Below are 57,671 nucleotides of genomic sequence, written 5' to 3' on the forward strand. Positions count from 1 at the left end.
GGCCTCAGCCGTGGGGCTCGCCGCCTCCATCGGGCCAGCCCCAGCAGTGGGGGCCGCCACCTGGCGGATGGGCGCCGCCGGCCGGGCCGCCCGGAGCCCCCCAGCAGTGGGGCGCGCCGCAGGGGCCGCCGCCCGGTGGCCCGCCGGCTGGCCAGCAGTGGGGTCCGCCGCCCGGTCCGGCCGCGGCGGCGGGCGCCGCCGGCGCGGTCAACCTTGACAAGGGCCGGGTGTCGCTGCGCAAGGGCGAGGCCGTCTCGCTGGTCAAGACCGGCGCGCCGCCCCTGACCCGGGTCCGCATGGCGCTTGGCTGGGACCCGGCGATGCAGGGCCGGTCGATCGACCTCGACGCGTCCTGCATTCTTTACGACGCCCGAGGCAAGGACGTCGACAAGGTCTGGTTCATGTCGAAGAAGGGCGCGAAGGGCGCGGTACGCCATTCTGGTGACAACCTGACCGGTCAGGGCGAGGGCGACGACGAGGTCATCCTTGTCGATCTCGGCGCGTTGCCGCCGGCGGTGACGGCGCTGGTGTTCACGGTGAACAGCTTCCAGGGCCAGCCGTTCACCGAGGTGCGGCGGGCGTACTGCCGTCTGATCGACGATCTGACCAACCAGGAGCTCGTCCGGTTCGACCTTTCCGAGTCGAAGCCGGCCACCGGCCTGGTGATGTGCAAGGTGCAGCGCGTCCCGAACACGCCGGTGTGGGCGATGACCGCGATCGGCGAGTTCCACGAGGGCAAGACCGTCCGTGCCATGGTCGAACCGGCCAGGCGCTACCTCTGACACCTGGCGGTGCCTCGGGGCTTCCGTCCCGGGGCACCGCCTGGCTCTGCTAGGCCAGTTTGTATTCCTTGAGCAGGGCGCGGCTGATGATGCGTTTCTGGACCTCGGACGTGCCCTCGCCGATCAGCATGAACGGTGCCTCGCGGAACAGCCGCTCGATCTCGTACTCCTTCGAGTAGCCGTAGCCGCCGTGGATACGGAACGCGTCGGTGGTGACCTCGTGGCAGTACTCGCTGGCGAGGTACTTGGCCATGCCGGCCTCGACGTCGTTGCGCTCGCCGCGGTCCTTCTTGCGCGCGGCGCTGACCATCATCAGGTGACCAGCCTCGACCTTGGTCGCCATCTCGGCGAGCTTGAACGCGATCGCCTGGTGGTCGGCGATCTGGTGGCCGAAGGTCCTGCGCTGCTGGGCGTAGGCGATCGCCAGCTCAAAGGCACGGATCATGATGCCGCAGGCGCGGGCGGCGACGTTGACCCGGCCGACCTCGACGCCGTCCATCATCTGGTAGAAGCCCCTGCCGGCGGCCTCGGGCCCACCCAGGACCGACGTCGCGGGGACCCGGTGGTTGTCGAGCACCATCTCGGTGGTCTCGACGCCCTTGTAGCCCATCTTCTCGAGCTTGCCGGGAATGGTGATCCCGCCGGTGGTGCCGAATCCCGGCTCCTTCTCCAGCAGGAACGTCGTCATGTTCCGGTAGACCGAGGACGCGCCTTCGTCGGTCTTGACGAGGGTGGCCACGATCCCGGCGCGGGCGCCGTTGGTCAGCCACATCTTCTGGCCGTTGAGGACGTACCCGTCGCCGTCGCGGTCGGCCCGGGTGGTGATCGCGGAGACGTCCGAGCCGCAGCCCGGCTCGCTCATCGAGAAGGCGCCGCGGATCTCGCCGGTCGCCATCCTCGGCAACAGCCGCTGCTTCTGCTGTTCGGTGCCGTGCTGGATCAGGAGGTAGGCGAGGATGAAGTGGGTGTTGATGACGCCCGAGATGCTCATCCAGCCGCGGGCGACCTCCTCGACGACCAGCGCGTAGGTGAGCAGCGACTCGCCGAGCCCGCCGTACTGTTCCGGGATCGTGATCCCGAACAGGCCCATCTCCTTCATCTGCTCGATGATCTCGTGCGGGTACTCGTCCTTGTGCTCGAGCTCGGTCGCGTGCGGCAGAATCTCCTTGTCCACAAAGGTGCGCACCGCCGACAGAATGTCGGCCTGGACGTCGGTCAGACCGTCGGTCTGCGCGATCCTGCCCATTCCCAATCCTTTCTGGGCGTCACGAGTCCTGGTCAGCCGCCCGGCCGGGGCGGCCGGGCCGGGCGCGTCTGGCCCGGCCGCCGCCGGCCGGCCCGGGACGGGCTCAGCTGGTCGGCGGCTCGAACTTCCTGGTCCGCTGCATCCCGGCGGCGCGGCCCTTGCCGGCGATGACCTGGGCCATCTTCGCGCTCGCCTCGTCGATCATCTCGTCGCCGAGCATGACCGCGCCGCGCAGGCCGCCCGCCTCGGAGGTGTGCCAGGCATACGCGTCGAGGATGAGCTCGGCGTGGTCGTAGTCCTCCTGACGCGGCGAGTAGACCTCGTTCGCGGCGTCGATCTGGCCCGGGTGCAGCACCCACTTGCCGTCATACCCGAGCGCGGCGGACTTCCTCGCGACCGAGCGGAACGCATCCACGTCGCGGATCTGCAGGAACGGGCCGTCGATCGCCTGCACACCGCGGGCGCGGGCCGCCTCCACAATCTTGAACAGGACGTAGTGGAACGGGTCACCCGGATAGTCGGGGTTGAGTGCCCCGACGACGAGCGACGGCATGTTCATCGACGCCATGAAGTCGGCCGGGCCGAAGATGATGGTCTCGATACGGGGGCTCGCGAACGCGATCTCCTTGACGTTCGACAGGCCGAGCGCGTTCTCGATCTGCGCCTCGATGCCGATCCGGCCGACCTCAAGGCCCATGACCTGCTCGATCTGGGTCAACAACAGGTCGAGCCACTCCACCTGGGCGGCGGTCTGCACCTTCGGCAACATGATGCAGTCAAGGTTGCGCCCGGCGCCCTCGACGACCGTGATGACGTCGCGGTACGTCCACTTCGTCGTCAGGTCGTTGACCCGTACCACCCGGGTCTTACCGGCCCAGTCGCCCTCGTTCAGCGCGGCGACGACATTGCCACGCGCCGACTCCTTCGCACCCGGGGCGACGGAGTCCTCCAGATCGCAGAAGATCTGGTCCGCGGGCAGGCCCTGCGCCTTCCCCAGCATCTTGACGGAAGACCCAGGAACCGCGAGGCAGGAGCGGCGTGGACGTAGCGACATGATCGAGATAGTAGCCGCAGCCCGTTGCCGGCGCCCGAGAACGGAGCCGTTTTCGATCATGCTCCGGTGTGGGTTCCCTCACCAGCCCGGCGGCCGTGGCTCCATCGGGCGCGTGATGGCGCGGCTCCCGCCGTGCCACCCGTCCTGGCGCGGGATAAAACGTTCAGGACGAGGGAATGGCGTTGTCCACTTCCCGCCCGGTCAGCCGAGGCCGTCCGAGCACTCGTCGCGTACCGCCACGCAGTCGAACTCCAGCATCCGCAGCTGCGGGTCGTGCGAGACGGGAAACATGCCGGACAGCGAATATCCGTACGAGGCGATCTGGGGCCATGCGCGGTCAAAGGTCGGGTTGTCCTCGTACAACGGCTGAATAGCCATCTCCGACTGCAGTGCCACCACCTTCGGGAGCACTTCCTCCGCGCCGCGCAGTACTTCGAGGTCGAAGCCCTGCGTGTCCATCTTCAGGTAGACGCGCGGTTCGCCGATCCCTCTCGTGACGTTGTCGAACACGTCCGCCAGCCGGTGGACAGCCACCTCCTCGGTCGACGTCACCCTTGACTCGTCAGCAAAGAGCTCGGCCGCGAGCCTGCCGGGCGTACGGAACGAGCTGAAATGAGTGAAGTTGGTGACATTGATGCTGGCGCGGCCCTCGGTGGCGCCCAGCGCATAGGGCTCGACGACCCAGCCGGGGTCGCGGCTCGCGCTGGCGCGCAGGTGCCGGATGTTGTCCCGCACCGGCTCGAACGAGACGATTCGGCCTCGATAGCCCGTCCCGCGCAGCCAGCGGCCGAACTCGCCTTGGCGGGCTCCCACGTCGAACACGCAGTTGATCCCGTAGAGAGCAAGCAGTTCGTGCAGGTGGGAGGCGAGCATGTTGCCATCCGGCGCGGTCCGGACGATCTCGAATCCGGTCAGGCGAACAGTGTTGCGTAGTCGGTAGGCAAGGGGGCTGGCCATTTTGTCCGTCCTTCGTGCTTGCGGCACCGGGCCCGGCCGTGGCGTTCGCGGTCGCCGGGCGGCGGTGGCTGACGGGTTGCCTGTTTCGACACATTAGCGTGGTTCCGAATCGAGACACAACGGCTCCTGTGTGGTATTTTAATACGCCGCCTGCCGTGTCTTCATGACCTGGCCGCCTTCTGGAACGCGGCCACGGCGGCACTCGCGCCCATCCAGTTCGCGCGGGTGCCTGTCCTCCCGCGGGGGACCCAGGGCCGCCTGACCAGACCGGCCGGGGGTAGCCTCGCGCGGTGAGCACGCGTTGTTCCGCCGCGTCGTGGCTGCCGTGACGGGCCCGGGTGCGTCGCGTCCGCCGGCGCCGGTACGGGTGTACTGCCGACGGCTGGCCGGGCTGCTGGTGCTGGACCCGAACGGTGACCAGGTCGGCCGGGTCCGCGACGTCGTGGTGACGCTGCGTCTCGGGCATGCCCCGCCCCGGGTCCTCGGGCTCGCCGTCGAGGTCCAGCATCGGCCGATCTTCGTGCCCATCAACCGGGTCACCGGGGTCGAGTCGGGCGCCGTCATCCTCTCGTCGGCCCGGCTGAGCTGGCGCCGGTTCGCGCAACGCGCCGGCGAGACCCGCGTCCTCGGCGAGCTGCTCGACCGCAGGGTCGCGGAGGTGGCCACCGGCCGGGAGGTGACGGTCCTCGACGCGGCGATCGCGCCCGTCCGCGGCGGCGAGTGGATCCTGGACCAGGTCGCCGTGCGGGTGGGGCGAGGCCGGCGCGGCGAGGTGCACACGGTCGCCTGGGACGAGGTCGGCGGGCTGTCCCTGCCCGAGGACGGCCAGGGCGCGGCGAACCTCCTCGCCGCGTTCGAGAAGCTGCGCCCGGCCGACCTGGCCTCGCTGCTGCACGACCTGTCCCGCAAGCGGCGCGCGGAGGTCGCGGCGGCGCTGGACGACGAGCGGCTCGCCGATGTACTGGAGGAGCTCCCCGAGGACGAGCAGGTGGAGCTGCTGGGCGGGCTCGCCGACGACCGGGCGGCCGACGTGCTGGAGGCGATGGGCCCGGACGATGCCGCCGACCTGCTCGGGGAGCTGCCGGAGGAGGACGCCGAGCGCCTGCTCCAGCTGATGGAGCCGGAGGAGGCCGCGCCCGTCCGCCAGCTCCTGCGCTACGCCGACGACACCGCCGGCGGCATGATGACCAGTGAACCTGTCATCCTCGCGCCGAGCGCGACCGTCGCCGAGGCGCTCGCCCGGGTGCGCGCCCCAGAGCTGTCACCAGCGCTCGCGGCTCAGGTCTACGTCGTGCGCCCGCCCTACGAGACGCCGACCGGGCGCTACCTGGGCCTGGCGCACTTCCAGCGGCTGCTGCGCGAGCCGCCGTCGACGCTGGTCGGCGCGGTGATCGACGTCGACACCCGGCCGCTGCGGCCGGACACCCCCCTCGCCGAGGTCACCCGCCACCTGGCCTCGTACAACCTGGTCGCCGCGCCGGTGCTCGACGATGCCGGCCGGCTGGTGGGCGTGGTGACGGTCGACGACGTCCTCGACCACATCCTCCCGCCCGACTGGCGTGAGCGGCAGCTCACGGACGACGTCGCGGAGTACGGCGCGCTCCACCACGAGCCGGACGGCGGCGAGCCGGACGGCGGCAGGGGGCCGTAGCCGGCTGGGGCGGGCCACGACGAGCCTGGCCCCGGCGAGAGGCGGCCGGCCCGGGCCTCCCGGAGCAACTCCCGGACCTCCCCGATCGCTGACCTCCCAGATCACGACCTCCCAGATCACGACCTCCCAGATCGGCTTCGCCGATCCGGCAGGGACCCCGTCCGCCGATCCGGCAGGGACCCTGTCGCCGGTCGGGCAGGGACCCCGGATCCGGTGGGGCCCCGAACCTTCCGGGCCCGCCGGATCGGCGACGTCAATCCGGGAAGGACCCCGGGGAACCGCTCAGGTAAGGGAGCCGCGACAGAGAGTCAGGACGGCGAGCGCGATCTCGACGCCGCGTGGGCCCAGCTCGTCGGCCCACGCCGCGATGATCTCGTTCTCGCGGCCGTGCTGGACGCGCGGGCCGCCGTCGGCGCTGCGCAGCGCCTGAATCTGCCGGGAGATGTCCCGGCGGACGGCGACCAGGTCACGGAGCTGGACGTCGAGGTCGTCGATCAGACGACGGCCCTCGTCGATCGTGGTGATGGTCGGCGCCGTCGGCGCGGCCGAGCCGGCGGCCAGAGTGCCATCCAGGCTGGCGTCCACGGTGTTGCTCACGGGGAACCCTTCGGGTCTGGGCTCGGCACGGCCCAGGCACGAGAACGGCCCGGGGCGTCCGGGCCATCGGTCTGTCTTCTGCGCAGGTCAGCGGCACAGCGGGAACCGGGCCCGGCCCCCATAAAACTGGCGTCGCGTCTCGTGTACGGGCTCGTGCCCGGCCGCGAGTGCGCTGCGCTCCATGCGGAGCAGCATGCCAGGCTGTGGCCGTTACGTCCAGTTGCCCAGCGCACCGGCTCCGGGCGCCGTGCGCACTCTGGGCACCTGCCAACGCTGGTGTCGCTGGTTCGCGGGGACTCGGTCGGCTCCCGCTGTGAGCCGCCCCACCGCCCGTCCCGTCCTGTTCCGGCTCGGCGCCCGCGCCAGAACTGTCGGTGTCCGGTGCGATGATCCTCTCGACTCGTGACCCCTGACGTGACCTCCAGCCGCGCGAGGCTTCGCCATCGTCGCGGCGGGGTTCCCGGATCCTCCACGGATCCGGGGTCCCTGCCCGATCGGCGAAGCCTATCGGGGAGGTCCGGGAGCCCGTGGGGCGCTTCGGCCTCTGACCCGGTGAGAGGAAGACATCGTGGCGCAGCTGTTGCTCGACGGGATGCCCCGCAGGTTGTTCAGCTGCACCCCGACGAGGCTCGCCTCCTTCGAGGACTGCCCGCGCCGCTACCGGATGACCTACGTCGACCGGCCGGTCCCGCCCAAGGGGCCGCCCTGGGCGCACACCTCGCTGGGCGTGAGCGTGCACAACGCGCTGCACCGCTGGTGGGACGAGCCGGAGCCCCGCCGGACGCCCGCGCGGGCCGCCGAGCTGCTGCGCGCCGGCTGGATCCGGGACGGCTGGCGCGACGACGAGCAGTCGGCGGCCGCCCGGGAGCGGGCCGCCGCGATGTGCGAGCGGTACGCCGCCGGGCTGGACCCGGCGGTGCCGCCGCGCGCGGTGGAGCGCCAGGTCGCCACCCGTACCGAGATCCTGGCGCTGCACGGGCGAGTGGACCGCCTGGACGAGCGGGACGGCGAGCTGGTCGTCGTCGACTACAAGACGGGTCGGCGCCCGCCGGAGGAGGGCGAGGCCCGGACGTCGCCCGCGCTCGCGCTGTACGCCTTCGCGGCCGAGCGGATGCTGCGGCAGCGCTGCCGCTGGGTTGAGCTGCACCACCTGCCGACGGGCCGGGTCGTCGTGGCGGAGCACACCGACGAAAGCCTCGCCCGGCACATCCGGCGGGCCGAGTCCGTCGCCGTCGACGCGGCCGCCGCCACCGAGAAGCTCGCCGCCGGCCAGCCGGCCGATGTGGCGTTCCCGCCGCGCCCCGGCCCGCTGTGCTCCTGGTGCGACTTCCGCCGCCACTGCCCCGAGGGCCAGGCCGCCGGTCCCGAGCTCACCCCGTGGGCGGGCGCGGAGCAGTTCGCCGAGGCCGGCGGCGAGAACACCGGCGGGCAGGCGCTGGACTGACCGTCGACCCGTCGACCCGTCGACCCATCGACCCATCGGCGCGATCGGGTCGGCCCTGCTCGCGGTTCGACGAGACCTCTCCCGGCCTCGGCGTGAGGTTTTTCGCGGGTCGAACCCCGTGGTGAGCCCGGTCGACGCGGTGCACGGACCGCCCATGAGCACCAGCTCGGTGGGGATAGAGGCATCATGGGCCGGTGGCCTCGAAGATTGCGTACTCGCAGCCGGCTCCGGCGGCCGGTGCCGCCCGGCTGTCGGCGAAGGCGGCGACGTTCACCGAGTCCGTCATCCGGGAGATGACCCGGCTGGCGGTCGCGCACGGCGCCGTCAACCTGGCCCAGGGCTTCCCGGACTTCTCCTGCCCAGCCGAGCTGAAGGACGCGGCGAAGTCGGCCATCGACGCCGACGACAACCAGTACGCCATCACCTGGGGCGCGCCGGCCTTCCGCGCGTCGATCGCGGCCAAGGTGGCCCGCGCCTACCCTGGCTGGAACATCGACCCGGACACGCAGATCTGCGTCACCTGCGGGGCCACCGAGGCGATGATCGCGACGATGCTCGGGCTCGTCGACCCGGGTGACGAGGTCATCCTGTTCGAGCCGTTCTACGAGAACTACGGCCCGGACGCGGTGCTGTCCGGCGCCGTGCCGCGGCTGGTGAAGCTGCGCGCGCCGGACTGGAGCTTCGACGAGGCGGAGCTGCGCGCCGCCTTCTCCGACCGGACCAGGGCCATCGTCGTCAACACCCCGCACAACCCGACCGGCAAGATGTTCAGCCGGGCCGAGCTGGACGTCATCGCCGAGCTCTGCCAGCGCCACGACGTCCTGGTCATCACCGACGAGATCTACGAGCACATCCACTACCTCGGCCCCGGCGGGCACATACCGCCGGCGACCGTGCCCGGCCTCGCCGACCGCACGGTGACGGTCAACGCCTTGTCCAAGACCTACGCGGTCACCGGCTGGCGAGTCGGCTGGACGATCGCCCCGGCGGCGCTCACCGCCGGCATCCGCAAGGTGCACGACTTCCTCACGGTGGGCGCCGCCGCCCCGCTCCAGGCCGCCGGCGTCGCGGCGATGGGCCTGCCCGCGAGCTACTACACCGACCTCGCGGCCGCCTACCGGGCCCGTCGCGACCTGCTGTGCGACGCGCTCACCGAGGCGGGCTTCGGGGTCAGCCAGCCGTCGGGCGCCTACTACGTGATGTGCGACACCAGCGCCGTCGACCCGGCCGGTGACGATGTCGCCTTCGCCCGGCGGCTGGTGAGCGAGATCGGCGTCGCCGCCGTCCCCGGCTCGTCGTTCTTCGCCGACCAGGCCGACGGCCGCCACATCATCCGGTTCGCGTTCCCGAAGCGGGAGGAGACCCTGCGCGAGGCCGCCAGCCGCCTACGGCGGGTGCGTGACGGGCGCTGAGCCTGACGTCCCGGATCGCCGTCACCAGGGGCTTGCCTGACCGCGTGCCGGGGACGCGGCCGCGGTGGAGGCGGGGAGCGGGAGCGGGTATCCGGCGGCGGCGGCGCGGGCCCGGCCGGCGCGCAGCTCGCGTTCCAGGGCGCGCAGGTAGCCGCCGATGCCCCGCCGGCGAAGGCCGACGCGACGCAGCCCAGGGTGATCAAGCATCGCCAGGTAGGCCGGCAGCAGGTAGCGCCCACGCAGATGTTCGCCGACCCAGCTCGCCTGTGCCCAGGCGAGCTGTTGGCCAAGGCTCGACGGCGGCATTTCGTCGTCTTGGCCCGTGTGCCGAGTGGACGCGTCGCCTGGCTCCGTGAGCGCCGCGCCAGCGCCCTCGAGGCTGCCAACCAGGTAGACGCCGTCGGCTCGTGGATGGAAGACGCCGCCGTACCAGGGAGCGTCGACACCGATCACCCCGGCGACGGCGGCGACCGTCGTCACGGTCACCACGATGGCATCCCAGCTGCCCAGCGGCCGGCCATCAATGCTGATCTCGAAGCCGCGCCCCGGGTCGTCCTCCGTGCCGACGCGGCTGACGACGGGCAGGAGATCGGCGGTGGCCTCGTCCACGGGAGTCCGCGGCGCCGACTCACCGAGGTCGTCATCCCGGCCTCCGACGCGGCGGCTGGCGAGCGCGCGCTCGGCGAGCAGCACTCCGGCGGCCGGCGTGGGCGACCCGACGTAGACGGCGTCGATTCCGCCGTCGATGAGGGCGGTCAGCGCGACCGCGCCGGTCAGGTCGGCGCCGAGCACAGCAACGCGGGGGAGCTGAGGCACGGTGCAGGACTGTAGGCGGTCGCGCCGCCGATCGCCGCGCCGGGCGGCCCCGCGCGTCCGCGCCTCCGCGCCGCCACGCGCGGTGGGCGGTGGGCCGGGCCCGAGAGGGCGCCCCTCGCGCCCGTCGTGCGCGGGACCTAAGTAGTCGGCGCGACACTCGTGGGCGAGGGAGGTTGTGACCACACGGTCACGCTTGACACACTCTCAGTTGTGGCCCGCGTTCTCGCTGTCGCCAACCAAAAGGGTGGCGTCGCCAAGACGACCTCTGTGTCGAGTCTCGGCGCCGCCCTGGCCGAGCTAGGTCAGCGAGTCCTGCTGGTCGACCTGGACCCGCAGGCCTGCCTGACGTTCTCGCTGGGGCTCGACCCGGACGCGCTCGAGCTGTCCGTCCACGACGTGCTGCTCGGACGCCTGTCCGCGGGTCTTGTCGTCCTGCGTACCGCCGACGGGTCGGACCTGCTGCCGGCGACCATCGAGTTGGCCGGCTGCGAGGCGGTCCTGCTCTCGCGCACCGGACGGGAGCACGTGCTGCGGCTCGCCCTCGCCGAGATCGTCGACGACTACGACTTCGTCCTGGTGGACTGTCCGCCGTCGTTGGGGGTGCTGACCATCAACGGCCTCACGGCCGCCGACGAGTTGATCATCCCGCTGCAGTGCGAGACGCTGTCCCACCGCGGGGTCGGCCAGCTGCTCGACACCGTGCACGACGTCCGCCGCCTCACGAACTCGAAGCTGCGCGTGCGCGGCGTGCTGCCGACCCTCTTTGACGGCCGCACCGCCCACAGTCGAGCGGTGCTGGCCGATGTCGCGGCCCGCTACCAGGTCAGGGTGCTCGAACCGCCGGTCGCGCGCTCGGTGCGCTTCGCGGAGGCACCCGGCATCGGCCGCTCGATCCTCACCACCGCGGCCCGGTCGAAGGGCGCGCAGGCCTATCGGGCGCATGCCCGGACGATCGCCGGTCTCGGGCTGGGCCCGGTGCCCGGCGTCGGCGGGGCGGTGTTGTTGGCCGGCGCGCTGCCGGTCGTCGGCCTCGCGGAGGACCACCTGGCCGAAGACGTCGACGAGCTGGCCGTCGACGAGCTGGCGGCCGGCTCCCGCGAGGTGGCCGCCTCGGCCGCGTTGTCGCGCGTCGGCCGGTGAGCGGGCGCATGGCCGGCGCGGCCGTGCCGCCGGGTAAGGCCGGAGCCGCGAGCGGGGGCGAAGGCGCGGGCAGGCGGGCGCGGGCCGCGTCGGCCGGGTTCGACCGGCTGCGCCCGCGCACCGGGCGTTCGCCCGCGTCCGGCGAGGCATCGTCCGGGTCCCGGCCAGGCGTCATCGGCCGCGACATGCACGGCAAGCGCGCTCTCTACAGCGGCGAGCGCCCGCCCGACCCCCACGGCTCAGGCGTGACGGTCAACTGTTCCCGGTGCATGCAGGCGGCGACGGTGGGCGCGAGGCGTGCGCTGACGCTGCTCACCCCGAGCCTGCACCTGCCGATCATCCGGCCGCGGTACCCGTCGTTGCTGCGCTGCCCGGCCTGCCGCCGGGTCTCGTGGGTCCGGCTGACGCTGAGCGTCACGAGAGACTGAATCGTGTGTCCGTGTCCGTGTCCGCGCACTGAGCCCGGCGTGTGTGCCCGAGACGGCGGGACCGGGGTCCGGCGTCTGGTCCCAGCAGAAATGCCGCGGGAACCCGGGAGCGGAACCCAGAGGATTCCGTTCCCAGGTTCTGAGGCTGCCTGGTCGTGGCCGCTTAGGCGGACTCGGCGTGGGACTCCGGTGCGCCGTCCTCGCCGTCGGCCGGCGTGATGTCCAGCGCGTCCGCCGCGGTGGACCGGGCAGAGCGGCCACGGCCTCCGCGCCGGCGCCGGCGTCGGCGCGCTGCGCCGCCCTCGGTGCCCTGTTCGTCGGCCCCGGTCACCTCGGATCCGTCGGTCTCGTCGGCGATGTCGGCCGCCACGAGCTCGGCCGTGGTGAGGCCGGTGACGTCGGCTCCGCCGTGGGCCCCGACAACCTCGAGCGCGACGGCGCCCTCGGTACCCTCGTCCGCGTCCTCAGGGAGCCCGACGGCTGCCGCCGCGGCGCCCGCGCCGCGGGTGCGGCGGCGCGTCCTGGCCCGGGCGGTCGCGGCCTCCTTGGCCGCGGCACGGTCGGTGTCGCCTGCCTGGGCCGCCGCGGGCCGGCCGCGGCGAGCGCGCCGGGCCCCGCCGCCGAGGTCCTCGATCTCCTCGGCGGCGAGCCCCGCGCGCGTCCGCGCCGCGCGGGGCAGCACGCCGGTCGACCCGGCCGGGATGCCGAGCGCCTCGAACAGGTGCGGGGAGGTGGAGTAGGTCTCCATCGGCTCGTCGAACGGGAGCGCGAGCGCCCGGTTCACCAGCTGCCAGCGTGCGAGGTCGTCCCAGTCGACGAACGTGACCGCGACCCCGCTGCCGCCGGCACGGCCGGTGCGGCCGATCCGGTGCAGGTAGACGCTCTCGTCCTCCGGGCACTGGTAGTTGACGACGTGGGTGACACCGCCGATGTCGATGCCGCGGGCGGCCACGTCGGTGGCCACCAGCACGTCTACCTTGCCGGCGCGGAACGCGCGCAGCGCCTGCTCGCGTTGGCCCTGGTTGAGGTCGCCGTGCACCGCGGCGGCGGCGAAGCCGCGTCGCGACAGGTCCTCGGCCACCTTGTCGGCGGTGCGCCTGGTCCGCACGAACACGATCGACAGCCCGCGGCCGTCGGACTGCAGAATCCTGGCCAGCACCTCCATCTTGTCCAGCGCGTGCGCGCGGAAGACGTGCTGGCTGGTGGTCGGGACGGTGCGGCCCTCGTCGGGCTGCTCGGCGGTCACGTGCACTGGCCGGATCATGAACCGGCGGGCGAGCGCGATCACCGGGCCGGGCATCGTCGCCGAGAACAACATGGTCTGCCGGCCAGCCGGCAGCAGCGAGACGATGCGCTCCACGTCCGGCAGGAAACCGAGGTCGAGCATCTCGTCGGCCTCGTCGAGCACCAGCGTCGCGACGTTGCCCAGATTGAGCGCGCGCTGACGGGCGAGGTCGAGCAGGCGGCCCGGAGTGCCGACGACGACGTCGACGCCCGTGCGCAGCGCGGCCAGCTGCGGCTCGTAGGCCCGGCCGCCGTATACGGACAGCACGCGCACCTGCCGGCGGGCACCCGCCCGCTCGAGGTCGGCCGTGACCTGGACACACAGCTCACGGGTCGGCACGACGATGAGCGCCTGCGGGCGGCCATCGGCGCCTTCGTTCAGGCCGATGACCTTCTGGACGATGGGGATGCCGAAGCCCAGGGTCTTGCCGGTGCCGGTGCGCGCCTGGCCGATGATGTCGGTACCGGCAAGCGCGAGCGGGAGCGTCAGCTCCTGGATGGGAAAGGGATGGATGATGCCCGCGGCCGTGAGGGCGTCCACCGTCTCGTGGCGAACGCCGAGGTCGGCGAAGGTGGTCTTGTGCTCGGCGGCGGCCGGGGCGTCTACCTGCGCCGGAGCGGTGAGGCCAGCGCCGGCGGGGGTGTCAGCATCGGCGTCGGCGGTGGATGTGGTGTCGGTGATGGTCAGAGATGCGGCTGTGACGGACAGCGGGTCGCTCCTGGTCTGCTCCTGAGCGGTGTCCGATGTTGAGGCGCCGCTCGCGATGTGTCGGGCCGCGCCAGCGACCCGATCGAGCGGGGGTGGGCCAGCGGCTCCGAAACCAGTGGTTTCGAAGCCAGCAGCTTGGCCCAGCAGCCCGGAAACCGGGGCGACGCGTTGCCTTCGACGGCCGGCCGGTCTGTGATGACCACCGGCTACGACAAGGATAGCCTGTGTGACCGCTCGATGGGCGCGCTCCGCGACGATCGTGGCCCGTCCGACGTTACTGAGGCGGAACATGGCCCGGTCAGTCGGCGTGCGCTCAGCGATGAGGAACGAACGGCGCCAACGGGTAACACGTCAGGTGACGACGTTGGATCAATCAGCCTGGGAGTTGAGGTACGTGACGGACAGCACAGTGCTTCCGGGGGCTGGGGGGTCCGCAGGGAGTGAGGGGCACTTTGGCGCCCCCATTGCCCCTCGAGACCCGAAAGCAGCACCTATGACCGCGCTCTCGCGGACAACTCCCGAGAAGACCACCGATGTGACCCTGGGCGACCTGACCGACGGAACGGTGACCGATGGGGTGGTGACCGATGGGGTGGTGACCGATGGGGTGGTCGTCGAGCGAGTGGTGGCCGACCAGGCCGTCGTCGACCTGCTGGGGATGATCGCCTACGGTGAGCTCACGGCGTTCGAGCGCCTGGCGACCGACGCGCGGATGGCGCCGACGCTCACCGACAAGATCTCTCTGGCGGCGATGGCCGCGGCCGAGTTCACGCACTTCGAAGCGATCAGCATGGCCCTCGTCGGCCGCGGCGTCGATCCGGAGGCGGCGATGGCGCCGTTCATCGGCCCGCTGACGGCCTTCCACGCGCTGACCGCCCCGGCCGACTGGCTGGAGAGTCTTGTGAAGGCGTACGTGGGCGACAGCATCGCGGCGGACTTCTACCGCGCGATCGCGCACCGCCTCGACGACGACGCCAGGGCGCTCGTGCTCGACGTGCTCGCGGACACCGGGCACGCGGCCTTCGTGGTCGACCGGGTCAGGGGCGCCATCGCCGTCAACCCGGTGGTCGCCGGCCGGCTCGCCCTCTGGGCGCGCCGCCTGGTCGGCGAGGCGCTCAACCAGGCCCAGCAGGTCGCCGTGGAGCGCGACGCCCTCACGGGCCTGCTCGTCGGGGTCGGTGACCTGGAGGCGGTCGCCGCCATCTTCAACAGCATCATGAAGGCCCACACGGAGCGCATGGCCGCTTTGGGCCTGTCCTCATAGACACCACTGGGGCGCGACCCTCAAGGTCGCGCCCCAGGCTGGTCCGTTCCGTGCTCTATGAGGCGCCGAAGCCGACGCGGCGGGACTCGGCCTCCGCGATCTCGACGTAGGCCAGCTTGGCGGCCGGGATGACCACTCGCCGGCCCTTCTCGTCCAACAGGGAGAGCAGCCCGTTGTCCGCGGCGAGGGCCGCGGCGACCGCCTCGGCGACCTGGTCCGGCGTCTGGGCGCTCTCAAGCACCAGCTCCCGGCCGACGTTCTGCACGCCGATCTTGACCTCCACCCGGATGACCTCGCCTTCGTGTGCACTACGGGCTGATATTTAGCGTCGGCCTCCGGCCGCGCGGGCTTCGCCTTGTCACAGCCGAGATCCACAGGAGCCGGCGTCAACCGATCCCTGCGGGAGTGTCTTCGTCCGGAGCGTCCCCCCGGATGACCGACGGACACAGCCGGCGGGCGCGCACCGCCGTCGGGCGATCACAGGACACACTATGACCCCAGGAGCCCCGGCGGCTGACCCGAGTCGTCGTGTTCGCTCCCGGCACAGCGGTCATCGCCCGCTCGCGCGCCGCCCACGACCGGCCCGATACGGCCGGTACGAGTAGCGCGGGTCAGCCGGCGTCGACGCCGGCTACGGGGCCGTCGCCGTCGGAGGCCGGCGAGCTGCGGGGGTAGCCGCCGATTCCGTGCCAGGCGAGCTCGACCATCGCCTCGATCGCTCGCTCCGGCGGCACCGTGCCGCCGCGCACGAGCCACCAGCGCGAGCATGTCTCGGCCAGCCCCACCAGGCCGACCGCGAGCAGGTCGGCCTCGTCCTGGGACAGACCGGTGTCGGCGACGATCGTCGCCGCGATCGCGCGCACACACTGGGCGAAGGCGTCCTCGACCCGTTGCCGGACCGCCGGCTCGCTGCGCAGGTCGGACTCCAGCACCAGCTGGTGGGCGCCGCTGGGGTCGTTGACGAAGTCGAAGTAGGCCCGGACCGAGCGCTCGACCCGCAGCCGGTTGTCCGTCGTCGACGCGAGCGCCTCGCGGACGCTGCTGACCAGCTTCTCGGAGTGCTCCTCCAACAGCGCCAGATACAGCTCGAGCTTGCCGGGGAAGTGCTGGTAGAGCACCGGCTTGCTGACCCCGGCCCGCTCGGCGATCTCATCCATGGCCGCGGCGTGGTAGCCCTGCGCGACGAAGACCTCGCGCGCGGCGCCGAGCAGCTGGAAACGGCGGGCGGTGCGAGGGAGGCGAGGAGTCCTGCCTGGGCGCGACTGTGGCGCGGCCGGCTCGACGGTCACAGCCCACCTCCTGTTCGATCTCGACAACACTACTCACCCTCGTGCCCGCGCGCGCCGCCTCGTGGGGACGCGCCACACCGCGCCACACCAGGTGGCGGGCCCTGCCCCGGTACAGCCTGGCCGCCGGCTCCGGTATGGCGTGGCCGCCGTGTGCCGAGCGCGCGGCGGCCACAGGGCGGCCGGCCGGGCCGCCCTGGCCCGGCCGTGAGGCGGCGGACGTCAGCGGTAGTCGTCCTCGTCCTCCTTCACCTCCAGGCTTTGCTCGACCGCGTCGTACTCGTCGGCCTCGGCGACGACGGACGGCGGGGCCCACGAGTCGTCCGGGCGCACCTCCTGCGCCTGCTCCGCGGCGTCGGCATCCGGCACGTCGAGCGGAAGTTCGGTCGGTGCGCTCATGTGTTCCTCCACGTCATAACGGGATGAACCAGCGGGATGAACCGGTCGGTCCTCGGCGTCGGACTCCCGGTGGCGGGCCGCTGGCGGCCTGTCCCGGGACGGGCCGCGCGACGGGTGGCCAGGCTCCCGATCCAGCATCAGGATGACCCTCGCCGTGCGCGCCAGCCCGGTGACCACGCGGCCGGGCGCTGGTGTGCCCGACCAGGCAGGCCACTCACGGTCCGTCGCACCTCCGTTCCGAGCGTGCGCGGCCGGGCATCTGAGGCCGCGGGACCGCCGCCGGGGTCGGGACCCTGGCCATACCCAGACGAGCGCGGACTGAACGCCCGTCCCGGTGGGATCCGTCGTCATGAGCTCCGTCGTTCGGAGAGCCGGCGGGCGGCGACGGTGCCGGTCGTCAGGGACGTCGTCAGGGGACAGCGCCGGTCGTCAGGGCAGCAGCGGAGCGAAGAGGTCTCCGTGCGCCTGAACGCGGTCGAGCACCTGGGGAGCGGTGAAGCGGAGGTCGTCGACGTCCCGGGCGGCCGCGACCTCGTCCCAGGTCACGGGGGTCGAGACCGTCGGCGCGGCCCTGGCGCGCAGCGAGTAGACGGAGACAGTCGTCTTCGCTGGATTGTTCTGCGACCAGTCCAGCAGCACCCGGCCGCCGCGCAGGTCCTTGCGCATGTTCGACACGACCAGGTCCGGATGGTCCTTGGTCAGCCGCTCGGCGATGATCCGCATGTCGTCGCGCACCCGCATGCTTTCGCGCCCGTCGTCCACCCTCCCGTACACCTGCAGGCCCTTGGACCCGCTGGTCTTCACGCAGAGCGGTTCGGGCAGGACGTCGCGCAGCAGCAGCGCGACCCGCGCGCAGTCGAGCACGGTCGTCCCTGGACCGGGGTCGAGGTCCGCGACCAGGATGTCCGGCCTGCGGGTCGAGACCCGCCACATGGGGGTGTGCATCTCAAGAGCGGCGAGGTTCGCCAGCCACACCAGCGTGGCCTGCGCGTCGGCCACCAGGTAGTCGATCGTGCGGCGGTTCTTCGATGACCCGGGCGACGGCAGGGTCGCGACCGGCACCCAGTCCGGGCGGTGCGCGGGAGCGTTCTTGCTGAAGAAGCCCTCGCCTCCCACGCCCTCGGGGAACCGCACCACGGTCAGCGGGCGGTCGGCGAGGTGGGGGAGCAGAACGTCGGCGATACGGGTGTAGTAGTCGATGACCTCGGCCTTGGTCGTTCCAGCGGCCGGATAGAGCACTTTGTCCAGATTGGACAGCTTCAGCCGCCGACCAGCCACCTCGACGGTGGTGCTCGCGCCGCTCGCCTCACCCATTCGCGCCTCCCGCGCTCTGCCCTCACGTCCGTGCCGACCAGCCGCCGGAACACCTCGGCACGATCCAGCGTCTCGCGGGAAGCGCCCAGGCGGGCTCATTCCGGCCGCACCCGCGCGGACGGCGCGGGGAGGCGGGTGGCTAGCCCCCTTCTGTGGACGGCGTTCCAGGCCTCCGCTCATCGGTGCCGGAGCACCCACCTGCCATCAGATGCCTGAGATCGAGGACAACGTCCGCGTCGGCAGCGGCGTGCGATCGGGCCCGACTGGCCGGAGTGGGCGCGCCCGAGGGCGGTTCGGCACCCCTGGACGCGGAGGGCGCGGCTCGCATGTCGCTACGCCCAGGTGCGTCCCGACGATCAAGGCTTCCGCCGGCGGAGATGCTCCGTCCCGCCGGCCGCGAACGCGCCGGCGAGATCCCGGCCCCATTCCGCCGCGGCCGAGGGTGCCCTGGCTCGGGTAAAAGCGCAGGTCAGCAGAGTAATGCGAACATATGTTCGAATAAGTTTCGGTGATCCGGCAGACACGGCGCGGCGCGTGCCTCACCATGAGAGTGACGGGAGGTGACCTGAAACATGCGTTCGATCTGGAAGGGCGCCATCAGCTTCGGCCTCATCTCGATCCCCGTGAAGTTGTACTCGGCTACCGAGGAACGTGACGTCGCCTTTCACCAGGTCCGGCGCTCGGACGGGTCTCGGATCCGTTACAAGCGGGTCGCCGCGACCGATGGCGAGGAGGTCCCGTACTCCGAGATCGCCAAGGGCTACGAGCTGACGGACGGCGAGACCGTCGTCCTTACCGACGAGGACTTCGCGAACCTGCCGCTGTCCACGTCGCGCGCGATCGAAGTACTGGAGTTCGTGCCGCTGGAGCAGGTCGACCCGATCTACTTCGCGAAGAGCTACTACCTGGAACCGGACAAGATGGCGGCCAAGCCATACGTGCTGCTGCGCGACGCGCTGGAGTCGTCGGGCCGGGTCGCGCTGGTGAAGATCGCCCTGCGGCAGCGGGAGCAGTTGGCCACGCTGCGGGTCCGCGACGGCATCTTCGTGCTGGAGACCATGCTCTGGCCGGACGAGGTCCGCACTCCCGACTTCCCGTTCCTGGAGGAGGACATCCAGGCCCGTCCACAGGAACTGGCGATGGCGGGCTCGCTGATCGACATGCTCGCCGGGGACTTCGACCCGGCGAAGTTCGGTGACGGGTACCGTGCCGCGCTCCTCGAGGTGATCGACGCCAAGATCGCCGGCAGGGAGATCGTGGCTCCGCCAGCGGAGGAGAAGGCCGCGCCCGCCGGCGACCTGATGGCCGCGCTGCGGGCCAGCATCGAGGCGGCGCGCGCGGGCCGCCCGTCCGGCGGCGCCGCGTCGACGGCACAGGCCGAGCCGGAGGCGGAGCCTTCGGCCGAAGCGGAGACGGAGACGGCCGAGGCCAGGGAACCGGCGACGGCCGGGGCCAAGGGCAGGTCCGGTACGTCCGGTACCAAGAAGCCCGCGGCCAAGAAGCCCGCCGCGAAGAGCGCCCCCGCCAAGACAACGTCCAAGTCCGCGTCGACCGGTCAGAAGACGGCCCCGGGCAAGAGCGCGTCGACCAAGACGGCGGCCAAGACGTCCACTCGCCGCTCGGCCTGAGGCGCTCCCGTCGCGGACGCTCCGCGCCCGCGACCGGGCTGCGCCTGCCAGACGCTCCGCGCCTGGCGATGTGGTTCCGGGCTTGGGGTGTATGGCGGTGGTTCGGCTGACTCGGGGTCGGTGAGGTGGTTGCGTAGGCGTAGGCGCTGATGCGCGGTCACCGGATGTGGCTTGGTTGCGCTTGTCAGGTGCCGGAGCGAAGGGGTAACCCCGTGGTCGGGTGAACGCGGGAACATCTGGCCTGGCGGGCGCGCTGCACCACAGGTCGTGGACCTCCACCCGCGGCTTGGCAGGCCGGAGGGGGAGCCAACTGTGGCATCGTCGAGGAGACGCCCTCACCGGCGATGCCGATAGCAAGGAGCACGTGTGTCCCTTCCACCTCTGGTGGAGCCCGCCGACGGGCTCTCCGTCGACGAGGTCCGCCGATACTCCCGACACCTGATCATTCCGGATGTCGCGATGGACGGGCAGAAGCGCCTCAAGAACGCCAAGGTCCTGGCGGTCGGCGCGGGTGGCCTGGGATCGCCGACCCTCATGTACCTGGCCGCTGCCGGCGTCGGGACGCTCGGCATCGTCGAGTTCGACACCGTCGACGAGTCCAACCTGCAGCGCCAGATCATCCACGGCCAGTCCGACGTCGGCCGGAGCAAGGCGGAGTCTGCGCGCGACACCGTCCGGGAGATCAACCCGTACGTCAACGTCGTGCTGCACGAGACGCGGCTCGACGTCGACAACGTCATGGACATCTTCAGCCAGTACGACCTGATCGTCGACGGCACCGACAACTTCGCGACCCGTTACCTCGTCAACGACGCCGCGGTGCTGCTCGGCAAGCCGTACGTCTGGGGCTCGATCTACCGGTTCGACGGGCAGGCCAGCGTCTTCTGGGCGGAGCACGGCCCGTGCTACCGCTGCCTCTACCCCGAGCCGCCGCCGCCCGGCATGGTGCCGTCCTGCGCCGAGGGCGGGGTGCTCGGCGTGCTCTGCGCGTCGATCGGCTCTATCCAGGCCACCGAGGCGATCAAGGTGCTGACCGGCGTCGGCGACCCGTTGGTCGGCCGACTGATGGTCTACGACGCCCTGGAGATGAGCTACCGCGCCATCAAGGTCCGCAAGGACCCGGAGTGCCCGCTGTGCGGCAAGAACCCGTCGATCACCACGCTCATCGAGGACTACGAGGCGTTCTGCGGCGTGGTCTCCGAGGAGGCGCAGCTCGCCGCCGCCGGTTCGACGATCACCGCGTCCGAGCTCAAGGAGTGGATGGACGAGGGCGCCGCGATCGAGCTGATCGACGTCCGCGAGCCGGCCGAGTGGGAGATCGTCCGGATCCCCGGCGCGAGGCTGATCCCGAAGGGTGACCTGCCCGCCCACCTGTCGGAGCTGCCGCAGGACAAGCGGGTCGTCGTCTACTGCAAGTCGGGCGTCCGCTCGGCCGACGCGCTCGCCACCCTGAAGGGCGCCGGCTTCTCGTCGGCCGTGCACGTCCAGGGCGGCGTCACCGCCTGGGCGACCCAGGTCGACAAGGCCCTCCCGGTCTACTAGACCGGTCCAGGCCCGTCACGAGGCCCCGGCTCCGACCAGGTCGGAGCCGGGGCCCTCGGCCACTTCAGGGAGTGTCGGACGTCGCTGGCATGCTGCCCCCATGCGAGGACCTAGGCCGGGCGGCCGGGGAGCGGGCGCGCCCGCGAGCGTGTCCGCGGGGCTGGGCACCCGGGTGCGCATCCACATCGGTGGCCGGCCGGGGGAGTACGCCAGGGCGGTGCTCGACGCGGTCGCCCAGATCCCGCCCGGCAAGGTGATGACCTACGGCGACGTGGCCGAGTACGTCGGCGGCGGCACCGGCCGCCATGTCGGCGCGGTGCTCGCCCGCTTCGGTCACGAGGAGGACGTCCCGTGGCATCGCGTGATCCGCGCCAGCGGTGAGCCCAACCCCTCCGCCCCGGTCGAGGCCATCACCCGCCTGATCGCGGACAGCACCCCGCTGCGCCCCGGCGGCGATCGCGTCGACCTTCGTCTCGCCCGCTGGGACGGCCAGCCGGCCTGAGAGGACGGCCCGGTCGGCTACCGGGCGGTGTAGCCGGCGTCGGCGAGGTAGACGCTGCCGGTGACGACGGAGGAGCGGTCGGAGAGCAGGAAGAGGACGACCTCGGCTACCTCGTCGACGGTGGCGAAGCGGCCCATCGGCGCGAGCAGGGCCGCCCCGCGCATCTTCCGTCCGGACCCCGCGTTGATCATCGCGGTATCGACGAAGCTCGGCGCGACCGCGTTGACCCGGATGTTGCGGGCGGCGTTTTCCAGCGCCGCGGCCTTCGTGAGGCCGATGACGCCGTGCTTGGCCGCGACGTAGGCGGCGGTGTCCGTGAAACCGACGACGCCGAGCACCGACGCCATGTTCACGATGGCGCCGCCGCCCGCCTCGCGCATCGCCGGGATCTCGGCGCGCAGGCAGTAGAAGACACCGTTCAGGTTGACCTCGACGACGCGTCGCCACTCGTCGACCGGGATCTTCTCGACGAGCTGGCGCGGCATGGAGATCCCGGCGTTGTTCACGGCCAGGTCGAGCCTGCCGAACGTCCGCGTCGCCGCCGCGACGGCCTCGGTGACCGCGTCCGGGTCGGTCACGTCCAGCCCGAGGGCGAGCGCCTTCGAGCCCGCGTGCTCGATCTCGTCGGCGGTCTTCTTGGCCGCGGCCTCGTCGACGTCGGTGACGACGACATGCGCGCCCGCGGCGCCGAGCAGGCGGGCACACGCCGCTCCGATGCCCGCGCCCGCTCCGGTGACCAGCACGACCTTGTCCGTGCACTCTCCCATACCGTGCAGACTCCCACAGTGAGCGCCGACGGGCCGCGCCGGTGGGATGCCGGCGCCCGGGCCGTGCCGGCGGACGCGCTCGGGGCGATCGCGAAACTGTCGGAGTCACGTGGTCTGCTGTATCCGTGTCCACCTCGTCCACCGTCACAGACGATCCACCGTGACGCCGCCCACCGTGACGCCGCCCACCGTCACGCCGCCGGTCGCCCTGATGCGGCCGGGCGCTGACGTACGCCGCTACCGGCTCGACCGGTCGGCGCCGGTGGCCGCGTGGGCCGAGCCCGCGGGGCTGGACGAGGCCCAACGGGCGGTGCTTGAGCACTCGGGTGGGCCGCTGCTGGTCCTCGCCGGGCCGGGCACGGGCAAGACGACGACGCTGGTCGAGGCGGTCGCCCGCCGCGTGGAGGCGGGGCTGGATCTTGGCTCGGTTCTCGTGCTCACGTTCAGCCGGCGGGCGGCGCGGGAGCTCTCCGAGCGGATCACCGCCCGCGTGGGCGCCGCGGTCGGCGGGACGGTGGCCTGGACCTTCCATTCCTGGTGTTATTCCGTGCTGCGGGAGTTCCCTCGCCCGGGCGACCCGCCGCCGCGGCTGCTGACCGGTCCGGAGCGGTTCACCCGGCTGCGCGATCTGATCGAGGGCTCGCGTGAGCTCGGCCGGCCGCACTGGCCGGCGTCGCTCGAGGTGTGCCTGCGCACCCGGGGCTTCGCTGAGGAGGTCGAGGCGCTGTTCGCCCGGGTCCGTGAGGTCGGGTTCGACCCGGCTGGCCTCGGGGCGCTCGCGGCCCGCGCCGGGCGGCCTGACTGGGCGGCGCTCGCCGAGTTCTACACGGACTACCTGGACAACCTGGGGTACGACGGCGCGGTCGACTACCCGGAGCTGGGCCACCGGGCGGTGACGCTCGTCGAGGACCCGGAGTCCGGCCAGGCGCTGCGCGCCCGTTACCGGGCGGTCTTCGTCGACGAGTATCAGGACACCGATCCCGCGCATGAGCGGCTCCTGGCCGCGCTGACGGCGGGCGGGGCCGACCTGGTCGCCTTCGGCGACCCGGACCAGTCGATCTACGCGTTCCGGGGCGCGCGGGTGCGTGGCCTGCTCGACTTCCCCGACCGGTTCCGTCGCGCCGACGGTTCACCGGCCGACGTGCGCGCGCTCGGGGTGTGCCGGCGGATGGCCCCGCCGGTGCTGGCCGCGAGCCGGCAGGTCGCCAGCCGCCTGCCGGTGTCGGGCCTGCCAGTGGCCGCGCTGCGGGCTCACCGCGCGCTCGTTCCCGCGGAGCCGGACCGGGCCGGCCAGGTCGAGGCGCTGTCGTTCCCGTCGGAGGCCGCGGAGACCGAGGCGATCGTCGACCTGCTGCGTCGCGAGCACCTCGCGGGCGGGGTGGCCTGGCAGGAGATGGCGGTGCTGACTCGTTCCGCCGACGCGTTGCCGCCGGTGGCGCGGGCACTGACGGCGGCCGGCGTGCCGGTCGACATGGCCGGTGACGAGCCGCCGCTGGCGGCGCGGCCGGCCGCGGCTCTCCTGCTCACCGCGCTGCGCTGCGCCGACGACGCGGCGTCGCTGACCGCGGCGGACGCCCGCGCGCTCCTGCTGTCCCCACTCGGCGGAGCGAACCCCGCCGGCCTGCGGGCCCTGGGCCGCGCGCTGCGGGAGCACGCCCGCGCGGCCGAGTCAGCCGAGTCGGCTGGGGCCGCCGCGGTTGGGTCGAGCCGCGCCGACGCCGACTCGTCAGCGGACGCCGACGGCCCGGCTGAGCCGGACGCCGGCGCCGCGCGCGCCACGCGTGGGCCGGAGTCGTCCGCGGAGATGATTCGGGCCGCCCTGGCCGACCCCGCGTTGGTTCCGGACGGCGTGGACGCCGGCCTTGCCCGCCCGGTGGCCGAGGTCGGTGCGCTGCTGCGCGCGGTGCGCCGCCGGCTGCGGGCCGGGGGCACCCCGCGAGACGCGCTCTGGGCGTTGTGGGAGGGCACCGGCTGGCCGGCGCGGCTGCGGTTCGCCGCGGCCAGCGGCTATGGGGCGAGGCGGCGGGCGGCCGAGGCCGATCTGGATGCCGTCGTCGCCCTGTTCGACGCGGTCGGCCGGCTCGGCGAGCGCCGCGGGCCGGGCGGCGGCGCCCGCGGGCTGATAGCCGACCTGACCAGCCAGGACTTCGCCGCCGACAACCGCGCGGGCGCCGAGATCCGCCCGGACGCGGTCCGGCTACTCACCGCGCACCGCGCCAAGGGCCTCGAGTGGGACATCGTGGTTGTTCGCGGCGTTCAGGACGGGGCCTGGCCCGATCTGCGCGCACAGCACTCGCTGCTCGGCACCGAGCAGCTGGACACCCCCGACCGGGGTGGGCTGCGCCCGCCCGAAACTCCCCGCGACCGCTGGGCCGAAGAGCGCCGGCTGTTCTACGTCGCGGTCACCCGCGCACGGCGCCGGCTCGTCGTCACCGCTGTCGACACCGCGGGCGAGGACGGGACGGCGGGCGAGAACGGCTCCCGGCGCAGCGAGTTCCTTGCCGAGCTGGGCGTGCCGGTGGTGGACGGCTCGTCCTGGACACCGCGGCCGCTCACCCTGACGAGCCTGGTCGCCACCCTGCGCCGGGTGTCGGTCGACCAGTCGGCGAGCCCGGCGGCGCGGCGCGCGGCCCGCCGTCGGCTCGCGGCGCTGGCCGCCGCCGCCGACCACGCCGACCGACCGCTGGTTCCCGCCGCGCACCCCGACCGTTGGTGGGGCGTGCGCGACGTGACGTCGTCCGACGTACCGGTCGTCCCGGCCCAGGAGCCGATCCGGCTGTCCGGGTCGTCGCTGACGAGCCTGCGCGACTGTTCGCTGCGCTGGTTCCTGGAGCACGAGGCGCACGCCGGGCGCCCGGCGACGACGGCGCAGAGCTTTGGCCGGGTCGTGCACGCGCTCGTCGACGAGGTCACCGCGGGCCGTACCCCGGCCGATCTCGTCGCGCTGGACGCCCGCCTCGACACGGTCTGGCGGCATCTCGCCTTCGAGGCCCCCTGGCGCTCGGACCAGGAGCGCGCGGCGGCGCGGGAAGCGCTCGCCCGCTTCCTCGACTGGCACGCGGCCGAGCGTGGCCGGGTCGTCGTGGGCTCGGAGGAGCGGTTCAGCATCGACCTCACCGTCGACGGCCGCCCGGTCCGGCTGCGCGGCTCGATCGACCGGCTCGAGCTCGACGACGCCGGCCGGGTGCACGTCATCGACTTCAAGACCGGCCGGGCGGCCGTCGGTGCCCGCGACCTGGCCGAGCACGTCCAGCTGGGCACCTACCAGCTCGCCGTCCGCGAGGGCGCCGTCGACGCGCGAGTCGCGCCGAACGCCCCGTCCGAGCCAGGCCTCGCGGCCCCGCCGGAGGCACCGGACCGGGGAGAGGCGCCAGACCCGGCGGAGGCGCCGGACCGGCCGGAGCCCGCGCGGCTCGCGGAGGCCGGCGACCGGCACGCCGTCCCTGGCGGCGCCGAGCTCGTTCTCCTGCGCCGCGACGCGGACGGGGACCGGGCCGGCCCCCGCGAGCCGGGCGAGCCCACCGGGTCGCCCCAGGTCCAGCGGCAGGAGGCGCTGCCCGCCGGGCGGGCCTGGGTGGACGAGCTGCTCGGCCAGGCCGTGCGCACGATCGCCACCGAGACGTTCGCCCCGACGACGGGGCCCAACTGCGACTACTGCTCGTTCCGGCGCTCATGTCCCGCGTGGCCCGCGGAGGGCAGGCAGGTGGTCGAGTGATGGACACGTCCCCGCCGCTTCCGGATCAGGCATTCGACGAGCCGGCTCCCGGTGCCACCCAGCGCCATGCCGACGGCACCGCCGCGCGTCGCGCGGATGAGGCACTCCCCACCCTGCCCGCTGGCGCCGTCCCGTTGGCGTCCGTGCCGCTCGGGACGAGGCCGGCTCGCTCGGCCCCGCCGCAGCCCGCTCTGCCCGGTTTCGGCGGCGACGGCGTGGATGCCGGCGCGGTCGCCGAAGTGTGGTTCGAGGAAGCCGGGCGCGGGGTTCCTCCCGATCCGGCCGGCGATACGGCCGCGGCCCTCGAACCGCGCCGGCTGACCAGGGAGGGACTGCGCGGCCTGCTCGGCGTTCCGTTCACCGAGGAGCAACTGGACGCGATCTGTGCGCCCGCGGCCCCCGGCGTGATCGTCGCCGGAGCGGGCTCGGGCAAGACGTCGGTGATGGCCGCGCGGGTGGTGTGGCTTGTCGCCGCGGCCGGGGTGCCCGCGGAGCAGATCCTCGGCCTCACTTTCACCCGCAAGGCCGCCGGCGAGCTGGCCGAACGGGTGCGCCGGGCCCTGGCCCAGCTGCGCCGCGCGCGCCTGGCCGTCGCGGGCGCCGCGGGCGGCGTCGAGCCGGGCAGCCCCGAGCCGGGCAGCCCCGAGCCGCCGGCCGCGGGCGGCCAGGTCCTCGGTGACGGCGGCCTCGCCGCCCCGGCTCCCGAGGCGGCCCAGACGTGGGCGGACGACGGTGTCGGCGAGCCCACGATCGCGACCTACAACTCGTTCGCCAGCCGGCTGGTCGCCGACCACGCGCTGCGGCTGGGCCTGGAGCCCGACTGCGTCCTGCTGCCCGCCGCCGCCCGCTACCAGCTCGCCGCGCACGTCGCCCGCGGCTACCCAGGCCGCGTCGAGGCCTTCACCGGCTCCATGTCCGCGCTCGTGGAGGCGGTTGTCGCGCTCGACGGCCAGTGCGGCGAGCACCTCGTCGACCCGGACCAGCTGATCGCCTTCGACCGGCGCTGGCTCGCGGACGTGCTCGCGGCGACGGAACGCGCCCGCGCCCGGCAGAACACGGCCACCCTGGTGCGGGAGCTGCGCAGGCTGGCCTTCACCGCCCGTCGCCGGCTCGAGCTCGCGGAGCTGGTCAAGGCCTACCGCGCCACCCGCCGTAGCCGTGAGCTGCTCGACTACGGCGACCAGATCACGCTCGCCGCCCAGCTGGCCGAGCAGGTGCCCGAGGTCGGCGCGCTGCTGCGCCGCCAGCACTCGGTGGTGCTCCTGGACGAGTACCAGGACACCTCGGTGGCCCAGCGCCGGCTGCTGGTCGGCCTGTTCGGCGCGGCGCACCCGGTCACGGCCGTCGGCGACCCGGCACAGGCCATCTACGGCTGGCGCGGCGCCTCGGCGAGCAACCTCGACCGGTTCCCCGAGCACTTCCGCCAGGCCGACGGCACACCGGCGGCGACCTACCAGCTGTCGGTGAACCAGCGCAGCGGCGGGCGGCTACTCACCCTCGCCAACGCCGTCGCCGAGCGGCTGCCGACCAGGTCCGTCACCGTCCTGCGGCCGCGGCCCCAGGCCATGCTCGCCGGGGAGACCGTCGTCGCGCTGCACGCCACCTGGGCCGACGAGACCCGCTGGGTCGCGGGCCAGCTCGCCGGGCGGGTCCGGGCCGGCTGCCCGCCTCGGGAGTGCGCGGTACTCGCCCGGTCCTGGTCGGACGTGCCCGCGTTGGTGACGGCCCTGACGGACGAAGGTCTGCCCGTCGAGGTGCTCGGGCTCGGCGGCCTGCTGTCCAAGCCCGAGATCGCCGACATCCGGGCGACGCTGGAGGTGCTCGACGACCCGACGGCGAACCCGTCGCTGGTCCGCCTGCTGACGGGGCCGCGCCCACGGCTCGGTCCCCGGGACCTCGCCGCGCTCGGCCGCCGGGCGGTCGAGCTGCTGCGCGCAGCCCCCACCGCGCGGAACCCGTCCGCGGCGGCGGCGCCGGCGGACGCGCTGGACGACGCGGTCGCGGACGTCGACCCGGGCGACGTGGTCTCGCTGGCTGACGCGCTGGCCGACCCGGGAGAGGAGATCTCCGCCGAGGGCGCCCGGCGCGTCCGCGCGCTCGCCGCGGAGCTCGCCGAACTGCGCGCGCACGCCGGCGCGGGGCTGGTGGAGCTGGTCCACCGCGTGGTCGAGACGACGGGCCTCGACGTCGAGCTGGAGCTTGCCGCGCCCCGCGGGACCCGGGGCAGGGAGAACCTCGCCGCCTTCCTGCGGGTCGCGGCGGACTTCGACCGTTCGGCCGCCGGCTACGACGACGCGAGCGGGCGAGCCTCGCTCACCTCGTTCCTGGGCTTCCTGCGGGCCGGCGAGCAGTACGAACGGGGGTTGGACGCCGACGTCGCCGGAGCGGGCAAGGCCGTCCAGGTGCTCACCATGCACGGCGCCAAGGGCCTGGAATGGGACGTCGTCGCCGTGCCCAACATCAGCCGCGGGTCGTTCCCCGACAGCATGGTCGGAGATCGGTGGACCACCTCGCCCTCCGTGCTGCCGACGCCGCTTCGCGGCGATGCCGAGGACCTGCCGGAGTTCGCCGTCGACGACGAACGTGCGGTGTTCGACCGGTTCGCCGACCAGTGCCGGGAGCAGGCGGAGCACGAGGAGCGCCGCCTCGCCTACGTCGCGTTCACCAGGGCCCGCTCGACGCTGATCTGCGGCGGCCACTGGTGGGGCCCCACCCAGAAGAAGCCGCGTGGCCCGTCGACGTTCCTCGACGAGCTGCGCGAGCACGCACGGCGGGATGGCAACGGCCGGGTGGAGCACTGGGCCGACATCCCCCTGGAGAAGACCAACCCGGCACTGGAGACCCCACCCGAGTACGTGTGGCCGGTACCGGCCGACGCGCTGGCGGGGGCCGTCCGGCGGGCGGTGGCGGACGCGGTGCGCGGCCTGCTCGCGGGCACCCCGGCCGCCGCCGCCGTCTCCGCCGCCGCGGCGGCCGGCGCTCCCGAGGGCCGGGGCGCCGCCGCCGTCCTCGTCGAGACGGTCACCGGGATCGCCGAGACGGACGACCGCGCCGGCATGACCGCGCAGGAGCGGGCGCTGCTCGACGCCCTGGACCAGGAGACCCGGCTGCTGCTCGACGAGGAGCTCGCGGCCCGCGCGCCTGTCCGCCGGGTGCCGCTGCCGACGGGGCTGACGGCGACGCAGGTGATGAAGCTGCGCGCCGACCCGGACGGGCTCGCCCGGGACCTGGTCCGCCCGCTGCCGCGCCGGCCCGTCCCCGCCGCGAGCCGGGGCATCCGCTTCCACACCTGGGTCGAGGAGATCTTCGACCGCCGCCCGCTGCTCGACCACGAGGACCTGCCGGGCGCCGAGGACGACCACCTCGACGACGCGGAGCTGCGCGCCCTCAAGGAGGCATTCCTCGCCGGCCCATATGGCGGCCGGCGCCCGCTCGCCGTGGAGACGCCGTTCGAGCTCCCGATCGGCGGCCGGGTGGTCCGCGGCCGCATCGACGCCGTCTACGACCTGGGCGACGGCCGCTACGAGGTGATCGACTGGAAGACCGGCGCCACCGCCGCCGACCCGGTCCAGCTCGCGCTCTACCGGCTGGCCTGGGCCCGGCTGCGCCGCGTCCCCCTCGGCTCCGTCGACGCGGCCTTCTACTACGTCAGGGACAGCCGCCTGGTGCGCCCGGAGCTCCCGGCCGAGGCGGACCTGGCCGCTCTCCTGGGGCCGCCCCGCGCTCCCTGAGCCGGCCGCCGGCCGTCGTCACCGGCCACCCGCGAGGTCGACGATCAGGGCGCGATGATCGGACACCGCCGTCCACTCGGCCCGCACGGCGGCGACCGGCGGCACGGTCCCGCGGGCGAGGACGTGGTCGAACTGCACCCGCGGGGCATGCGCCGGGTACGTGGGCGCGGCGGCCAGCCGCCGCCAGCCGGTGAGCACCCGCGGCAACGGCCCCGGCAGATTCAGATCACCGAGAATCACCGTGGCCTCGTCGATCCCCTGGGCGCCTCCAGCGCCGACAGCGCCGGCGTTGTAGACGTTGTGGGCGTTGCCGGCCCCGGCGTCAGCGGCCCCGGCGGTGCCGCGTAGCGGCGGCGAGCCGGCCTCGCCCGGGGCGCCGTCGTGGCGCAGGGCCCGCGTGAGGCGGCGTAGTTGTGCCGCGTTCCAGCCGGGCACGAAGGACAGATGGGTGCTCACGACGGTCAGCGGCGCGACGGGCGTCGCCAGCCTGGCGATGATCGCGACGCGCGGCTCGTCCGCCAGCAGGATCAGCCGCGGCCGGCCGTCCGGCCCGGGCACGGCGATCGGCGACCGCACCGGCGCCCGCCCGAGCGTCACGACCCGCCAGCCGCGGACAGGAAACCGGCTGACCAGAGCGATCCCGTAGGCAGGCTCGCCGGGCGAACGGCACCCGTCGGCCGGCCGCCAGGCGAGGCCCGGAGTGCCGTAGACGGTCGCCTCGAACCGCCGGTCCTCCTCCGCGACCCCCAGCGCGTCGGCGGCCACCGCGCACAGGTCGGCCCCCCCGGACCGGGGCTGGCCGGCGTCGACCTCCTGCAGCGCCAACACGTCGCAGTCCAGGGACGCGACGGCCGCGCGGAACCGCGCCAGGTCGACGTCCCCATCCCTCGGCGACCGGCCGTGCATCACGTTGAACGTCCCCAGCCGCACGGGTCGCACCGTAACCGACCGGACCTCCCTGGTCGCGGGCACGCCCCGGCCTGGGGGCCGGGTTCGCCGGTTACGCGAGGATGGTCCGGGTCTGGCGGCGTGAGGGCGTGGGAGGAGCGGGCTGATGCGGCTTGTCATCGACAGCGACGGCGGGATCGACGACGCGGCGGCGATCGTGTGGCTGTGCGGCCGGCCGGACGTCGAGATTGCCGCGGTCACCGCGGTGGGCGGCAACGTCGGGGTGCGCCAGGCCGCCCGCAACCTGCGGGTCATCCTCGAGGCGGCCGGCCGCCCCGACATCCCGGTGTACGTCGGGGCGGACCCGACCGACCCGGCGCCGCACATCACCCGGCCGGTGTTCATCCACGGCGAGGACGGGCTGGGCGACGTCGGGTTCGCCGACCCGGAGCGAGGTGCCGACGAGGACACCCCCGCCGTCGACGTGCTGGTCAGGGAGATGCGCCGGGGCGCGTCGCTGCTGACGCTGGGGCCGCTCACCAACCTGGGGGCGGCGGTGCGCGCCGACGCGGCGGCGGCCGCCTCGAGCCGGCTGACGCTGATGGGCGGCAGCGCGCATGCCCAGGGCAACGCCCGGCCCAGCGCCGAGGCCAACGTCGCGAACGACCCGCTCGCCGCGGCCACGGCGCTCGGCGCCGGCTGGTCGGCGCCGCCGGTGATGGTCGGCCTGGACGTCACCCACCAGGCGACCCTGCGCGACGTCGAGTTCGCCGCGCTCGCGGCGCGGCGGACCGCCGCCGCGGCCTTCCTCCACGGGCCGCTGTCGTTCTACCGCCGCAACGCGGGCTCGCTGTGCGCCGAGGGCGAGACGCCCTGCCACGACCTGCTGGCGGCGATGGCCGTCGTCCGGCCGGACATCCTCGGCGTCGAGACGCTGCCGGTGGAGGTCGACACCGGCGGCAGCGCCGCCTGGGGCCAGACCGTCGTGGACCTGCGCCAGCTGGGCTGGCGACGCCGCCAGGCCGAGCCCGCGGCCCCGGCGGCTCCCGTTGCCCCCGCGGCCCCGGGCGTCGCCGCTGGCCGCGGGCCGGACGGCAACGCCGACGGCATCGGTGCTCCGGTCGCCGTCGGTCTCGCGGTCGACGTCGACTTCTTCCGAGCGGCGGTACGCGAGCTCGCGGGGGAGCCGGTGGCGGGGCTGTCGGCCTGACGGATCCTCCGCTACCAGGGCGGCGCCGCCCTGGTAGCGGTGTGGCTAGTCGGGGGACGGCGGCCGGCCGCCGCGCCGCGCCCGTGGCCGCGCCGCGCCAGCGATGAGCGCGACCTGGCCTTCGTGCGCGGCCCCCGCCGATCCGGCCGGGTCCGCCGGGACGGGCTGGCTTCGGGCGCCTTCGCCCTCGTCGTCGTGCGCGCCCTCGTCTCCGATGATCGTGCCGGCGCCGGCACGCAGGACGAGCTCCAGCTCGAAGCGGGCGTCCGGGTCGTCGAGAGCGTCACCGAACAGCTCGCGCAGCTGCAGGACGCGGTAACGAACGGTCTGCGGGTGGATGTGCAGCCGGCGGGCGATCAGCCCGCGCTGGCCGTGCAGGGCCAGCCAGTAAAGCAGGGTCGCGGCGAGCCGCTGCCGGGTCCGCTCGGGCAGGCCCGCGAGCGGCTCGAGCCGGCGGCGGGTGAGGTCGGCGAGCAGCAGCGGGTCGCGGGTGAGCAGCAGCGCCGCGAGGTGGTCATCCGTGAACAGCGGGCCGCCTTGCGGGTCCGCGGTCAGCAGCCCGTCATCGCGCGCCTCGCGCGCGAACCTGACCCGTTCGGCGCTCGCGGCCGCCCGCGCCCAGGGCACCGTCGGGCCGACGACGGCCGAGCGCCCCGCGAGCTGGCCGGCCAGCCGCTGCCCGCGCGCGTCGTCCCCGCTGACGAACAGCCACAGGTCCGAGCCGTGCGTGGCGCTCGGGCAGCTGGTGGGCAGCCCGAGCCGCCGTCGGCCGTCGGCGAACGTGGGGACCAGCACCGCGGCGAGGCGGTCCGGGATCCGCAGCGACGCGGCCTGGGTGATCTCCTCGACGCTCGCTGGGTCCGCCCCGGACAGCAGCAGCTCGCCGATCCGGTCCCACAGCCGCTCCCGGGCGCCCGCGTCGGCGGACTGGGCCAGCGCGTATCCCTCGGTGGACGCGGCGCAGACACCGTCGATATAGCCGAAGAGCGTCTCGCCGAGGGTTATCAGGCCGGCGGCGTCCAGCCCACCGCGCAGCAGGGCCACGTCGGCGAACCGTCGCCACGCGACCCGGGTGCCGATTCGGTAGGCGGCGAGCAGGTTGTCCAGGGAACGGCCGGCGTGGAACTCGCCGTGCCCCAGCCGCACGTAGATCTCGCGGCTGGCGGCGATGTCGGCCGGGTCGTCCGGGCCGCCGTTGACGATCGCGAGGAACCGGCGCAGCGCCTCGGCGACGCCCGCCCGCACCCCCCGCCCGAACCGCCCTTCCAGGGGGCGGGCATAGGCCGGCACCTCCGCCGCGATCGCCGCGATGATGTCCTCACCCACGGAGGTCAATTCGGAGCTGAGCAGGGTCTTTAGGCCGGCCGGAAACTGTCCCCCGGGAACAGTCGCATCCACGCTTCTCACGGTAGCCGCCCAGACCGCCGATCCGCCGGCGCCGTCCGTGCGCGTGCGGGCCGATGCACCGCCTGCCTGGTCCCCTACGGCGTCGCGACCGCGTAGCCCATCTGCGTCAGCTGGTCGGCGGCGGCCTCGGGGAGGCGCCGGACGGCGGCGCGGAGCTGACGGCTCAGGAAGGCGTCTCGGGATCTGGCCAGCACATCCCGCCAGCCGTCGCGCGCCTCGGTGATCCGCTCCACGATCAGGAACTCGACGAGGTCCTCGACCGTCGGCCGGAACCGCCGACCGCCAGTCGGCAGGTGAAGGTGTCCCAGCTCCTTCTTCGCGTCCGGGCATCGGCTCAGCAGCGAGACCCAGGGCTCGGATGTTGCCGGAATCTGCAGGTGTGCTTCGGGGTACCCGTCTGTCTTTTCGCGCTCATAGTCATAGTGCAGGAGGACCTGCTTAATGTTGGCGTCGGTATAGAGTCCGATGTAGGAAGTGAGGACCATCAGGTGCTGACTGAATTCGTCCATGCCTGTCACGAAACTCAGATCCAGCCAGCATCGGGGCGCGCGTCCCACTGAGAGCGGGATGCCTCGTGCACCGAGAACTTCTCTGTTGCTCGACCTGTAGCCGACCCAGACGTGGTCTCGGTTGGAGGATGACCGGACGGTTATCAAGCGGACGCCGCGACAGACGGTGCCGTTGAGGAGTGCGCTCAGCTCGTCGGCAAAACGCCTAGTCTCGCGTTGGAGGTTCCCGCCAAGGGAGGAGGCTCTTGACGATGTGCCAGGCTCGATGCGCGGACGCTGTCTCGAAGGCTCCGGTTCGCGCTTGCTCCGCGAGCTCCTCATAGGAGAATCCCGCTATCTGCAAGGCGTTCAGCCAGGCCTGATGCAGGTCCTCGTCCGAAGCAACGAAGTCCGCCTCGTCGTCGTCCGCCGGGCTGTCCAGCGGCATGGCTTGAGCAACCATGATCCACCTCCGCTCGTCGTGGGTTCCAGGGACGTACATCAATGGTAGTGCATGGCGCCAACAGTTTCCGAGGCTCCGGTGCGCGGTCGCCGGTCGGCCCGACCTGAAGACGCATAGCGGTCTCGGTCGAGCGCGCCGGCTCGGGGTGCGCGACCCGGAACCGGGCAACCGGTTCGTATCTGTTCATGTGGCGACTATAGGGCGCAGCGGTCGAAAAGGTGAGTCTCAACGGCGTGTCGTTTTCGAGATTATGGGTCGCCAAAACCGGCTCGACGGGCGGCGAGAATCGCTGCGGCGCGATCTGTGGCATGGAGCTTCGCGAGGATATTTGAAACGTTGTTCGCGACGGTTTTCGCGGTGAGGCCAAGATGGCGTCCAATTCGGCCGTTGGGCCAACCGTTCGCGAGTAGGGCGAGTATCTCCCGCTCCCGGTCGGTGAGCTCGGGGAACGGCTTGGCGGCCGGCCGCGGGTTGGCGAACGCGCGCAGCACCCGCTGCGCGACGTCCGGCCCGAACACCGCGTCGCCACGCGCGGCGGCGCGGACGGTGCGCACGACGTCCTCCTGCTGGGCGCCCTTGAGCAGGTAGCCGCGGGCACCGGCGCGCAGCGCGGCGAAGACGAACTCGTCCTCGCCGTACATGGTCAGCATCACCACCGCCACCGACGGATACGCGGCCGCGATCCGCCTGGTCGCCTCGACCCCGCCGATCCCCGGCATCTCGACGTCCATGAGGACCACGTCCGGGTGCAGCCGCCCGACCAGCCCGACGGCCTCCTCGCCCGAGGTCGCCTCGCCCACGACGGTGAGCCCGTCCATCGAGTCGAGGAGCACGACCAGGCCGCCGAGCACGATTCGATGATCGTCGACGATGACCACGCGGATGTCCGCCGCCGAGCCCTCGGCCCCGCCGCCAGGCCCCGCCGCTTCCGGGCGGCTGGCGGTCCCGTCCGTCTCCGTCATCCCGCGCTCCCGGCCAGCTGGGCGTCCGTCGCGTGGCCGACGCCCTTGATCTTCGAAAGGTCCGTGACGCCTGAGGCGTCCGTGCCGCCCGTGCCGTCCGCCGGCCATGGCATGGTGCTCCCGGCCAGGGACAGCGGGAGCTTGACCAGGACGCGGCCGCCGGCGGCGGTGGGTCCGGCGTTCCAGGATCCGCCCAGGGCCGTGACCCGCTCCCGCATCGAGGTCAGTCCCACCCCGGGCATCCAAGAGGTCGCGGTCCCCTGGGAACCGTTCGCCCGGCCGTTGTCGCGGATCTCGATGGTCAGGGTGTCGGCGCAGTTGATCGTTACGTCGCAGTGGGTGGCTCCCGCGTGTCGGGCGACGTTGGTGACGGCTTCGGTCACGATCCGGTAGGCAGCGACCTCAACCGCCGCCGGCAGTGGCGGCAGTGTGTCCGGGGCCGTAAGCGTCACCGGCACCGCGGGGCCGCGCAGCGTCTCGCGTAGGGCAGCCAGCAGGCCGAGCTCGTCCAGGGCGGGCGGGCGCAGCGCGTAGACCAGTCTGCGCAGGTCGCCGAGCGCCGAGGTGAGGTCGCGGCGCACGTCGGCGAGCAGGTTCGTCGCCCGGGGTAGGTCGCGGCCGGCGAGGTTGCGGGCGGCGTCCACTTTGGTTGCCGCGGCGGTGAGGACGGGTCCGAGGCCGTCGTGCAGGTCGCGGCGCAGCCGGCGGCGTTCCTCTTCGGCAGCGCTGACGATTCGTTCCCGGGAGCGCATGAGTGCCTCGGTGAGCCGCACGTTGCTGGCCGCGACCGCCACCTGCCGGGCTATGTCGGTGAGCAGCCTGGTCTCGCGTGGGGCGAGCGCGTTCTGCCCGGATCGCAGTGCCACGACGAGCGCGCCGATGTCCTCGCCCTGGTGGACGAGCGGGAACCGAGCGGCGGCCCCGCGCGCGGATCGGTCGGCCGCGCGGCCCGCGTCGTCGATGTCCGTATAGGTGATGGCGCGGACCGACCCGTCGTCGCCGCGCAGCTCCACGGTGGCGCGTGGCAGACGCAGGGTTCCGGCGAGTGCCTCGACCAGGCTCGGCAGCAGCGCTTCGACGCTGCCGGCGGCTTCCAGCCGGGCCGCCACGCGGGTCGTCACGGTGTGGGGATCGTCGCGTTCGCCGTAGAGGAAGCGGTTGACGATCCGTTGCACCCGCGAGTGGGCCGGGGCCAGGCTGAACGCGGCGCCGAGGGCGGCCGCCACCGTCCAGGGGCCGCCGATGGCCTGCCCGAATGCGGCGAGCACGGCGACGCCGGCCGCGTACACCGCGGACACGAACGCGGTCAGCAGGACGTAGACGAGCGTGCGGTTAAGCACGACCTCGATGCCGTAGACCCGGTTCGCCAGCACCACCGCGACGATGACGACCAGCTGCACGACGGTGCCAACGTTGGCGATCATCTCGCCGGCCGGCAGCGCCACGACGAACGGCGTCAACACGATGCCGAGGGCGTTGACCACGGCCAGCCAGCGCAGCACCTGGCGCAGCTCGCCCCGCGCGCGCAGCCATCGGACCACCATCACCACCGACCCGAGCAACAGGCCCGAGGCGAACAGGAGCACCGGTAGCCATTCGGGGAGGGGAACGCCGATCGGGTTGGTGAGGTCGGCGTACTTCGGTGGCGGATCGACGAGCTTGAAGTCCCACAGCGGCCCGGTCAGCCAGGCCACAACGCACAGCCCGATGCTGAGGGCGGCGAGCCAGCCGATCCGCCCGCGCGGGAACCGGCCGTAGGGAAAGGTCGCCCAGGTAGTCGCCAGCACGACCGGCTCGGTCGCCATGCAGGCGGGAGTAATGATCGCCACGGGCAGCACGCCCGGCAGGTCGTGCCCCCCGTACACAGCGACCATCGTCCAGCCACCGCCGGCCGCCCCCGCGGCGTGGGCGAACGCGGCGGCGAGCGCCAGCCAGCCGAACGGCACCTCCGGCCGGCGCGAGGCCAGTAGCCAGCCGGCGACCACGTACGGTACCGCCAGCGTGATCTCGGTCCAGCCGTCCCTGCTCACCGAGTTCCCGGACGGCGAGATGACCCCGTCCGGGACGGCGCGGAGCATCACCACACTGGCGACCATGAGCGCCAGCACGGTCAGGGCGAGGACGTGTGCCAGCCATCGCCACCGTGACCGCGGGTCGGTCGGCCGCGGCTGGTCCTGAGCGGTCACATCCACGCCTGCTCCCTGCGCTCGGGCTTCCCGGGTGCGGATCGGTCCATGTGATCGCACCAGGTCGCACCAGTGTGGGGCACAGGCGTTCCCGTCCGGGCCGGGAAATCCTCCCGGCGCCGGCGGGCCGGCGCACACGTGCTGCCGGGAACGAACCGCCCGAATGATCGCCCTGCCACAGCGACCGGTCAGCCGGACCGGTCCGGCCAGGATCCGATCAGGAGATAACGATGGAGACCCACAGCATCGGCGGCCAGGCCCGCCGCAGCCGACACAGCTGGACCGTCGCCGCCGGCGCCCTCGGCCTCGGCGCGGTCGTCCTGCTCGCCGCCTGTTCCGACTCGTCCGACTCACCCGCCGCCGCGGCCACGCCCTCGGCCTCGGCCTCGGCCAACAACACCCAGGCGGCCTGCGCCGCCGCGCTGGCCAGCGACTGGTCGAACGTCCCCGGGATCGACCCCGACGGCCCGCCGGCGTCCGCGGCCGAGCTGGCCGCCTGGGCGACGCCGCTGCAGACCCAGATCACCGCGTTGCGTGCCGGTGTCCCGGCAGACCTGACGAGCAAGGTCGACGTGCTGGCCACGGTTGTGCAGGGCGCGAAGGAGGGGAAGCCGGTCTCCACCGAGGACGCCTCGCTCAGCGCGGCGCTCACCGCCGTCAACGGGTGGGCGCACGACTCCTGCGGCTACACCACCCTCGACGTGACCAACAGCGCCGGCACCGCCCTCGACGGCGTGCCGGCGACGCTGCCCGCCGGCCCGGTGGCGATGAAGTTCGCCAACACCGGCACCGACCCGGCGAAGGCCGGCTTCATCCTGCTGCTCGGCAAGGTCCGCGACGGCCAGACCGCGACCGCGGCCGACGTGCAGGCCCGCAAGGCCAACCTCGAGGACATCGCCGACATCGTCGCGGTGGCCCAGCCCACCGGCTCCGACCCGGCCTACGGCCTGGCGACGCTCAGCCCCGGCCGCTACATCGTCTCCACCCCCGTCGGGCCGCCCCCGGAGTTCGCCAGCATCCTCGCGAGCGGCTTTGAGGTCAGCTGACCCCGCGGCCCCGGGTGCCGGCCGACCCGGCTGACCCCGGGGCCGCGCCGGCTCACCCGGCTCACCTCGACCGCCCGCTTCGCCCCGAGTCCGCGCCAGCTTCGCCCAGGTCTCGGTCCGGTCCCTCGTCGCGGCAGCGCGTCGCTCGACGCCGCGACCACATCCCGCGCTCGAAGTCATCCAGTCCTGGACGCCATCAGTCCCGGACGCCCTGGAAGGAACAGATGCCATGCCCACCGCCGCAACCCCCGCCGTACCGTCCACCTCGCCGGTCGGCCGGCTGCTCGCCGCCGCCTGTCTGCTCCTCACCGGGCTGGGCGCCGTCCTGGCGACCGCCCTTCTCCCCGCGAGCGGCGAGGGCGATGATGTCGCCGCGGTCGACAGGTTCGCGGCGCACGCCGGTCGGGTCGACGCGGGACTCGCCGCGGAGATCCTGATCCTGCTGCTGGGCGCGGCCACCGCGATTGCCGCGCTGCTGGCGTTCCCACGGGCGCGCCGGCTCGCGAGTGTCGCCGGCTGGCTCGGGATCATCTCCGGCAGCGCCTGGATCGGCCTGGTCAGCACCGACAACGTGCGCGCGGCGGCGGCGGAGACCGACCACGCTGCCGGCGCCGCGCTGATGCACCACATGAGCGGCTCGGCGCAGTTCCAGGCGTTCGTCCTGTTCAGCCTCGTCGGTGGTCTGGTCTCGATGGTGTGCCTCGGCATCGCGCTGTGGCGGTCGCGGGCCGTGCCCCGCTGGGCGGCGGCGCTGTTCGTCGCCTACGAGCCGGTCAACTTCGCCGGCGGCGGTAGCGGCGTCGTCGGCACCATCGCGAACGCGCTCCTGCTCGTCGGGTTCGCCGTCTGCGCCGGCACCATCCTGCGCGGCGGTCTCCCGGCCCTCGCCATCAGCGCGAGCCCGATCGCGGATCCGGCCATCCCGACCGCGTCCGCCACCCCGACCCCAGCCCGCTGACCCTCACCTGGCTTTGGCGGACGAACCGCGTCATCGGCGCCGTGTTCCGTCCGCCAAAGCGCGCGGGCGCCCCGGGGCCCGCCGGTTGGCGCTACCGGTGCCGGTGAACCGTCCTGGGGCAGTAGCGTGGCGAGATGTGTCCTCACGCACCGGCACCGACCCGACGGCGTCCGCCACGATGACCTCGTCTCTCCCCTCGCCCGCCTATCCGCTCGAGAAGACCCGGCTCGACAACGGGCTGCGGGTCGTGCTCGCCCCCGACGCGACAGCGCCGGTCGTGGCCGTCGCCGTGCACTATGACGTCGGATTCCGGTCCGAGCCGGAGGGCCGCACCGGGTTCGCGCACCTGTTCGAGCACATGATGTTCCAGGGCAGCGAGAACGTCGGGAAGGCCGAACACCCGAAGTACGTGCAGGCCGCGGGTGGAATCTTCAACGGTTCGACGCACCCGGACCACACGGACTACTACGAGCTGCTTCCGGCCGGCGCGCTCGAGCTCGCTCTCTTCCTCGAGGCCGACCGGATGCGGGCCCCGAAAATCACCCGCGAGAACCTGGACAACCAGATCGCCGTCGTCCAGGAGGAAATCCGGGTAAACGTGATGAACCGCCCATACGGCGGCTTCCCCTGGATCACCCTGCCGCCGGTCGCGTTCGACACCTTCCCAAACGCCCACAACGGCTACGGCGACTTCAGCGAGTTGGAGGCGGCGAGCCTGGACGACGCGGAGGATTTCTTCGAGAAGTTCTACGCGCCAGGCAACGCCGTCCTGACGATCGCGGGTGACTTCGCCGCCGACGACGCGATGAAACTCGTGGAGCGGTACTTCGGCGATATCGCCGCCCGCGCGGTGCCGGAGCGACGCAGCTTCGCCGAGCCGGTCAGGTCCGACGAGCGGCGGGACGATCTCGTCGACAAGCTCGCGCCCCGGCCGGCGCTCGCGATCGGCTACCGGGTCCCGGACCCGGATGCCGACCTGTCCGCCTTCCTCGCGCACTACCTGCTGACCGACGTGCTCACTTCTGGTGACGCGAGCCGGCTGGAGCGGCGGCTGGTACAGGCCGACCGGTCGGTGATCGGCGTGAGCAGCTACGTCGGCACCTTCGGTGACCCGTTCGACCAGCGCGACCCGCTGCTGCTGACGGTGGAGGCCCGCCACCCGGCCGAGTCACCGGCCGACGGGATCCTCGCCGCGATCGACGAGGAGCTCGACCGGCTCGCGACCGACGGTCTTGCCGACGGCGAACTGGAACGGATCCGCGCGCGCGTCGCCTCGGGGCTGCTGCGCGAGGCGGACGACGCGCTGGGCCGGGCGCTCGCGTTTGGTGCCTTCGAGCTGCACCGGGGCCGCCCGGAGACGCTCAACGAGCTGCCGGCGTTGCTGTCCGAGGTGACCGGCGACGACGTCGCCGCGGCGGCGGCCGCGCTGCGCGCGCAGGGACGCTCGGTGCTGGAGCTCAAGGCCGGGGCGGCCTCATGACGGTGAACGCGCGGAAGTACGCGATGGTCGCCCGCGGGGCGGCCGATCGGCCGAAGCCGACGCGATCATGGCGTGGTTCCGCGTGCCCGGCGGCTGGTAGTGGACATCGAGCGACGGGACGGAGCGGGCGATGACGACGATGACCGAGCGGGCCGGCGTCATCCCGGCCGTCCGCCCGACGCTGCCGGCGGAGCTCCCGACGGTGGTGGAGCGGACGCTGCCGAACGGGCTGCGCGTGCTGGTGGTGGCACGCACCAGCGTCCCGCTGGTGGAGCTGCGCCTGCGGATCCCGTTCACCGGCCTGGGCACGGACTTCGCCGCGCAGTCCGAGCTGCTCGCCGAGACGCTCTTCACCGGTACGTCGAAGCGTGACCGGGTGGAGATCGCCACCGCCGTGCAGGCACTCGGCGGATCCCTCTCTACCGGGGTCGACGCCGACCGGCTCGCGGTCGTCGGCTCGGCGCTGGCCACCAACCTCGACCCGCTGCTGGGCATCCTCGCCGAGGTGCTGACCGAGGCGACCTACCCCGACGACGAGTTCAGCGGCGAGCGCGACCGGGTGGTCGAGGACGCCACCATGGCGCTCAGCCAGCCGGCCGTGATCGCCCGGGAGGCGCTGCTGCGCCGGATGTTCCCCGGGCACCCCTACGGCAGCGTGGTGGCCGAGCCGGCCGTGCTCGCCGGGGTGGGCGTCGGCGCGGTCCGTGACCTGCACACGGCCAGGATCTCCCCGCGCGGCGCGATCCTCACCCTGGTCGGCGACGTCGACGCGGCGACCGCGCTCGGCGCCGTCGAGGCGGCACTGGGCGGCTGGTCCGGTGGCGAGCCCGAGGCCATGCCGACGGTCCCGGCCCTGGCGACCGGTCCGATCCTGATCGTGAACCGGCCGGGCGCGGTGCAGACGAACATCCGCCTCGGCGGCGGCGCGCTCGACCGCCACGATCCCGGCTACCCGGCGCAGCGTCTCGCCAACACGATCTTCGGGGGCTACTTCAGTTCCCGGCTGGTCGACAACATCCGCGAGGACAAGGGCTACACCTACTCGCCGCGCAGCTCCGTCGACCACTACCTGGCCGGCTCCCGGTTCACGGCCGCCGCCGACGTCGCGACCGACGTCACCGGGCCCGCGTTGCTGGAGATCTTCTACGAGCTCGGCCGCATGGCGGTTCTCGAGCCCGCCTCGGACGAGCTCGAGGCGGCCCGGCAGTACTCCGTGGGGACGATGGCGCTAGGTAGCGCGACGGCCGCCGGCCTCGCCTCCACGCTGTCGGGGCTCGCGGGCGCGGGCATCGGGGTCGAGTACCTGCGTGACCACCCGGCGGCACTGACCAAGGTCACCGCCCACGACGTGCTCGCCGTGTCCGCCGGCCTGCTCGCGCCGACCAGGCTCGTCACGGTCCTCGTCGGAGACGCCGAGAAGATCACGGGCGCGGTCGCGGCGCTCGGCTCTGTGACGGCCACCGTGGTCGACTAGTCCGACCGGTTCCTGGCTCTTCGGCGCCCGGGCCGCTGGCCGCTCCTCGGGACGCACCGTCGAGGAGCCGGCCGGCGCCGGAGGTCGCGCGCGTCAGTGGCGGGTAGGCGTGGGACGCGGTGGGGTCGGCCGGGGCGCGGTGCCCGGCCCTGGCCCGGCCGCGGCCCCCGGCCCCGGCCGGCCGCCGAGCTCTCCTGGCAGCGCGATCCGCGGGTCGCTGACCGATTCGACGACCTGGCGGGCCAGGTCATGCACCCGGCGGCCCATGCCCCGCGCGGTGCGCCGCAGCCGCTCGAACGCGTCTCGCGGCTTGATGTGATGGCGCTCGGCCAGCACGCCGATCGCCTGCTCCACGATCACCCTGGACGCGAGCGCGTGCTCCAGCTGGACCACCGACAGCCGCAGCTTCTCGATCTCGCCGAGCTCCCGGTCGGCGCGGCGCGGCCGGCCGGGCGGGTTCAGGTCCTCCGCCAGCAGATCGGCCAGCACCATCGCGGAGATCAGGTCACCCACCGGTCGGACGTCCGTGCCGGGGCCTTCGACCACCCAGCCGGCGCCGGTCCGGCGCAGCCGCATCTCGCCACCCGCTCCCGGAGCCGCTCCGGGCGGTGCCGTCGATGGCTGCGCGGGGTGCGGGGCGGCGGCGCGCGGCGGCGGCCCCGGCCGGGGACCCGGCCGTGGCGGGGGTCCGGGCCGCGGTGCCCTGGCCGCCCCGGCGGCGCCCCCGGCCAGCGGGCCGGGTCCGGGTACGGCGCGTCCGGGGCCGGTGACTGGCGGCCCCGCCGCGGCGCCGGGCGCCGTCGACGGCACGCCGCGCTGGCCAGGCCCCGGTCGCGGTGGTCCGAGAGAGGGGACGCCGGGTACGGCGCTCGTGGAGGTTTCGCCGGCCGTGCTCGGCGCGGCCGGTGGGGCCGCGGCGGGCGTGGCACCGTCCGCCGGCCACGCGGCGCCCAGACCATCGGCTATGCCGCGCAGCAGTGGCAGCGCGGTGGGACCGACCTCGACCGCGCCGCGGTCGAGCCCGACCAGCAGTCCGGCGAGCTCACCCGTCCGGGTGAGGACCGGCACGACGACGTGACTGCCCACCCCGAGGCGTTCGTGTTCCGCCGTGTCCGCCAGACTCGGTTCCATCCCCACATTGGTACCGATGGCTGGGGCACCGTCGAGTACGCGGGCGGCGAGACTTGCCGACCGTGGAAACTGCGTTCCCGGATCCAGACCGGGCAGCGTCCCAACCACCTGCAGGTAGGTGGCCGTTGTCGCGGAGATTTCCACGAACCCGGTCGCCTCCATGTGGTGGAGGGCTTGCGCGGCCCGCGCGGCAGCGTCCACGGTGCTGCGCGCCTGTCCTGAGGGTGGTGACGACACAGGCCGAACTCTCCCACAAACTTCACGGGCAGTGACGGACACCGTCCCATGAGCCGGCCGTGTATGCGTCCGGAGGGCGTCGAGCGCCGATTTTCTCGTTGCTCTGCGTATCCGTTATGCGGCAGAAGTGACCTTCTCGGCGACCTGACGGAGGGACGGATTCGTCATCACAGTCCCATCCGGGAAGACGACCGTGGGTACGGTCGCGTTGCCGTTGTTCGCATCGCGGACCAGTTGCTCGGCAGTGGGGTCGGACTCGATGTCGACGACCTCATACGGGATGCCCGCGTCGTCCATCTGGCGCTTGAGCCGCTTGCAGTAGCCGCACCAGCTGGTGCTGTACATCGTGAGCACTGGTCATCCTCTCGCCCGTCGGGCGCTGAGCGCCCGATCTACCCGGTCCCGGTCCCGGACAGCCGGCCGTGGCCTGGCCCTGTTCGGGCTGGACGAGGTGACTGGCAGACCTGCCGGATCGCCGCCAGGACACTCAAGCACCCAACCCGTCGCCGCACCGTCACGAGGCAGAGACCGACATATCTGGGCACACGGGTAGAGATTCCGACGCTGCGGCCGCTCATGCCGGGTGCCAGCCATCCACAACCCGCCGACGGCCCCGCCGCTTCCCACCGCGAGCAGTGACTACGGTTTCAGGTCATGTCCGGTGAGCTGGCCGCCGCCTCCCGTCCGTCTCGCCCGGCCGTGTCGGCTGACGCCGCCCGGCCGCGCCCGGCCACGGGCGGAACCGGTCCGCGCGGCGCCGCGGCCGCCGGGCTCGCCGGCGGCTCCACCGACAGACGCCGCTACGAGGGCGGAGAACCCGAGGACGGCCCGCTGGCCGACCGCCTCGAGGAAGGCGGGCTCGACCCGGAGCAACGCGCGGCGGTGCTCGCCCCGGTGGGGCCGATATGCATTCTCGCCGGCGCCGGGACGGGGAAGACCAGGACCATCACCCGCCGGATCGCGCACCTCACCCGCCAGGGCGTGCCCGGCGACCAGGTGCTCGCGGTGACGTTCACCAACCGGGCCGCCGGTGAGCTGCGTGCCCGGCTGCGGGGGATGGACGTCGAGGGGGTACAGGCCCGGACGTTTCACGCGGCGGCGCTGCGCCAGCTTGGGTACTTCTGGCCGAAGGTGGCCGGTGCCGCGCTCCCCGCCCTTGTGGAGAGCCGCATCCCACTCATCGTGAAGGCCGCGGGCCGTTCCGCGCGACGCCCTGACCGGAGCGAACTGCGTGACCTCGCCTCCGAGATCGAGTGGGCGAAGGCCACGATGGTGACCCCCGAGGACTACCCGCGCACGGCCGAGGCGGCGGGGCGCGAGACCGTCTGGCCGGCGGACGCGGTCGGCCGGCTCTACGCCGACTACGAGCAGGTCAAGCGCGCGGCCGGCGTGGTCGATTTCGACGATCTGCTGTTGCTGACCGCGGCGGTCATCGAGGAGCACTCCTGGGTCGCGACGGAGCTGCGGTCGCGGTACCGGCACTTCGTCGTGGACGAGTACCAGGACGTCAACCCACTGCAGCAGCGGGTGCTCGACGCCTGGCTCGGGGACCGGGACAGCCTGTGCGTCGTGGGTGACCCGCACCAGACCATCTACTCGTTCAGCGGCGCCTCGCCGCGCTACCTGGTCGAGTTTCCACGCCGGTTCCCGGACGCGACCGTCGTCCACCTCGTCCGCGACTATCGCTCGACCCCGCAGGTCGTCGGACTCGCGAACGCGCTGCTCGCCGCGGCTCCCGCGGGGCCATCGGGATCGGCGGGGCAGGGGAAGGCGAGCGCGCGGCCCGGCGGGGTCGTCGGCCGCGCCGGCATCCCCGCCGTCGGTGGGGTGGCGGCCAGCAGGCCAGGTCTCGTCGCGATGCGCCCCGACGGCCCGGAGCCGGCGCTGCTCGAGTGCGCGGACGAGGCGGACGAGGCCAAGGCCGTGGTGGCCCGGATCCGGACCCTGCTCGCCGGCGGCGTGCCGGCGAGCGAGATCGCCGTGCTGTACCGGATCAACGCCGCCTCGGAGGCCTACGAGGAGGCGATTGGCGCCGCCGGCATCCCGTACCTGGTGAAGGGCGGTGAGCGGTTCTTCCAGCGGCCGGAGGTGCGCGACGCGGTGCGGCTGCTGCGCGCCGCGGTGCGCTCCGCCGACACGGACCGCCCGGCGGGGCTCACGGACACGGTCGCCGATGTGCTGAGGGCCGGCGGCTGGCGGGCGACGGCGCCCACCGTCGGCGTCGAGCGGGAGCGCTGGGAGAACCTCGCCGCTCTGCACCGCCTGGCCGTCGACCTGTCCGTCGCCGAGCCCGACGCCGGGCTGGAGCGTTTCGTCGCGGACCTCGCCGACCGGGCGACGCACCAGCACGTCCCCACCGTCGAAGGGGTGACGCTGGCCTCGCTGCACGGGGCCAAGGGCCTGGAGTGGGACGCGGTGTTCCTCGTCGGGCTGGTCGACGGGATGGTGCCGATCGTGCACGCGCAGACCGACGAGGAGATCGAGGAGGAGCGCCGGCTGCTCTACGTGGGTGTCACCCGGGCGCGGGAGCATCTGGCGCTGTCGTGGTCGCTCGCGCGCGCCGCGGGGGGGCGCCCGCGGCGGCCGTCCCGGTTCCTCGACGGGCTGCGCCCGGCGGGTGGCCGGCCCGCGTCCGCTGGCCGCCGAGGCCCGTCGGAAGGCCCGAGAGGGAGTGGCGGGGACGGCGCCGCGGTGAGCGGGGCGGCCAGGCCGAGGGGCCGGTCGGCCGTGCGCTGCAGGGTGTGCGGTCAGGCGCTCACCGGCGCGGCGGCCCGCGTCGGCCGGTGCGCGACGTGCCCCCGCCACGTCGACCGAGCCCTGCTCAACCGGCTGCGCGAGTGGCGGGCGGAGAAGGCGCGCGAGCTGGGCAGGCCGGCCTTCGTCGTCCTGACCGACGCGACGCTGGAGGCGATCGCCGAGAGCCAGCCGAGCACGGTCGCCGAACTGGTCGCCATCCCCGGCATCGGCCAGGTGAAGCTGGACAGCTACGGCGCCGACGTGCTCGCCCTGGTCACCGCCACGCCCTGACCAGCTGGCCGGCTGACCGGGCTGACCGGCTGGCCACTCGGCCGGCGGCGGTCAGCGGGGTGGGTCGGCCGGCGCGTCGAGGCCACACACCGGCCGCCGTCCGTGACCTCTCCGGCATGAGTCGTCACGTGACGTAATGGGCTGACAGTTCGTCTCGGCGGGCGTTACCTATGGTGTCGCCTGTCCGACTCAAAAAATAAGTTGTCGCGGTTCCGGCGGCCCCCTACCGTTACCCGTGAACACCGGAGCTGGTGCTCACTGAGCGCTGGGCCATGGTCCCCTGGGTCCCCATCCCACGGGTCTGGGCACGGCGATCATTGTGGCTCCGGATCTCAGATGCCAAGGACAGATGTCGGACGCGAGGGCGGACCGGCCGTGCGAGAGGAGGCGATAGGGGTGCTTACTGGCATTCGTGTCGCGGTCTTCGACGCCGGCTGTGCCGAGCTCGGGTCCGTTCTCGCGCGTCCGCGTGAGGCGAGCATCCTGTCCGGCCCCATGCTCGGGGCTGCCGGCGCAGGCGGTTTCTGGCGCGGCACCGACGCGGCGGGGGCATCGGCCGCACGTGGCGGGACGGATGTCTCGACGCTGACCTTCGTGTCCATGGCGGACATGCCGCCGGCCGAGGCGCCGATGGCATATGCGCTGGCGGACGAAGCCCGTCTCGACGTCGTTCCGGCTGTGAAGCCGATCGTCGTCCCGGCGGATCGGCATGCCGCGAGCGTCGCCGCTCCGTCCGCACGGGACAAGTCCGCCTTCAAGACGGCTGCCATCGCCCACACCAACCAGCTCCAGGCCAAGACCCAGGCGTTCACGCGACGCCACCCACGCAGCAGGGGTCCGTCCCAGACGGAACCGCCGGTATAAGACCGGCACCTAGGCCAGAACCCGAGGCCGCGGACCCCGCTGGGGACCGCGGCCTTTGTGTTTTTCCCCTTCTGACCGCACCGAAGAAATTCCCGTGTCGGAGGTGACACCGGTGTTCGACCCCTCGATCGTTGCCCGGATCGAGCGGGAGCGTCTCTCGCTACCCTGCTGGGACGCTGACCCCGACCTGTTCTTCGCGGAGTCGCCGGCGGACGTCGAGTCCGCCAAGGCGATCTGCCGCGACTGCCCAATCCGGATGGCCTGCCTGTCGACGGCGCTTGACCGCCACGAGCCCTGGGGCGTGTGGGGCGGTGAGCTCGTGGTCACCGGCGTGGTGGTCCCGTACAAGCGCCCCCGTGGCCGTCCTCGCAAGGTGGTCGCGGCCTAGCCCCTGAGACCGTGCGATCATGCTTTTCGATCACACAGCCGACAGGTCCCGCCATCCGTTCCCGATCCTCACCCGCTGGCCGCTTGGCTCGCCCCACTCGGGCGGGCCAAGCGGCCAGCTCCATCTGTTCGGTGATTCGCCCCTCGGGGGTGAGGCGCACGTCGCCTGTCGGTACGGTGTGTGCCAGTAGTGTTCCGATCGTGCCGAGCAGCGAGCGGGCCTACCCCGTCCAGACCGGGGCCGGGCGGAACCCGTCCGGCTCTCTCACCTCGTCGCGGTCCGCCGAGCGGGCCCTGACCACTGCTGTGCTGACCGCCCCGGAGCTGGATCACATCGTCGACCTGGTCGCCTGGGTCGACGACGGCTGGCTGCACGTCGCCAACGCCGCCGGAGCGGCCCGGGTACCCGCCGCCGCGCCCGACGGCCCGTGGCAGGTGCTGCGCGGCCGCAACCCGGTCGAGACGCGGGACCCGCTGCACGCGGTGCCGCGCACCGCGGCGCTCGCCGACCCGTCGCCGCCGAACGAGCGCAACTCGTACCCGCTCGCCGGGCCACGGCTCGCCTCGGTCTTCGCCGACCCGACCCGGTCGCCCGACGTCGTCGTCATGCACACGCCCGGCCACTACTGGCCGGAGCGCGGCGGCCACCTCGGCGAGCACGGATCACTCGACGCCGGCCAGTCGCGTGCCCCGCTGGTGCTGTCCGGCGCCGGTGTGCGCGCCCGCGGCCTGCTGGCGCGCCACGCCCGGGTCGTGGACCTCGCCCCGACACTGGCCGCGCTCGCGGGCGCGACGATGCCGGGTGTCGAGGGCACGGCGCTGGCCGACCTGCTCGACGACGACCTCGCCGGGATGGCGCCGCTGCGTCACGTCGTCGGCCTGCTCTGGGACGGCACCAACTGCAACGACCTCCTCGCGCTGGCCGCGGAGGGCCGGCTGCCGAACGTCGCCAGGCTGCTCGCGCGCGGCTGCGCGCTGACCGGCGGGGCGGTGGCGGAGTTCCCAAGCGTCACGCTCACCAACCACACGTCGGCGCTCACCGGCGTCGGCCCCGGCCGGCACGGCATCCTGAACAACGTCTACTTCGACCGTGCCACCGGTGAGCAGGTCGTCACCAACGAGGTGCGCGTCTGGCACACCGCCTGCCAGCACCTGCGGCCCGGTGTGCGCACCGTGTTCGAGGTGATCGCCGCCGCCCGCCCGGGCGCGATGACCGCGTGCGTGAACGAGCCGATCGATCGAGGCGCGACCTACTCCACGTTCGAACTGGTCCGGGCGCTGGAGAGCCTCGACGGTGCCGGCGGCATGGCCGACCATCTGCCGCGCGGCGACGACGACCCGAACACCAGCCAGGAATGGCTGGCCGCGGACGCGGACTATGGCTGGTCCAGCCGGGTCGACGCACTCGGGCTCAAGCAGATGCTCGATCTGTGGGAGAGCCAGGACCCGCCGGCCTTCACCTGGTGGAACACGACGGTGACCGACACCGGCCATCACGGCGGAGGGCCGTATTCGGCGCAGTCCCGGGCCTCGCTCCTGGACTCGGACCGCCGCCTCGGCGTCTTCCTGGACCTGCTGGACGCCCGCGGGCTCACCGAGCGGGTCACGATCCTGCTCACCGCCGATCACGGCAGTGAGGGCGCGCGGACGAGCTGCACCGGCGACTGGAACGAGGCGTTGCGCACCGCCGGCGTCACCTTCCGGGACGAGGCGTACGGCTTCCTCTACCTCGGCGAGCGCGACGACCGCGGCCACAGCGAGCTCCCGCCCGAGCAGCGTCGCTCCGGCGACGCCGCGGCCGCGCGCTAGCGTCCCGCGCGCTAGCGTCCCGCGCGCTAGCGTCCCGCGCGCTAGCGTCCCGCGCGCCAGCGGGCTAGCGCCCTGGCTCGTCCACCGGGCTCTCGCCGCCGCGTTGGCGCGGCGGCCTGGGCGTGCGGGGCGCTCGGGCCCGGCGCTGGGGCGGCGGGCCGAACAGGATCGGGTCGGCCGGCGTCCTGGTGGCGTCGCCGCCGGGCGCGACGGCGATCGTGGGCAGCGGGCGGCCTGGACGGTTCGCCCTGGCCGCGTGCCGGGCGGCGGCCGAGCCGGGCGGGGCGAAGCCAGGCTGCCAGCGTTCCATCTCCGTCCGCAGCGACGTCGTGGCACCGAGCTGGCAGAGCAGACCGATCCCGCTCATCGTGACCCGGTGGATCAGCAGGTAGGACGGCGGCAGGTTGAGCTGGCGGGAGACCTGGGCGGCCGGTGAGCGCCAGTCGGCCAGCCGCAGCGCCTGTGCTCGCAGCCACTGACGGGAGAATGTGAACTCCTTCTCGGCGAGCGCGTCGAGCAACGGGCCGAGATGCTCCAGCAGCTCCTGGGCGTCGACCGTCACGTTGGGCCGGATGAACCCCTCACGGCGCAGCCCTTCGACCACCTGCGCCGCGGCGTTCTCGTCCGCGAGGGCCGCGGCCCCGTTCACGCCGCTGTCATTCGTGCTGGTGCCCTTCGACTCGGTGGCGATGGCGATGGCGATGGCGGTGGCGCGCCGCGCGTCGAGCGCGAGCCGGGTCAGCCGGCCCATCACCTCGGGCAGCCCGTCCGGTAGCCGCTGTACCGCGCCGAAGTCCAGCACGCCGAGCCGGCCGTCGGCCAGCAGCCGGAAGTTGCCCGGGTGCGGGTCGGCGTGCAGCAGCCCGGAGCGCGCCGGGCAGGAATAGAGGAACCGGCACAGCAGCAGCCCCGCCCGGTCCCGCTGGGCCTGGTCGCCGCCGGCGATGACGTCCGCGAGTGGGACGCCGTCGAGCCATTCGGCCACGAGCACGTGGTCGCTGGCCGCGAGCGGCCAGGGGATGGCGATGTCGGGGTCCCCCTGGTAGGCCTCGGCGAACGCGCGCTGCCAGCTTGCCTCGAGCCGGTAGTCGAGCTCCTCGGCGACCCGCGCCCGCAGCTCCTCGATCAGCGGCTTCACGTCCAGCCCCGGCGCGAGCACGCCGAACAGGCGCGCGGCGCGGCCGAGCTGGGTCAGGTCGGACAGCAGCGCCGGGCCCGCGCCCGGATACTGCACCTTCACCGCGACGGGCCGGCCGTCCGACCAGACCGCCCGGTGGACCTGCCCGATGCTGGCGGCGGCGGCGGGCACGTCGTCGAAGGACGCGAACAGCTCCCGCCAGTCCGGGCCCAGCTCGGCGGCGAGCACCTTGCGGATGGTCGCCGCGGGCAGCGGCGGGGCCGCCTCCTGCAGCTTGGTCAGCGCCGCGCGGTAGGGGCCGGCGACCTCGTCGGGCAGCGCCGCCTCGAAGACCGACAGCATCTGCCCGAGCTTCATCGCGCCGCCCTTGAGCTCGCCGAGGACCCGGAAGACCTGCTCGGCGGTGCGCTGCTGGAGCTCGGTCGCGACGGCCTCGGCGGGCCGGCCGCCGAGGCGGCGGCCGACGCCGAGCGTCGCCCTGCCGGCGTAGCCGAGGGGGAGCGTGGCGAGCCGGGCCGTCCGCACGACGGCCCGGCGGGGGATGTCGGACACCCCCCTATCGTCCACCCCCCGCGGAGTGGCCATCCCGGATTCGGAGCTCACGGGCCGGCGGGGCGGCCAGCCGGCGTACCATTCCGCGGCAATGTGGCCGGAGTCAAGATCGTTGCGATCGGGCATGGGGGGCGGCCGGGAGCTCTGCCCGGCGGTGCCGGCTATGCCGAGGTATCGGCTGCGCCGCAGGGGCAGTCGGAGTGTGGCTGCCAGGTGCGCCGGCGGATGCGCCAGTCGGGGGTCGCGATCTCCAGCGTTCCCGCGGCCGTGGCCGGCAGCGTCTCGAGGGCGCCCCCGGCGTCGAGGAAGGCCAGCGCCTGCGCGGCCGTGAGCGCGCTGACCTGCGCGGCGAGCGTCACATCACAGGCGTCCGGGCCGGTCTCGGCGCGCCGGGCGAGCTGCAGGGCCAGCAGCGGCCAGGCCGCGTCGGCCGCGTACCGGTGCAGGTGCTGACAGTGCAGGCACGGCGTTCGCCCGGGCACGACGAGCGGACCGATCACCCCGGTGGTCTCCCGGACGCCCGTGAGCAGATGGGGGACGCCGCCGCGCGCCAGCTCCAGTGACTCGTCGGGGCGCAGTACGGGCAGCCCGACCGGGGCAAGCACGACCAGGTCCGGGTGGAACGGTGCCGCGACGCCCGCCGGGGCCGGGGGCCGGGTCACCCGGCCCAGCGCCGCCATCGCGGCCAGCGCGCGCGGCCGGCCGATGGCGTCGAGGCCCAGCCCACCGGGGGAGACGTCGGCCGGACCGGCCAGCCCCGCGTCGTCGACGATCACTCGCCCAACGCCGGCGGCGGCGAGCAGCGTGGCGACGTGCGCGCCGACCCGACCGGCGCCCCGGACGCGGACCCGGGCACGCCGCCGCCCGGCGAGCACCTGGCGCGCGCCACCAGGATGGCTGGTGGCAAGCGAGAGAGCGGCGAGATCCGGCCGCAGGCGGTCCCGGTCGAGGGTGGGCAGCGGTGGTTCCTCGGCGTCGTCCGGCGCGGCATCGTCGAGCAGCCTGGCCTCGTCCAGCAGACCGAGCAGCGCGGTGGTGGTGGTCTGGTCCGCGTCGGCGGCCGGCCGGGCGCCGGCACGCGAGCCGTCCAGGGCGTCGAGCGCGGCGACGAGCCCGGGTGTCACCCCGGGCAGGACGAGGGCGCGGGACGGGTCCACCCCTAACTGCAGGGTGGACCCGTCCCGCCACAGGCGGCGCAGACCTGGCTTGAGCACCGGGCGCATGGGGGGCACCTCCTGGCCCGGGCCGGTGCCGTCTGGCGGACGGCGAGGCGCGGACGAGCGTCGCGGGATGTCGGCGCGAGCCCCCGGGGAGACGCCGCGGCTGGCGCCGGGGCCTTCGACCGCGGGGCGATCGTCGTCGATCCCGCGGGCCGTCGGCCCCGGCAGCCCGTACGGTCGCACACCGCCCGCGGTCCCGGCATCCTTACGGGGACGACTGTGGACGGCGGCCGTTTGACAGCCCGTCGCCGCGCCACCGGCGGCGCGGCGACCCACCTCCGCCGCGCCCGCCGGCATCCGCCCTGCCTGGCGGTCAGGCCTTGCCGAGGATCCGGTTGATCGTCGATCCGCAGACCGGGCAGGTCCCCCTGGCCATCCGTCGGCCCGACTCGCTGATCCGCACCTCACCCTCGTAGTGGCGCTTCTCCTTGCACTTGACGCAGTAGCCCTCGTAGCTGTCGGCCACGCGGATCTCCCTTCCCAGGTCCGTCACCCGGCCACGTCGCCGGGCGCGGACGCCCAGTGGTGCTCGGACACGGTGTTCGAGACGGCCGGGGGCCGGCCATCGGCCGGGCGGCTTCGCCGAACCCGGGTGGGCTCGCGTCGGCTGGCCGCCTGCCCGGGCGCAAGCCGGGGGCGCGGGGGAAACACGATCGCGTCCCTGTCCCTGGCGCGGGCCGTCTCGGGCGCGGGGCCGGTCCTCAGCTGGCCGGGCCCGCGCCCGCCGCCTGGATCGCCTGTCCACCCAGAGGTCTTGTCTCCTGGGCCCGGCGGTCGCACGGCGGCGGGACCCATCCTGCCCAGCCGGACATCGGGCGAGGCCGGCGGGCCGGCCGGCGGCGTGACCCCCTGGTCGCCGTCCGGGCGGCGGTGACCGCCCGGCGCGCGCGCCGAGGGTCCGGCGTCCGCCTGGAACGAGACGCCCACGGCCGGCGGCGATACTCCGCTCCGGAGCGCCATGGATACATGCCGTGCAAGAACGGGAAATCCCTGCCGGGGCCCGGCGCTCCCTTTTCCTATCTCCGGCAGAGTCGGGTTACTGGGGGCTTCTCGATGGTGACGCTCAGATGGCCTTAGGTCGGCCTAGTCGACGCGACGGTGTGACCTAACGGCACCCGGGATCGAGCAGCGGGCCGGTTGGTCCCGGTTGGTAACCGTTGACCCAGAGGTGTCCGCGCTGGGACGCACCCCGCGCGTTCCTGCATCGACCGGTGGATCACGTGCCGGCTACGCCGACGCGTCGGGTCCGGGCTCCTCGGGCGGCGTGTCCCGCAGCTTCTCGATCTCGGCGATCGGGTCGAGCAGGCTCGCCGTCGCTCCAGAGACGAACCCGTCGGGGTTGGTCAGGTCGTCCGCCGACGGCAGCAGGTCCGGATGGCCCCAGACGGCGTCGCGCCCGTCGGCGCCGCGCGCCACCCTCAGCGCCTCCCACAGCGCCGCGGCCTCTCGCAGCCGCCGTGGCCGCAGGGACAGGCCCACCAGGGTCGCGAAGGTCTGCTCGGCCGGCCCGCCCTCGGCCCGCCGCCGGCGCACCATCTCGCGCAGCCGGGCGGCGCCGGGCAGGTGCTCGCTGGCCGCGATGTCGGCCACGTGGTCGACCCAGCCTTCGACGAGCGCGAGCGCGACCTCCAACCGGCCGAGCGCCGCCTCCTGCTCCGGCGTCGTGGCATCGGCGAACACGTCCTCGCCGAGCGCCTCGGAGAGCTTCTGCGGATCCATGATCGTGGTCGGGTCGACCATCCGCATCACCTGGCCCAGCGCCTCCTGGTCGACCGTGATGCCCCGGGCGTACTCCTCCACGGTCCCGAGCAGGTGCGCGCGCAGCCACGGGACGTGGGCGAACAGCCGGGTCGCCGTGGCCTCCCGCAGCGCCAGGTAGATCCGGACCTCCTCGGCCTCGATGCCGAGCCCCTCGCCGAAGGCGGCGACGTTCGCCGGCAACAGCGCGGCCGTCCCGGCCGGCGCCAGCGGAAGCCCGATCTCCGTCGAGGACACGACCTCCCCGGCGAGCGTCCCGATCGCCTGGCCGACCTGGGCGCCGAACAGCATCCCGCCGACCCGGTTCATCATCTCGACGACCGGGCCGCCGGCGGCCATCAGCTGGCCGAGGTCGAGGCCGGGCGGCAATGCCGCCGCGAGCTCCGGTGGCAGGCCCTCGGCACCGCCGAGCTGGGCGAGGCCGCCGGACAGGCCGGCGCGCATCGCCTCGACCACCTTCGTCGCGACCGGGTCGCACAGCGTCCGCCAGACCGGGAGCGTCGCGTCGATCCAGCGCAGCCGGGACCAGGCCCACGCCGTCGCTCCGCCGGCTGGCAGCGGCGTGACCGGGTCGAGCCAGAGGTCGGCGATGCGCAGCGCACCGGCGACGTTCTCCTCGTCCGCCGCGGTGATCGCCGGGTCGTCGGAGCCGACGGTCCGCGCCGCCACCTGCCGGGCGAGCTCCCAGTTGACCGGGCCGCCCTGCCAGGACAGCAGCTTCTCCAGCTCGGCGAAGAACGGCGCCGCGCCGCCGAACGGGCCGAGGGGCCCCTGCTCTGGGTCGCCGCCTCCACTGCCTGGGGTGAAGCCGAAGGGAAACTGGTTACTCATCGGCTCGACACCCTTGCTGCGCGCTGTGCGGACATGTATCTACCGTAGTCCGGCGGACGCAGGGAAACAGGCGCGGCCGATCGTGGCTGGAACCTGACCCGTTGGGCCCGGGCCAGCCCGCCGCCCGGCCGCATGATCAGGAAGGCTCCGGCTCGGTCAAACCGGCTACCGTCGCAGTATGGACATCTCCCTGGCCGCCGCGCCGGTCCATGCGGACGGCCGCGCGCTGGTCGTCGCCGAGCTGCGGGACTCCTCGCTGTCGGTGGATGAGTGCCTGGCCATGGTCTCGTTGCCCGGGGCGGGCGGTACCGCCCTGTTCGTCGGGACCGTCCGGGACCAAGACGGCGGGCGTCCGGTCGTCGAGCTGGAGTATGTCGCGCACCCGCTCGCCGAACGGGAGATGGCCGCCGTCGCCCGCCAGGTCGCCGACGACGCCGCCCAGCCAGTCCTGGCGGTCGCGGTGGTGCACCGCACCGGGCTGCTGGCGATCGGGGACATCGCGGTCGTCGCCGCCGCGTCGGCGGCGCACCGGGCCGAGGCCTTCGACGCGTGCCGCCGGCTCATCGACGAGGTCAAGAGCCAGGTTCCGATCTGGAAACGGCAGCTGTTCGCCGATGGCACGGCGGAATGGGTAGGCGCCTGCTCAGCTGGGCACCTACCATAGAGCTGGGCCTGGACAGAGACCGGTCAACCTCCGCGCTGATCCCAACCTTCCTAGTCAACCCCCTCGCTCGTTTCCCCCTCCCCTCGCGTCGAGGCCGCCATGTGGATGCTTCTGATTCCCCCCGCGGCGCTGTTGCTGGCGCTGTTGTGGACCGCGTTGCGCGGTCGTCCGAAGCGAGCCCGAGAAGCGATGATCACCATCGAGGGCTACCGCCGGAGCATGGACGCGCTCGCGAGACCCGTTGATCCCTCCTCGGGGAGCTCGCCGAAGGGCGGCGGTGCTCCCGTGGGCACCTCGGACGAGCCCGAGGCTCCTGGGCCTCCCGCGGAATCCCCGCCGGACCGGCACGGCCTGGGGTTCCTGCCCGATCCGGGGTTCCTGCCGGATCGATGGAGCTTGCGGAGTCCGGGGTTCCTGCCGGATTGGCGAAGCCGATCTGGGAGGCCCGCTGGCGGGCCTGCCAGAAGGTTCGGGCCGGCGAGGCGCTCTGCCGAGGCGGGGGGTCGCCGGACCCGAGTCGCTGGCGCGGCCCCTCGGCCCCCGGCCGGGCATCACGAGGCGCACGCCGTCTATCCGGGCGACATCGCTCGGGGGCCCGGGGCGACGCCTCCCGCCTACGAGGCGGTGGCGGAGCAGCCGGGCGAGCCCCCGCGGGTAGGAGCCGTCGTCCCGGCCGCGCGGGTGGTCGAGGGCCGGACGCCAGAGGGCTCGACGGATGCCGAGAGCGCGCGGCTGCCCGCGGCGCCCGAGGTGACCGGGCCGCAGGGGGGCGAGTCCGCTCACCCGGCCGGATGAGCGGATATCCCAGGTCAAGGCCTGGTATCTCCCTGTGAGCCCTGGCCGGTCGGCGGGAGCCATCGTCGGGATCTAGGCCTACGTAGACTGCGGGGCATGGCCCGCAGGACTCAGACCCTGGTCGTCGCGTCGGTGCTCGCGCTGGTGCTGGGGATAGCGGGGCTGTGGCTTCCGGTGCCGTTCGTGACGCTGGCCCCGGGGCCGGTGACGGACACGCTCGGCAGCGTCAAGGGCGTGACGCTGATCGACATCGAGGGACGCCAGACGTACCCGACAAGCGGGAAGCTGGAGCTCACCACCGTCGAGGAGACGCCGCGGCTGAACCTGCTGGGCGCCCTCGAGGACTGGGTCGACGGGGACCGCGCGGTCGTTCCCCGCGAGCTGATCGAGCCGCCTGGCTCGTCGCAGGAGCAGATCCAGCAGGAGAACACCCAGGCGATGCTGGACTCGCAGGATCAGGCGACCGCGGCGGCCCTGACCGAGCTCGGCATCGAGTCCACCGGCACGTCGGTCGTGGTGGTCTCCGTGCCCGCGGACTCGCCGGCGACGGGCAAGCTGTCACCCGGTGACGTCGTCACTGAGGTCAACGGCACACCGGTACATTCCCAGGCCGAGCTGCGCGAGGAGATCAGCAAGGCGAAGCCGGGCGACGATATCAAGATCGCCTTTCGGCATGGCTCGACGGCGTCGTCCTCGCCGAACGGCGGGGGAACGTCGACGACGGCCGTTATCACCACCAGGGCTGCCCCCGACGACGCGAGCCGGCCGATCATCGGGATCACGACGACGGAGAAGCGGTCTTATCCGTTTACCGTCCGAATCCGCATCTCGGACGTCGGCGGCCCGAGCGCGGGGCTGATGTTCGCGCTGGGCATCATCGACCTGCTCACGCCAGGGCAGCTCACCGGCGGCCGGATCATCGCCGGTACCGGCACGATCGACGCCACCGGCAAGGTCGGCCCCATCGGGGGCATTCAGCAGAAGATCCTGGGCGCCCGCGGCTCGGGCGCGACGGTGTTCCTCGTCCC

Annotated in this window: 46 protein-coding genes (1 of these 46 running past the window's edge); 23 read left to right on the forward strand and 23 right to left on the reverse strand. The window is 73.4% G+C overall.

Annotation, left to right across the window (positions count from 1 at the left end; genetic code table 11):
* Positions 1-782: TerD family protein (locus BCD48_RS19970; RefSeq protein WP_131804064.1), on the forward strand; the 782-nt coding region annotated here is incomplete at its 5' end.
* Positions 783-831: 49 nt separating this feature from the next.
* Here BCD48_RS19970 and BCD48_RS19975 read toward each other — a convergent pair.
* The 3 genes from BCD48_RS19975 to BCD48_RS19985 all read right to left on the reverse strand — a co-directional run bounded on the left by BCD48_RS19975 (position 832) and on the right by BCD48_RS19985 (position 4,039).
* On the reverse strand, positions 832-2,028 hold the full coding sequence (locus tag BCD48_RS19975; RefSeq protein WP_071049945.1) for an acyl-CoA dehydrogenase family protein: 1,197 nt from the start codon (positions 2,026-2,028) through the stop codon (positions 832-834).
* A gap of 103 nt (positions 2,029-2,131) precedes the next feature.
* On the reverse strand, positions 2,132-3,142 hold the full coding sequence (locus BCD48_RS19980) for an HpcH/HpaI aldolase/citrate lyase family protein (protein WP_491677152.1): 1,011 nt from the start codon (positions 3,140-3,142) through the stop codon (positions 2,132-2,134).
* 141 nt (positions 3,143-3,283) lie between these two features.
* Positions 3,284-4,039 (reverse strand): FkbM family methyltransferase, encoded by a 756-nt coding sequence (locus tag BCD48_RS19985; RefSeq protein WP_071049947.1) that lies wholly within the window; start codon positions 4,037-4,039, stop codon positions 3,284-3,286.
* Positions 4,040-4,364: 325 nt separating this feature from the next.
* Between BCD48_RS19985 and BCD48_RS19990 the strand changes: the two genes are divergently transcribed.
* Complete coding sequence (locus BCD48_RS19990) at positions 4,365-5,690, forward strand: magnesium transporter MgtE N-terminal domain-containing protein (RefSeq protein ID WP_083418957.1); 1,326 nt, start codon at positions 4,365-4,367, stop codon at positions 5,688-5,690.
* 282 nt (positions 5,691-5,972) lie between these two features.
* Here the strand turns inward: BCD48_RS19990 and BCD48_RS19995 are convergent, their stop codons facing one another.
* Positions 5,973-6,287 carry a chorismate mutase gene (locus BCD48_RS19995; protein WP_071049949.1) on the reverse strand — a complete coding sequence of 105 codons (315 nt, stop codon included), beginning with the start codon at positions 6,285-6,287 and terminating at the stop codon, positions 5,973-5,975.
* 568 nt (positions 6,288-6,855) lie between these two features.
* On the opposite strand from BCD48_RS19995, the gene BCD48_RS20000 reads away from it, so the two are divergent.
* Positions 6,856-7,731 carry a RecB family exonuclease gene (locus BCD48_RS20000; RefSeq protein ID WP_071049950.1) on the forward strand — a complete coding sequence of 292 codons (876 nt, stop codon included), beginning with the start codon at positions 6,856-6,858 and terminating at the stop codon, positions 7,729-7,731.
* A gap of 194 nt (positions 7,732-7,925) precedes the next feature.
* Positions 7,926-9,143, forward strand: a complete 1,218-nt coding sequence (locus BCD48_RS20005; RefSeq protein WP_083418922.1) for an aminotransferase class I/II-fold pyridoxal phosphate-dependent enzyme — start codon at positions 7,926-7,928, stop codon at positions 9,141-9,143.
* 21 nt (positions 9,144-9,164) lie between these two features.
* Here BCD48_RS20005 and BCD48_RS20010 read toward each other — a convergent pair whose 3' ends face one another.
* Positions 9,165-9,959, reverse strand: coding sequence for a hypothetical protein (locus BCD48_RS20010; RefSeq protein ID WP_131804065.1), 795 nt, complete (start codon positions 9,957-9,959; stop codon positions 9,165-9,167).
* Positions 9,960-10,169: 210 nt separating this feature from the next.
* Here BCD48_RS20010 and BCD48_RS20015 point away from each other — a divergent pair, with 210 nt between their 5' ends.
* Together BCD48_RS20015 and BCD48_RS53885 are read left to right on the forward strand one after the other, a co-directional pair.
* Positions 10,170-11,099 (forward strand): ParA family protein, encoded by a 930-nt coding sequence (locus BCD48_RS20015; RefSeq protein ID WP_083418923.1) that lies wholly within the window; start codon positions 10,170-10,172, stop codon positions 11,097-11,099.
* A gap of 8 nt (positions 11,100-11,107) precedes the next feature.
* Positions 11,108-11,527 (forward strand): hypothetical protein, encoded by a 420-nt coding sequence (locus tag BCD48_RS53885; RefSeq protein ID WP_241841870.1) that lies wholly within the window; start codon positions 11,108-11,110, stop codon positions 11,525-11,527.
* A 163-nt stretch (positions 11,528-11,690) separates the two neighbouring features.
* Here the strand turns inward: BCD48_RS53885 and BCD48_RS20025 are convergent, their stop codons facing one another.
* Complete coding sequence (locus BCD48_RS20025) at positions 11,691-13,811, reverse strand: DEAD/DEAH box helicase (protein WP_241841871.1); 2,121 nt, start codon at positions 13,809-13,811, stop codon at positions 11,691-11,693.
* Between the two features lie 202 nt (positions 13,812-14,013).
* Between BCD48_RS20025 and BCD48_RS20030 the strand changes: the two genes are divergently transcribed.
* Positions 14,014-14,784: a ferritin-like fold-containing protein gene (locus BCD48_RS20030; protein WP_083418925.1), complete on the forward strand. Its 771-nt coding sequence runs from the start codon at positions 14,014-14,016 to the stop codon at positions 14,782-14,784.
* 55 nt (positions 14,785-14,839) lie between these two features.
* Here the strand turns inward: BCD48_RS20030 and BCD48_RS20035 are convergent, their stop codons facing one another.
* From BCD48_RS20035 to ligD, 4 genes are all read right to left on the reverse strand, one after another.
* Entirely contained in the window at positions 14,840-15,067 is a 228-nt protein-coding gene (locus BCD48_RS20035; RefSeq protein WP_071049952.1) for a DUF3107 domain-containing protein, read from the reverse strand.
* 328 nt (positions 15,068-15,395) lie between these two features.
* Complete coding sequence (locus tag BCD48_RS20040; protein WP_071049953.1) at positions 15,396-16,073, reverse strand: TetR/AcrR family transcriptional regulator; 678 nt, start codon at positions 16,071-16,073, stop codon at positions 15,396-15,398.
* A 219-nt stretch (positions 16,074-16,292) separates the two neighbouring features.
* Entirely contained in the window at positions 16,293-16,469 is a 177-nt protein-coding gene (locus BCD48_RS52375) for a hypothetical protein (RefSeq protein ID WP_198543319.1), read from the reverse strand.
* Positions 16,470-16,898: 429 nt separating this feature from the next.
* Entirely contained in the window at positions 16,899-17,783 is an 885-nt protein-coding gene (ligD, locus tag BCD48_RS20050) for a non-homologous end-joining DNA ligase (protein WP_071049955.1), read from the reverse strand.
* Between the two features lie 572 nt (positions 17,784-18,355).
* Between ligD and ku the strand changes: the two genes are divergently transcribed.
* The 3 genes from ku to BCD48_RS20065 all read left to right on the forward strand — a co-directional run bounded on the left by ku (position 18,356) and on the right by BCD48_RS20065 (position 21,455).
* Positions 18,356-19,411, forward strand: coding sequence for a non-homologous end joining protein Ku (ku, locus tag BCD48_RS20055; RefSeq protein ID WP_071049956.1), 1,056 nt, complete (start codon positions 18,356-18,358; stop codon positions 19,409-19,411).
* Positions 19,412-19,777: 366 nt separating this feature from the next.
* On the forward strand, positions 19,778-20,953 hold the full coding sequence (gene moeZ / locus BCD48_RS20060) for an adenylyltransferase/sulfurtransferase MoeZ (protein WP_071049957.1): 1,176 nt from the start codon (positions 19,778-19,780) through the stop codon (positions 20,951-20,953).
* 100 nt (positions 20,954-21,053) lie between these two features.
* Positions 21,054-21,455: an MGMT family protein gene (locus BCD48_RS20065; protein ID WP_071049958.1), complete on the forward strand. Its 402-nt coding sequence runs from the start codon at positions 21,054-21,056 to the stop codon at positions 21,453-21,455.
* A 17-nt stretch (positions 21,456-21,472) separates the two neighbouring features.
* Here the strand turns inward: BCD48_RS20065 and BCD48_RS20070 are convergent, their stop codons facing one another.
* Positions 21,473-22,222 carry an SDR family NAD(P)-dependent oxidoreductase gene (locus tag BCD48_RS20070; protein ID WP_071049959.1) on the reverse strand — a complete coding sequence of 250 codons (750 nt, stop codon included), beginning with the start codon at positions 22,220-22,222 and terminating at the stop codon, positions 21,473-21,475.
* 211 nt (positions 22,223-22,433) lie between these two features.
* Here BCD48_RS20070 and BCD48_RS20075 point away from each other — a divergent pair, with 211 nt between their 5' ends.
* Together BCD48_RS20075 and BCD48_RS20080 are read left to right on the forward strand one after the other, a co-directional pair.
* A complete protein-coding gene (locus BCD48_RS20075) occupies positions 22,434-25,937 on the forward strand; it encodes an ATP-dependent helicase (protein ID WP_071050033.1) in 3,504 nt (1,167 codons plus the stop codon).
* Positions 25,937-29,668 carry an ATP-dependent helicase gene (locus tag BCD48_RS20080; protein WP_491677153.1) on the forward strand — a complete coding sequence of 1,244 codons (3,732 nt, stop codon included), beginning with the start codon at positions 25,937-25,939 and terminating at the stop codon, positions 29,666-29,668. The genes BCD48_RS20075 and BCD48_RS20080 overlap by 1 nt, the downstream gene beginning before the upstream one ends.
* A gap of 18 nt (positions 29,669-29,686) precedes the next feature.
* On the opposite strand, the gene BCD48_RS46845 is transcribed toward BCD48_RS20080, so the two are convergent.
* Complete coding sequence (locus BCD48_RS46845) at positions 29,687-30,598, reverse strand: endonuclease/exonuclease/phosphatase family protein (protein WP_083418928.1); 912 nt, start codon at positions 30,596-30,598, stop codon at positions 29,687-29,689.
* A gap of 124 nt (positions 30,599-30,722) precedes the next feature.
* Here BCD48_RS46845 and BCD48_RS20090 point away from each other — a divergent pair, with 124 nt between their 5' ends.
* Complete coding sequence (locus BCD48_RS20090) at positions 30,723-31,766, forward strand: nucleoside hydrolase (RefSeq protein ID WP_071049960.1); 1,044 nt, start codon at positions 30,723-30,725, stop codon at positions 31,764-31,766.
* A gap of 45 nt (positions 31,767-31,811) precedes the next feature.
* Here the strand turns inward: BCD48_RS20090 and BCD48_RS20095 are convergent, their stop codons facing one another.
* The 5 genes from BCD48_RS20095 to BCD48_RS20110 form a co-directional block, all read right to left on the reverse strand.
* Positions 31,812-33,164: a PucR-like N-terminal domain-containing protein gene (locus tag BCD48_RS20095; protein ID WP_083418929.1), complete on the reverse strand. Its 1,353-nt coding sequence runs from the start codon at positions 33,162-33,164 to the stop codon at positions 31,812-31,814.
* An 83-nt stretch (positions 33,165-33,247) separates the two neighbouring features.
* Positions 33,248-33,691: a hypothetical protein gene (locus tag BCD48_RS46850; protein WP_131804066.1), complete on the reverse strand. Its 444-nt coding sequence runs from the start codon at positions 33,689-33,691 to the stop codon at positions 33,248-33,250.
* 196 nt (positions 33,692-33,887) lie between these two features.
* Entirely contained in the window at positions 33,888-34,124 is a 237-nt protein-coding gene (locus BCD48_RS46855) for a hypothetical protein (RefSeq protein ID WP_083418931.1), read from the reverse strand.
* A gap of 248 nt (positions 34,125-34,372) precedes the next feature.
* Positions 34,373-35,086: a response regulator gene (locus tag BCD48_RS20105; protein WP_083418932.1), complete on the reverse strand. Its 714-nt coding sequence runs from the start codon at positions 35,084-35,086 to the stop codon at positions 34,373-34,375.
* Complete coding sequence (locus BCD48_RS20110; protein WP_083418933.1) at positions 35,083-37,278, reverse strand: GAF domain-containing sensor histidine kinase; 2,196 nt, start codon at positions 37,276-37,278, stop codon at positions 35,083-35,085. The genes BCD48_RS20105 and BCD48_RS20110 overlap by 4 nt, the downstream gene beginning before the upstream one ends.
* A 224-nt stretch (positions 37,279-37,502) precedes the next feature.
* On the opposite strand from BCD48_RS20110, the gene BCD48_RS20115 reads away from it, so the two are divergent.
* From BCD48_RS20115 to BCD48_RS20130, 4 genes are all read left to right on the forward strand, one after another.
* Entirely contained in the window at positions 37,503-38,318 is an 816-nt protein-coding gene (locus BCD48_RS20115) for a hypothetical protein (protein WP_071049962.1), read from the forward strand.
* A gap of 229 nt (positions 38,319-38,547) precedes the next feature.
* Positions 38,548-39,276, forward strand: a complete 729-nt coding sequence (locus BCD48_RS20120) for a DUF4386 family protein (RefSeq protein ID WP_071049963.1) — start codon at positions 38,548-38,550, stop codon at positions 39,274-39,276.
* A gap of 178 nt (positions 39,277-39,454) precedes the next feature.
* Positions 39,455-40,756, forward strand: a complete 1,302-nt coding sequence (locus BCD48_RS20125) for a M16 family metallopeptidase (protein ID WP_071050037.1) — start codon at positions 39,455-39,457, stop codon at positions 40,754-40,756.
* 130 nt (positions 40,757-40,886) lie between these two features.
* Positions 40,887-42,230 carry a M16 family metallopeptidase gene (locus BCD48_RS20130; RefSeq protein ID WP_071049964.1) on the forward strand — a complete coding sequence of 448 codons (1,344 nt, stop codon included), beginning with the start codon at positions 40,887-40,889 and terminating at the stop codon, positions 42,228-42,230.
* A gap of 93 nt (positions 42,231-42,323) precedes the next feature.
* Here the strand turns inward: BCD48_RS20130 and BCD48_RS53890 are convergent, their stop codons facing one another.
* Both BCD48_RS53890 and BCD48_RS20140 read right to left on the reverse strand, forming a co-directional pair.
* Positions 42,324-43,505: an ANTAR domain-containing protein gene (locus BCD48_RS53890; protein ID WP_397428791.1), complete on the reverse strand. Its 1,182-nt coding sequence runs from the start codon at positions 43,503-43,505 to the stop codon at positions 42,324-42,326.
* A 207-nt stretch (positions 43,506-43,712) separates the two neighbouring features.
* Positions 43,713-43,952 (reverse strand): mycoredoxin, encoded by a 240-nt coding sequence (locus BCD48_RS20140; RefSeq protein WP_071049965.1) that lies wholly within the window; start codon positions 43,950-43,952, stop codon positions 43,713-43,715.
* Between the two features lie 300 nt (positions 43,953-44,252).
* Here BCD48_RS20140 and BCD48_RS20145 point away from each other — a divergent pair, with 300 nt between their 5' ends.
* The 4 genes from BCD48_RS20145 (at position 44,253) to BCD48_RS20160 (ending at position 49,685) form a co-directional block, all read left to right on the forward strand.
* On the forward strand, positions 44,253-46,625 hold the full coding sequence (locus BCD48_RS20145; RefSeq protein WP_083418934.1) for an ATP-dependent DNA helicase UvrD2: 2,373 nt from the start codon (positions 44,253-44,255) through the stop codon (positions 46,623-46,625).
* A gap of 396 nt (positions 46,626-47,021) precedes the next feature.
* Positions 47,022-47,489 carry a hypothetical protein gene (locus BCD48_RS20150; protein ID WP_071049966.1) on the forward strand — a complete coding sequence of 156 codons (468 nt, stop codon included), beginning with the start codon at positions 47,022-47,024 and terminating at the stop codon, positions 47,487-47,489.
* 112 nt (positions 47,490-47,601) lie between these two features.
* Complete coding sequence (locus BCD48_RS20155; protein WP_198543320.1) at positions 47,602-47,877, forward strand: WhiB family transcriptional regulator; 276 nt, start codon at positions 47,602-47,604, stop codon at positions 47,875-47,877.
* Between the two features lie 200 nt (positions 47,878-48,077).
* Entirely contained in the window at positions 48,078-49,685 is a 1,608-nt protein-coding gene (locus tag BCD48_RS20160; RefSeq protein ID WP_241841872.1) for an alkaline phosphatase family protein, read from the forward strand.
* A 64-nt stretch (positions 49,686-49,749) separates the two neighbouring features.
* Here BCD48_RS20160 and BCD48_RS20165 read toward each other — a convergent pair whose 3' ends face one another.
* From BCD48_RS20165 to BCD48_RS20185, 4 genes are all read right to left on the reverse strand, one after another.
* Positions 49,750-51,375: an ABC1 kinase family protein gene (locus BCD48_RS20165; RefSeq protein WP_071049968.1), complete on the reverse strand. Its 1,626-nt coding sequence runs from the start codon at positions 51,373-51,375 to the stop codon at positions 49,750-49,752.
* Between the two features lie 161 nt (positions 51,376-51,536).
* Positions 51,537-52,598, reverse strand: a complete 1,062-nt coding sequence (locus BCD48_RS20170; protein WP_071050040.1) for a thiamine biosynthesis protein ThiF — start codon at positions 52,596-52,598, stop codon at positions 51,537-51,539.
* 310 nt (positions 52,599-52,908) lie between these two features.
* Complete coding sequence (locus BCD48_RS20175; protein ID WP_071049969.1) at positions 52,909-53,088, reverse strand: DUF5679 domain-containing protein; 180 nt, start codon at positions 53,086-53,088, stop codon at positions 52,909-52,911.
* Positions 53,089-53,822: 734 nt separating this feature from the next.
* A complete protein-coding gene (locus BCD48_RS20185) occupies positions 53,823-55,184 on the reverse strand; it encodes a zinc-dependent metalloprotease (protein ID WP_071049971.1) in 1,362 nt (453 codons plus the stop codon).
* 178 nt (positions 55,185-55,362) lie between these two features.
* On the opposite strand from BCD48_RS20185, the gene BCD48_RS20190 reads away from it, so the two are divergent.
* Entirely contained in the window at positions 55,363-55,848 is a 486-nt protein-coding gene (locus BCD48_RS20190; RefSeq protein WP_071049972.1) for a molybdenum cofactor biosynthesis protein MoaE, read from the forward strand.
* A gap of 891 nt (positions 55,849-56,739) precedes the next feature.
* On the forward strand, positions 56,740-57,671 hold the 5' portion of the coding sequence (locus BCD48_RS20195; protein ID WP_071049973.1) for a YlbL family protein. The gene runs 136 nt beyond the window's last position; only the first 932 of its 1,068 coding nucleotides appear in the window; the start codon lies at positions 56,740-56,742; its stop codon lies beyond the right edge, outside the window.

It is taken from the genome of Pseudofrankia coriaricola, from assembly GCF_001854805.1.
Lineage (GTDB): Bacteria > Actinomycetota > Actinomycetes > Frankiales > Frankiaceae > Pseudofrankia.

Bases quoted from the DNA above. Each gene is read 5' to 3' on its own strand.
- BCD48_RS19975 (WP_071049945.1), bottom strand. From the start codon at position 2,028: ATGGGCAGGATCGCGCAGACCGACGGTCTGACCGACGTCCAGGCCGAC.
- BCD48_RS19980 (WP_491677152.1), bottom strand. From the start codon at position 3,142: ATGATCGAAAACGGCTCCGTTCTCGGGCGCCGGCAACGGGCTGCGGCT.
- BCD48_RS19985 (WP_071049947.1), bottom strand. From the start codon at position 4,039: ATGGCCAGCCCCCTTGCCTACCGACTACGCAACACTGTTCGCCTGACC.
- BCD48_RS53885 (WP_241841870.1), top strand. From the start codon at position 11,108: ATGGCCGGCGCGGCCGTGCCGCCGGGTAAGGCCGGAGCCGCGAGCGGG.
- BCD48_RS20025 (WP_241841871.1), bottom strand. From the start codon at position 13,811: ATGTTCCGCCTCAGTAACGTCGGACGGGCCACGATCGTCGCGGAGCGC.
- BCD48_RS20030 (WP_083418925.1), top strand. From the start codon at position 14,014: ATGACCGCGCTCTCGCGGACAACTCCCGAGAAGACCACCGATGTGACC.
- BCD48_RS52375 (WP_198543319.1), bottom strand. From the start codon at position 16,469: ATGAGCGCACCGACCGAACTTCCGCTCGACGTGCCGGATGCCGACGCC.
- ligD (WP_071049955.1), bottom strand. From the start codon at position 17,783: ATGGGTGAGGCGAGCGGCGCGAGCACCACCGTCGAGGTGGCTGGTCGG.
- ku (WP_071049956.1), top strand. From the start codon at position 18,356: ATGCGTTCGATCTGGAAGGGCGCCATCAGCTTCGGCCTCATCTCGATC.
- BCD48_RS20065 (WP_071049958.1), top strand. From the start codon at position 21,054: ATGCGAGGACCTAGGCCGGGCGGCCGGGGAGCGGGCGCGCCCGCGAGC.
- BCD48_RS20070 (WP_071049959.1), bottom strand. From the start codon at position 22,222: ATGGGAGAGTGCACGGACAAGGTCGTGCTGGTCACCGGAGCGGGCGCG.
- BCD48_RS20075 (WP_071050033.1), top strand. From the start codon at position 22,434: ATGCGGCCGGGCGCTGACGTACGCCGCTACCGGCTCGACCGGTCGGCG.
- BCD48_RS20080 (WP_491677153.1), top strand. From the start codon at position 25,937: ATGGACACGTCCCCGCCGCTTCCGGATCAGGCATTCGACGAGCCGGCT.
- BCD48_RS20090 (WP_071049960.1), top strand. From the start codon at position 30,723: ATGCGGCTTGTCATCGACAGCGACGGCGGGATCGACGACGCGGCGGCG.
- BCD48_RS46855 (WP_083418931.1), bottom strand. From the start codon at position 34,124: ATGGTTGCTCAAGCCATGCCGCTGGACAGCCCGGCGGACGACGACGAG.
- BCD48_RS20105 (WP_083418932.1), bottom strand. From the start codon at position 35,086: ATGACGGAGACGGACGGGACCGCCAGCCGCCCGGAAGCGGCGGGGCCT.
- BCD48_RS20115 (WP_071049962.1), top strand. From the start codon at position 37,503: ATGGAGACCCACAGCATCGGCGGCCAGGCCCGCCGCAGCCGACACAGC.
- BCD48_RS20120 (WP_071049963.1), top strand. From the start codon at position 38,548: ATGCCCACCGCCGCAACCCCCGCCGTACCGTCCACCTCGCCGGTCGGC.
- BCD48_RS20125 (WP_071050037.1), top strand. From the start codon at position 39,455: ATGACCTCGTCTCTCCCCTCGCCCGCCTATCCGCTCGAGAAGACCCGG.
- BCD48_RS20130 (WP_071049964.1), top strand. From the start codon at position 40,887: ATGACGACGATGACCGAGCGGGCCGGCGTCATCCCGGCCGTCCGCCCG.
- BCD48_RS20145 (WP_083418934.1), top strand. From the start codon at position 44,253: ATGTCCGGTGAGCTGGCCGCCGCCTCCCGTCCGTCTCGCCCGGCCGTG.
- BCD48_RS20170 (WP_071050040.1), bottom strand. From the start codon at position 52,598: ATGCGCCCGGTGCTCAAGCCAGGTCTGCGCCGCCTGTGGCGGGACGGG.
- BCD48_RS20185 (WP_071049971.1), bottom strand. From the start codon at position 55,184: ATGAGTAACCAGTTTCCCTTCGGCTTCACCCCAGGCAGTGGAGGCGGC.
- BCD48_RS20190 (WP_071049972.1), top strand. From the start codon at position 55,363: ATGGACATCTCCCTGGCCGCCGCGCCGGTCCATGCGGACGGCCGCGCG.